At 37.7% G+C, this 55,978-nt stretch carries 65 protein-coding genes, 13 tRNA genes and 1 rRNA gene (1 of these 79 cut by a window edge); 11 read left to right on the top strand and 68 right to left on the bottom strand.

Annotation, left to right across the window (positions count from 1 at the left end):
• From EIH20_RS05340 to EIH20_RS05170, 39 genes are all read right to left on the bottom strand, one after another.
• Nucleotides 1-1,357, bottom strand: partial view of a glucosaminidase domain-containing protein gene (locus EIH20_RS05340; RefSeq protein WP_124058491.1) — the 5' portion only. 92 nt of this gene lie to the left of the window's left edge; the window shows 1,357 of its 1,449 coding nt (coding positions 1-1,357); the start codon lies at nt 1,355-1,357; its stop codon lies beyond the left edge, outside the window.
• Nucleotides 1,358-1,364: 7 nt separating this feature from the next.
• Nucleotides 1,365-1,592 carry a phage holin gene (locus EIH20_RS05335; protein WP_124058488.1) on the bottom strand — a complete coding sequence of 76 codons (228 nt, stop codon included), beginning with the start codon at nt 1,590-1,592 and terminating at the stop codon, nt 1,365-1,367.
• Nucleotides 1,593-1,604: 12 nt separating this feature from the next.
• Nucleotides 1,605-1,976, bottom strand: a complete 372-nt coding sequence (locus tag EIH20_RS05330; RefSeq protein ID WP_124058486.1) for a hypothetical protein — start codon at nt 1,974-1,976, stop codon at nt 1,605-1,607.
• Nucleotides 1,977-2,018: 42 nt separating this feature from the next.
• On the bottom strand, nt 2,019-2,153 hold the full coding sequence (locus EIH20_RS08645; protein ID WP_277423387.1) for a CD1375 family protein: 135 nt from the start codon (nt 2,151-2,153) through the stop codon (nt 2,019-2,021).
• A 49-nt stretch (nt 2,154-2,202) separates the two neighbouring features.
• Nucleotides 2,203-2,499, bottom strand: a complete 297-nt coding sequence (locus tag EIH20_RS05325) for a hypothetical protein (protein ID WP_124058484.1) — start codon at nt 2,497-2,499, stop codon at nt 2,203-2,205.
• Complete coding sequence (locus EIH20_RS05320) at nt 2,490-4,448, bottom strand: DUF859 family phage minor structural protein (RefSeq protein ID WP_164470875.1); 1,959 nt, start codon at nt 4,446-4,448, stop codon at nt 2,490-2,492. Before EIH20_RS05320 ends, EIH20_RS05325 begins: the two co-directional genes overlap by 10 nt.
• Nucleotides 4,448-8,602: a glucosaminidase domain-containing protein gene (locus EIH20_RS08555; protein ID WP_164470874.1), complete on the bottom strand. Its 4,155-nt coding sequence runs from the start codon at nt 8,600-8,602 to the stop codon at nt 4,448-4,450. The genes EIH20_RS05320 and EIH20_RS08555 overlap by 1 nt, the downstream gene beginning before the upstream one ends.
• A gap of 14 nt (nt 8,603-8,616) precedes the next feature.
• Nucleotides 8,617-10,254, bottom strand: a complete 1,638-nt coding sequence (locus tag EIH20_RS05310) for a phage tail spike protein (RefSeq protein WP_164470873.1) — start codon at nt 10,252-10,254, stop codon at nt 8,617-8,619.
• Nucleotides 10,255-10,257: 3 nt separating this feature from the next.
• Nucleotides 10,258-11,742, bottom strand: coding sequence for a phage distal tail protein (locus EIH20_RS05305; protein WP_124058478.1), 1,485 nt, complete (start codon nt 11,740-11,742; stop codon nt 10,258-10,260).
• Entirely contained in the window at nt 11,743-14,256 is a 2,514-nt protein-coding gene (locus tag EIH20_RS05300) for a phage tail tape measure protein (protein WP_124058476.1), read from the bottom strand.
• Between the two features lie 15 nt (nt 14,257-14,271).
• Nucleotides 14,272-14,412, bottom strand: a complete 141-nt coding sequence (locus tag EIH20_RS08550; protein WP_164470872.1) for a hypothetical protein — start codon at nt 14,410-14,412, stop codon at nt 14,272-14,274.
• 38 nt (nt 14,413-14,450) lie between these two features.
• Nucleotides 14,451-14,795 (bottom strand): hypothetical protein, encoded by a 345-nt coding sequence (locus EIH20_RS05295; RefSeq protein WP_124058474.1) that lies wholly within the window; start codon nt 14,793-14,795, stop codon nt 14,451-14,453.
• Nucleotides 14,796-14,805: 10 nt separating this feature from the next.
• On the bottom strand, nt 14,806-15,384 hold the full coding sequence (locus EIH20_RS05290; RefSeq protein WP_124058472.1) for a phage tail protein: 579 nt from the start codon (nt 15,382-15,384) through the stop codon (nt 14,806-14,808).
• An 18-nt stretch (nt 15,385-15,402) separates the two neighbouring features.
• Complete coding sequence (locus EIH20_RS05285) at nt 15,403-15,795, bottom strand: hypothetical protein (RefSeq protein ID WP_124058470.1); 393 nt, start codon at nt 15,793-15,795, stop codon at nt 15,403-15,405.
• Nucleotides 15,795-16,166 (bottom strand): hypothetical protein, encoded by a 372-nt coding sequence (locus EIH20_RS05280; RefSeq protein WP_124058468.1) that lies wholly within the window; start codon nt 16,164-16,166, stop codon nt 15,795-15,797. Before EIH20_RS05280 ends, EIH20_RS05285 begins: the two co-directional genes overlap by 1 nt.
• On the bottom strand, nt 16,141-16,497 hold the full coding sequence (locus EIH20_RS05275) for a phage head closure protein (protein WP_164470871.1): 357 nt from the start codon (nt 16,495-16,497) through the stop codon (nt 16,141-16,143). Before EIH20_RS05275 ends, EIH20_RS05280 begins: the two co-directional genes overlap by 26 nt.
• On the bottom strand, nt 16,497-16,784 hold the full coding sequence (locus EIH20_RS05270; protein ID WP_124058464.1) for a phage gp6-like head-tail connector protein: 288 nt from the start codon (nt 16,782-16,784) through the stop codon (nt 16,497-16,499). Before EIH20_RS05270 ends, EIH20_RS05275 begins: the two co-directional genes overlap by 1 nt.
• Nucleotides 16,785-16,796: 12 nt before the next feature.
• A complete protein-coding gene (locus EIH20_RS05265) occupies nt 16,797-17,084 on the bottom strand; it encodes a hypothetical protein (protein WP_124058462.1) in 288 nt (95 codons plus the stop codon).
• Between the two features lie 17 nt (nt 17,085-17,101).
• Nucleotides 17,102-18,298 (bottom strand): phage major capsid protein, encoded by a 1,197-nt coding sequence (locus EIH20_RS05260; RefSeq protein ID WP_124058460.1) that lies wholly within the window; start codon nt 18,296-18,298, stop codon nt 17,102-17,104.
• A gap of 3 nt (nt 18,299-18,301) precedes the next feature.
• The gene (locus EIH20_RS05255) at nt 18,302-19,069 is read right to left on the bottom strand and encodes a head maturation protease, ClpP-related (protein ID WP_124058458.1); all 768 of its coding nucleotides are present in this window, start codon (nt 19,067-19,069) and stop codon (nt 18,302-18,304) included.
• A gap of 141 nt (nt 19,070-19,210) precedes the next feature.
• The gene (locus EIH20_RS05250) at nt 19,211-20,416 is read right to left on the bottom strand and encodes a phage portal protein (protein WP_124058455.1); all 1,206 of its coding nucleotides are present in this window, start codon (nt 20,414-20,416) and stop codon (nt 19,211-19,213) included.
• A gap of 21 nt (nt 20,417-20,437) precedes the next feature.
• Complete coding sequence (locus tag EIH20_RS05245; RefSeq protein WP_124058453.1) at nt 20,438-22,069, bottom strand: terminase TerL endonuclease subunit; 1,632 nt, start codon at nt 22,067-22,069, stop codon at nt 20,438-20,440.
• A complete protein-coding gene (locus EIH20_RS05240) occupies nt 22,062-22,373 on the bottom strand; it encodes a P27 family phage terminase small subunit (RefSeq protein WP_124058451.1) in 312 nt (103 codons plus the stop codon). Before EIH20_RS05240 ends, EIH20_RS05245 begins: the two co-directional genes overlap by 8 nt.
• Before the next feature lie 110 nt (nt 22,374-22,483).
• Entirely contained in the window at nt 22,484-22,804 is a 321-nt protein-coding gene (locus tag EIH20_RS05235; RefSeq protein ID WP_124058449.1) for an HNH endonuclease, read from the bottom strand.
• 166 nt (nt 22,805-22,970) lie between these two features.
• The gene (locus tag EIH20_RS05230; RefSeq protein WP_124058447.1) at nt 22,971-23,384 is read right to left on the bottom strand and encodes a transcriptional regulator; all 414 of its coding nucleotides are present in this window, start codon (nt 23,382-23,384) and stop codon (nt 22,971-22,973) included.
• Nucleotides 23,385-23,399: 15 nt separating this feature from the next.
• On the bottom strand, nt 23,400-23,663 hold the full coding sequence (locus EIH20_RS05225) for a hypothetical protein (RefSeq protein ID WP_124058445.1): 264 nt from the start codon (nt 23,661-23,663) through the stop codon (nt 23,400-23,402).
• On the bottom strand, nt 23,660-23,938 hold the full coding sequence (locus EIH20_RS05220; RefSeq protein ID WP_124058443.1) for a PQ-loop domain-containing transporter: 279 nt from the start codon (nt 23,936-23,938) through the stop codon (nt 23,660-23,662). Before EIH20_RS05220 ends, EIH20_RS05225 begins: the two co-directional genes overlap by 4 nt.
• A gap of 2 nt (nt 23,939-23,940) precedes the next feature.
• Complete coding sequence (locus EIH20_RS05215) at nt 23,941-24,171, bottom strand: glutaredoxin family protein (RefSeq protein WP_124058441.1); 231 nt, start codon at nt 24,169-24,171, stop codon at nt 23,941-23,943.
• Nucleotides 24,172-24,609 (bottom strand): MazG-like family protein, encoded by a 438-nt coding sequence (locus EIH20_RS05210; RefSeq protein WP_241152390.1) that lies wholly within the window; start codon nt 24,607-24,609, stop codon nt 24,172-24,174.
• Nucleotides 24,599-24,904 carry a hypothetical protein gene (locus tag EIH20_RS05205; protein WP_124058439.1) on the bottom strand — a complete coding sequence of 102 codons (306 nt, stop codon included), beginning with the start codon at nt 24,902-24,904 and terminating at the stop codon, nt 24,599-24,601. Before EIH20_RS05205 ends, EIH20_RS05210 begins: the two co-directional genes overlap by 11 nt.
• Nucleotides 24,905-24,945: 41 nt before the next feature.
• On the bottom strand, nt 24,946-25,116 hold the full coding sequence (locus tag EIH20_RS05200) for a hypothetical protein (protein ID WP_124058437.1): 171 nt from the start codon (nt 25,114-25,116) through the stop codon (nt 24,946-24,948).
• 66 nt (nt 25,117-25,182) lie between these two features.
• On the bottom strand, nt 25,183-25,359 hold the full coding sequence (locus EIH20_RS08545) for a hypothetical protein (protein WP_164470870.1): 177 nt from the start codon (nt 25,357-25,359) through the stop codon (nt 25,183-25,185).
• On the bottom strand, nt 25,359-26,264 hold the full coding sequence (locus EIH20_RS05195; RefSeq protein WP_124058435.1) for a hypothetical protein: 906 nt from the start codon (nt 26,262-26,264) through the stop codon (nt 25,359-25,361). The genes EIH20_RS08545 and EIH20_RS05195 overlap by 1 nt, the downstream gene beginning before the upstream one ends.
• An 11-nt stretch (nt 26,265-26,275) precedes the next feature.
• Nucleotides 26,276-27,232 (bottom strand): recombinase RecT, encoded by a 957-nt coding sequence (locus EIH20_RS05190; RefSeq protein WP_124058433.1) that lies wholly within the window; start codon nt 27,230-27,232, stop codon nt 26,276-26,278.
• Nucleotides 27,232-28,185 carry a YqaJ viral recombinase family nuclease gene (locus EIH20_RS05185; protein ID WP_124058431.1) on the bottom strand — a complete coding sequence of 318 codons (954 nt, stop codon included), beginning with the start codon at nt 28,183-28,185 and terminating at the stop codon, nt 27,232-27,234. Before EIH20_RS05185 ends, EIH20_RS05190 begins: the two co-directional genes overlap by 1 nt.
• Nucleotides 28,185-28,379 carry a hypothetical protein gene (locus EIH20_RS05180; RefSeq protein ID WP_124058429.1) on the bottom strand — a complete coding sequence of 65 codons (195 nt, stop codon included), beginning with the start codon at nt 28,377-28,379 and terminating at the stop codon, nt 28,185-28,187. The genes EIH20_RS05185 and EIH20_RS05180 overlap by 1 nt, the downstream gene beginning before the upstream one ends.
• Nucleotides 28,376-28,567 carry a hypothetical protein gene (locus EIH20_RS05175; protein ID WP_124058427.1) on the bottom strand — a complete coding sequence of 64 codons (192 nt, stop codon included), beginning with the start codon at nt 28,565-28,567 and terminating at the stop codon, nt 28,376-28,378. The genes EIH20_RS05180 and EIH20_RS05175 overlap by 4 nt, the downstream gene beginning before the upstream one ends.
• A gap of 30 nt (nt 28,568-28,597) precedes the next feature.
• Nucleotides 28,598-28,771 carry a hypothetical protein gene (locus tag EIH20_RS08540; RefSeq protein WP_164470869.1) on the bottom strand — a complete coding sequence of 58 codons (174 nt, stop codon included), beginning with the start codon at nt 28,769-28,771 and terminating at the stop codon, nt 28,598-28,600.
• A complete protein-coding gene (locus tag EIH20_RS05170) occupies nt 28,764-28,967 on the bottom strand; it encodes a helix-turn-helix domain-containing protein (RefSeq protein WP_124058425.1) in 204 nt (67 codons plus the stop codon). Before EIH20_RS05170 ends, EIH20_RS08540 begins: the two co-directional genes overlap by 8 nt.
• A gap of 139 nt (nt 28,968-29,106) precedes the next feature.
• Here EIH20_RS05170 and EIH20_RS05165 point away from each other — a divergent pair, with 139 nt between their 5' ends.
• The gene (locus tag EIH20_RS05165; protein ID WP_124058423.1) at nt 29,107-29,442 is read left to right on the top strand and encodes a hypothetical protein; all 336 of its coding nucleotides are present in this window, start codon (nt 29,107-29,109) and stop codon (nt 29,440-29,442) included.
• On the opposite strand, the gene EIH20_RS05160 is transcribed toward EIH20_RS05165, so the two are convergent.
• From EIH20_RS05160 to EIH20_RS05140, 5 genes are read right to left on the bottom strand one after another with little or no spacing between them, the layout of a single operon-like run.
• On the bottom strand, nt 29,435-29,944 hold the full coding sequence (locus EIH20_RS05160; RefSeq protein WP_124058421.1) for a hypothetical protein: 510 nt from the start codon (nt 29,942-29,944) through the stop codon (nt 29,435-29,437). The two genes, EIH20_RS05165 and EIH20_RS05160, sit on opposite strands and share 8 nt — an antisense overlap.
• On the bottom strand, nt 29,941-30,126 hold the full coding sequence (locus tag EIH20_RS05155) for a hypothetical protein (RefSeq protein ID WP_124058419.1): 186 nt from the start codon (nt 30,124-30,126) through the stop codon (nt 29,941-29,943). Before EIH20_RS05155 ends, EIH20_RS05160 begins: the two co-directional genes overlap by 4 nt.
• A 44-nt stretch (nt 30,127-30,170) precedes the next feature.
• Nucleotides 30,171-30,353: a MerR family transcriptional regulator gene (locus tag EIH20_RS05150; protein WP_124058417.1), complete on the bottom strand. Its 183-nt coding sequence runs from the start codon at nt 30,351-30,353 to the stop codon at nt 30,171-30,173.
• Nucleotides 30,354-30,376: 23 nt separating this feature from the next.
• Entirely contained in the window at nt 30,377-31,105 is a 729-nt protein-coding gene (locus EIH20_RS05145; protein WP_124058415.1) for a phage antirepressor KilAC domain-containing protein, read from the bottom strand.
• Nucleotides 31,106-31,119: 14 nt separating this feature from the next.
• A complete protein-coding gene (locus tag EIH20_RS05140; protein ID WP_124058413.1) occupies nt 31,120-31,314 on the bottom strand; it encodes a helix-turn-helix domain-containing protein in 195 nt (64 codons plus the stop codon).
• Nucleotides 31,315-31,564: 250 nt separating this feature from the next.
• Between EIH20_RS05140 and EIH20_RS05135 the strand changes: the two genes are divergently transcribed.
• The 6 genes from EIH20_RS05135 (at nt 31,565) to EIH20_RS05110 (ending at nt 36,282) form a co-directional block, all read left to right on the top strand.
• Nucleotides 31,565-31,921, top strand: coding sequence for a helix-turn-helix domain-containing protein (locus EIH20_RS05135; RefSeq protein ID WP_124058411.1), 357 nt, complete (start codon nt 31,565-31,567; stop codon nt 31,919-31,921).
• Nucleotides 31,922-31,924: 3 nt separating this feature from the next.
• The gene (locus tag EIH20_RS05130; RefSeq protein WP_124058409.1) at nt 31,925-32,584 is read left to right on the top strand and encodes an ImmA/IrrE family metallo-endopeptidase; all 660 of its coding nucleotides are present in this window, start codon (nt 31,925-31,927) and stop codon (nt 32,582-32,584) included.
• A gap of 79 nt (nt 32,585-32,663) precedes the next feature.
• On the top strand, nt 32,664-33,275 hold the full coding sequence (locus EIH20_RS05125) for an SHOCT domain-containing protein (protein ID WP_124058407.1): 612 nt from the start codon (nt 32,664-32,666) through the stop codon (nt 33,273-33,275).
• 172 nt (nt 33,276-33,447) lie between these two features.
• Nucleotides 33,448-33,642 carry a hypothetical protein gene (locus EIH20_RS05120; RefSeq protein WP_206424107.1) on the top strand — a complete coding sequence of 65 codons (195 nt, stop codon included), beginning with the start codon at nt 33,448-33,450 and terminating at the stop codon, nt 33,640-33,642.
• 367 nt (nt 33,643-34,009) lie between these two features.
• Nucleotides 34,010-34,942 carry an Abi family protein gene (locus EIH20_RS05115; protein ID WP_124058405.1) on the top strand — a complete coding sequence of 311 codons (933 nt, stop codon included), beginning with the start codon at nt 34,010-34,012 and terminating at the stop codon, nt 34,940-34,942.
• Nucleotides 34,943-35,106: 164 nt separating this feature from the next.
• Nucleotides 35,107-36,282 carry a tyrosine-type recombinase/integrase gene (locus EIH20_RS05110; protein WP_124058403.1) on the top strand — a complete coding sequence of 392 codons (1,176 nt, stop codon included), beginning with the start codon at nt 35,107-35,109 and terminating at the stop codon, nt 36,280-36,282.
• A 184-nt stretch (nt 36,283-36,466) separates the two neighbouring features.
• Here EIH20_RS05110 and EIH20_RS05105 read toward each other — a convergent pair.
• Both EIH20_RS05105 and EIH20_RS05100 read right to left on the bottom strand, forming a co-directional pair.
• Nucleotides 36,467-36,549 (bottom strand) — tRNA-Leu (locus EIH20_RS05105).
• Between the two features lie 63 nt (nt 36,550-36,612).
• The gene (locus EIH20_RS05100; RefSeq protein WP_124058401.1) at nt 36,613-37,662 is read right to left on the bottom strand and encodes a CobW family GTP-binding protein; all 1,050 of its coding nucleotides are present in this window, start codon (nt 37,660-37,662) and stop codon (nt 36,613-36,615) included.
• 478 nt (nt 37,663-38,140) lie between these two features.
• On the opposite strand from EIH20_RS05100, the gene EIH20_RS05095 reads away from it, so the two are divergent.
• A complete protein-coding gene (locus tag EIH20_RS05095) occupies nt 38,141-38,614 on the top strand; it encodes a helix-turn-helix transcriptional regulator (RefSeq protein ID WP_124058399.1) in 474 nt (157 codons plus the stop codon).
• A 44-nt stretch (nt 38,615-38,658) separates the two neighbouring features.
• On the opposite strand, the gene EIH20_RS05090 is transcribed toward EIH20_RS05095, so the two are convergent.
• On the bottom strand, nt 38,659-40,827 hold the full coding sequence (locus EIH20_RS05090; RefSeq protein WP_124058396.1) for a Tex family protein: 2,169 nt from the start codon (nt 40,825-40,827) through the stop codon (nt 38,659-38,661).
• 218 nt (nt 40,828-41,045) lie between these two features.
• Between EIH20_RS05090 and EIH20_RS05085 the strand changes: the two genes are divergently transcribed.
• Together EIH20_RS05085 and EIH20_RS05080 are read left to right on the top strand one after the other, a co-directional pair.
• Nucleotides 41,046-42,503, top strand: a complete 1,458-nt coding sequence (locus EIH20_RS05085) for an NCS2 family permease (RefSeq protein WP_124058393.1) — start codon at nt 41,046-41,048, stop codon at nt 42,501-42,503.
• Between the two features lie 451 nt (nt 42,504-42,954).
• Nucleotides 42,955-43,995 carry an AEC family transporter gene (locus tag EIH20_RS05080; RefSeq protein WP_420894251.1) on the top strand — a complete coding sequence of 347 codons (1,041 nt, stop codon included), beginning with the start codon at nt 42,955-42,957 and terminating at the stop codon, nt 43,993-43,995.
• Between the two features lie 84 nt (nt 43,996-44,079).
• Here EIH20_RS05080 and EIH20_RS05075 read toward each other — a convergent pair whose 3' ends face one another.
• The 7 genes from EIH20_RS05075 to EIH20_RS05045 all read right to left on the bottom strand — a co-directional run bounded on the left by EIH20_RS05075 (nt 44,080) and on the right by EIH20_RS05045 (nt 52,600).
• Nucleotides 44,080-45,093, bottom strand: a complete 1,014-nt coding sequence (locus tag EIH20_RS05075) for a 3D domain-containing protein (protein ID WP_124058391.1) — start codon at nt 45,091-45,093, stop codon at nt 44,080-44,082.
• Nucleotides 45,094-45,324: 231 nt separating this feature from the next.
• Nucleotides 45,325-47,121 (bottom strand): oligoendopeptidase F, encoded by a 1,797-nt coding sequence (pepF, locus tag EIH20_RS05070; protein WP_124058389.1) that lies wholly within the window; start codon nt 47,119-47,121, stop codon nt 45,325-45,327.
• Between the two features lie 64 nt (nt 47,122-47,185).
• Nucleotides 47,186-48,358 carry a pyridoxal phosphate-dependent aminotransferase gene (locus tag EIH20_RS05065; RefSeq protein ID WP_124058387.1) on the bottom strand — a complete coding sequence of 391 codons (1,173 nt, stop codon included), beginning with the start codon at nt 48,356-48,358 and terminating at the stop codon, nt 47,186-47,188.
• Nucleotides 48,355-48,843, bottom strand: a complete 489-nt coding sequence (locus EIH20_RS05060) for an Lrp/AsnC family transcriptional regulator (RefSeq protein WP_241152389.1) — start codon at nt 48,841-48,843, stop codon at nt 48,355-48,357. Before EIH20_RS05060 ends, EIH20_RS05065 begins: the two co-directional genes overlap by 4 nt.
• A 209-nt stretch (nt 48,844-49,052) precedes the next feature.
• Nucleotides 49,053-50,828 (bottom strand): serine hydrolase, encoded by a 1,776-nt coding sequence (locus tag EIH20_RS05055; RefSeq protein WP_124058382.1) that lies wholly within the window; start codon nt 50,826-50,828, stop codon nt 49,053-49,055.
• A complete protein-coding gene (locus EIH20_RS05050; RefSeq protein ID WP_124058380.1) occupies nt 50,815-51,555 on the bottom strand; it encodes a hypothetical protein in 741 nt (246 codons plus the stop codon). Before EIH20_RS05050 ends, EIH20_RS05055 begins: the two co-directional genes overlap by 14 nt.
• Before the next feature lie 88 nt (nt 51,556-51,643).
• A complete protein-coding gene (locus EIH20_RS05045) occupies nt 51,644-52,600 on the bottom strand; it encodes a LysR family transcriptional regulator (protein ID WP_124058378.1) in 957 nt (318 codons plus the stop codon).
• 121 nt (nt 52,601-52,721) lie between these two features.
• Here EIH20_RS05045 and EIH20_RS05040 point away from each other — a divergent pair, with 121 nt between their 5' ends.
• Entirely contained in the window at nt 52,722-54,155 is a 1,434-nt protein-coding gene (locus tag EIH20_RS05040) for an aspartate ammonia-lyase (RefSeq protein WP_124058376.1), read from the top strand.
• 24 nt (nt 54,156-54,179) lie between these two features.
• Here the strand turns inward: EIH20_RS05040 and EIH20_RS05035 are convergent, their stop codons facing one another.
• The 14 genes from EIH20_RS05035 to rrf form a co-directional block, all read right to left on the bottom strand.
• A complete protein-coding gene (locus tag EIH20_RS05035) occupies nt 54,180-54,506 on the bottom strand; it encodes an ArsR/SmtB family transcription factor (protein WP_124058373.1) in 327 nt (108 codons plus the stop codon).
• A gap of 260 nt (nt 54,507-54,766) precedes the next feature.
• Nucleotides 54,767-54,850 (bottom strand) — tRNA-Leu (locus tag EIH20_RS05030).
• 15 nt (nt 54,851-54,865) lie between these two features.
• A tRNA-Cys gene (locus EIH20_RS05025) sits at nt 54,866-54,936 on the bottom strand.
• Between the two features lie 25 nt (nt 54,937-54,961).
• Nucleotides 54,962-55,033: transfer RNA gene (locus tag EIH20_RS05020), tRNA-Gln, on the bottom strand.
• Between the two features lie 16 nt (nt 55,034-55,049).
• Nucleotides 55,050-55,122 (bottom strand) — tRNA-His (locus EIH20_RS05015).
• Between the two features lie 12 nt (nt 55,123-55,134).
• Nucleotides 55,135-55,205, bottom strand: a tRNA-Trp gene (locus tag EIH20_RS05010).
• A gap of 40 nt (nt 55,206-55,245) precedes the next feature.
• Nucleotides 55,246-55,326: transfer RNA gene (locus EIH20_RS05005), tRNA-Tyr, on the bottom strand.
• A 2-nt stretch (nt 55,327-55,328) separates the two neighbouring features.
• Nucleotides 55,329-55,401: transfer RNA gene (locus EIH20_RS05000), tRNA-Phe, on the bottom strand.
• 8 nt (nt 55,402-55,409) lie between these two features.
• Nucleotides 55,410-55,482 (bottom strand) — tRNA-Asp (locus EIH20_RS04995).
• 9 nt (nt 55,483-55,491) lie between these two features.
• Nucleotides 55,492-55,564, bottom strand: a tRNA-Val gene (locus tag EIH20_RS04990).
• A 14-nt stretch (nt 55,565-55,578) separates the two neighbouring features.
• Nucleotides 55,579-55,650, bottom strand: a tRNA-Glu gene (locus tag EIH20_RS04985).
• A gap of 15 nt (nt 55,651-55,665) precedes the next feature.
• Nucleotides 55,666-55,756 (bottom strand) — tRNA-Ser (locus EIH20_RS04980).
• Between the two features lie 19 nt (nt 55,757-55,775).
• Nucleotides 55,776-55,848: transfer RNA gene (locus tag EIH20_RS04975), tRNA-Asn, on the bottom strand.
• A gap of 19 nt (nt 55,849-55,867) precedes the next feature.
• Nucleotides 55,868-55,978, bottom strand: a 5S ribosomal RNA gene (gene rrf / locus EIH20_RS04970); the annotation flags it as partial.

Raw genomic sequence — 55,978 nt, 5'->3', positions numbered from 1 at the left:
GTTTTGCTGGTGCACCTTCAACTTTAGTAAGTGAGGCGTATGCTTCTTCTAAGTCTTGCTCAAGGATCCATGAGTTAAACCCAGCTAATAAGTAAGCTCGTTTTGAGTTAGATTTATCGCACGAAATGACCTTCTTAATCTTGTCTTTCTTACCAGCGACTGAAATAGATGGTTTCTTGCCTCCATTTCCATCCGGAATGAACCAGTGAGTCATCTGCTTACGAATCGTCACTTCCTGGCCTTCTTTTAATTCAGCAAAGATATTTTCTGCCTTTTTAATCGTTGGTTTTGGTTCGCTTTTAGGCGCTTGTGGTTTTGATACTGGAGCTTTGACTCCTTTGTTTTCTGCATCAATCATTTCATCTACTGTCTTACCTAACGATTGATAATGCTTGATTTTAGCAATCCAGTAGTCTTTAACTGAGTTTACACTTTGGCCATGCAAGTCCCAAGAGCGATGCGGGCAAGTCGTTGAGCTGAATTCTTTGTGCAAACGGACTGTGTTGCGGTTAACCGGAATCTTGTAGAAAAGCATATCTTCCGCCACTTGACGCAAAGTCATATCTTCATTGCGAAGGAATTCCTCACGGCTTGCTCCGATAGACTGGCATACCTCATAGCCAATATAGTGGCCATTGCCTTCTGTGTTAGCCGTATGCCATCCAACTTCATTCGTATTGATATAGCGCCCAATTTCTTCCTCAGTAATGTAATAGTGCGCGATTCCTAGATCTTTATCACGGTTTCGAAGCCACCCTTTATAGAAAGTTGCAGTCCCACCGATAGACCCTGCATCATTATGGATCACTACCCCTTTAATCGGATTCATGTACCCAGCGTGCAAATAGTCAGCAAATAAGCGTTTTGGTTTTTTAATTCCCATAACTTGATCAGATCCTTTCTCTTGATCGTATTCGTACAGTTTTAACTTTTCGATTTTGTCGATAATCGCTTCGGCATAATAGCTTGCAGTCGCATACTTACCTTCTAAGACTTCTGCTTGTTCCTTGTATGTCTTAGCGTTAATTGCATCCGCGTAATAGTTCTTGTACCACTCAGTTTGAGTAAGCCAATTTAAGTGATCTGCGACGCATTCTTCTAAGGTGGAATATTTTCTCCAAGCGGTCTGTCCAACGTTAACCATCTTGCCATTTTGTTCTTCGGTAGCATCTTTGTAGTAAATTTGGCCATTCCAGTTTTCGCCAATTTTATGTCCAAAGTAGTTATGCGCCTGCTTGGCTAACTCACTTGTACCGTTGTTAGACTCAATCATGTACTGAGCGATAACGACAGATAAAAAGAAAGGTGTATCAGTTGCCCGATACACCTTGATAATTCTTTCAATATTTTTATCCATAAGTCACCTACTTGGGTTCTTCATACAGCATGGCCTGATTACTGTCATTTAACCCGTGTGTAGTCGGATCATTGATTACTCCTATTAAGACAGCAATCGAAAGAATTGTATTGATAATCGCATCAATATTTCCTGGCAATTCGAAGCCTAATTGCTGAGCTAATAAAATGATTAAACCTGTTAAAGCTACCCAAAATGATTTGTGCTGCAATCTAACTTTCCAATTAATTTTCATCAGTTTTGCCTCCTATAATTTAATTTTTAGTTTGATTATTTCTTCGTAAAGCATTTTAGTTCGACCATTCCCACCAAGATTTGCATAAGCTTTCATCATGTCATCTAAATCTTGTTTTTCGTCTAGCGTCATTTCTCCATTTTCTTTCACTATTTTGCAAATTCGATTAATTCTAAATCTTAACAATGACAGCACGCCCTGCTTAATTAAATCTTGCTCAGTGCTTTCCTCTGACATTCTTGCTTCTTTGAACTCCAAATGTTCGCGGTAAGCTTTTACTCCCTTGTTAAAAATCCATCCTATGCCAATAAAAAAAGAAGCTACGATAGCTTCCATCATATGATTTATAAATAGTGTGCTAAGTTCTGAAAAGAATTCAGTCATAAATTACCCCCAAAATAAAAGCCACCTCCGGGTGGCTAAGAATTAAGCCTCGGTTGCTAATTCACCGACGCCCATGTTTTCCAACTCAGCTTTAACCTTGTCTTTCAATAAACGCGGTACCTGAGCAAATGTTAAATCGCCTGCGACGATTTTAATTGCAAATAACATTGCCATCATTGAATACACCTCCTTTCTTTCAATAAGTCGAATCAATAGGATAAACAAATTACGCATACACAACACTCGCTAACTCGATTAGACAGTCTTCTAGGAATTTGTTTTGTTCGAGTGACGCATTGAGTTGTGCTTTTAGTAAATCCATTTCCGATAGTTTTTTAGGTTGATCAGCTACCAGACAGTTGTTCTGCCAAGACAAGTTGTAGTCATTAAATCCGATACTTTGTTTCACTTCATCGGCTGTGACTACCTCATCCACTTCACAATAAAAGGTCCCTGACTCGAAACTTAAGTCTAGGACCTTTCCTTGTTCATCAATATTAAGGTATACATTTTTTACGCCCATGCGGACCACACCCCCGAATTATTTCTTTCCCTGCGTTTAATTGGCAATGAAGTATTTGCCGGGAAAAATATTTGATAAAGTTGTGTACCGTTCACGTTTATGTTCCAAAGCAGACCCATGTTAGTTGGGAAGTTTACCAGCTTACCAGGTGCTGTTTCCCACACCCATACCATCAAAGAAGTTGTATAGTTATTCGCATTAACATCAGCATGCACCATGACCACCCCACCATTTAACATAGACAGGGTCGGACTTAAAGTGGAATTTGTAAGTAATACTTCGCCACCATATCTAGCTAGAGTTCCGAGCTCTAGAGTTTTACTAACAGCCTCATTAGCAATATAAAAGAAGTCGCTACCAGCAGAAGGAAATCCTAAATACCCTTTTCTAACGCCTGCTTTGAAAAACTCTTGGAATATTCGAGTATCACCTTTAAGTTGTAAAGCGTTGTCGTTCTTGTTGATTTGGACTTGGCCTTTCGATTTAACCCCACCAGTTGATACATTCAATGTAAATGCACTAGCTTTATCAACTATCTCACCAATTGAAATCTTATCTTTGTAAAACGAAATCGGAAGCTGCTCAGTTGGAAGCACCATAATAGCACTTTCAACTGTATTGAATTTATCACTCAATACCGCTTTAATTTCGTAATTTTTATTACCTAAGAAAGTTCCTGAGAGAACCGCTTGAGAGTTAACTCCACTTAATGCTGTTGAAGTTGCTCCGGTATTTCCATACCAAGCCGTTGTGCCTTGTTCTCTTACTAAGAAACGTAAATTTGCAATATTCTTTTCTGTTGAGGCATCTCCAGGCGTTATGCTCTTAACACTCCAGTTACGATTAACAATGGCATCAGTAGCACTACCACCACGAAATACAGCCATTGAGCCAAGTACAGGCGAGGTGTATGGATGCAGTGTTGCGGTTGGGCTAGATACCCAATCAGAAGCAAATCCACGTGAATCAATTGCTCTAACTTCTAAAGTTAATGCTGTTTTCGCACTAATCGCAAAAGGAAATGGTCCAAGCGTGATTGAGTTTCCTGAATTTCTAGTAGCCCAATCTGGATACTCTTTTACTCGATACTCGTACGTGTATAAAGAAGCCGCACCTACTAAGCTCAATCCATTAGCCGTAATTTTAATTGTCGACAAATTAGCTAAATAGTTCAAATTATCTGTAAAGGCGGCCGATACACTAGCAGTCTGTTCTTGGATAGTAACACTAGTTAACTTAGGCTTATATGTTGCTGCGATTAAAGTTAACGTTAAGTTATTTGTTTTTCTTCCTAACAATGCTGACCCGTTATATGTCTCTACAATAATTGGAATATTAAAGCTCTGAACATTAGTAAATGATGAAGCGACAGAGGCAGGAATTGTAATACTCGCTTGAGTTGCTACACCTGTAGCAAGTTGAGTTTCAACACCATTAAAACTGTATAAAATCTTATGAGTTAAAGCTGTGCTTCCTCTAGCGATGTTAACAGTGACTGCCGTTCCTAAAGGAACACTACTTGAACTGAATGTAAAATCAGATACTCGAGCAATATTTGGAAGTTGATATGCCCCTTTAACACTTGCTGGGTAAATTCCTGATTTTGTTTCAGTCGCATCAACATAAAACTCAAAGTTAAATGTCTTAGTCCCATCTTCCGAGTGATTAACATAAATACTTCCTGATTTAACTGGCGATGAATCTGAATTTCTTAAATCATAATTTCCTGTAGCTGTTGAATAAACTACTTGGCCATCAATGGTGATTTTGAAGTCAGTATGATTCATCAAGTCATACCAAGCCCAACCAGCACCGCGGTATACATCAGCTTCATAATAGACAAGCGTTCTATTATTGACTGTATCCGGATTATCATTTTTTATTTTAATTCGAGCATACAAACCGCTTGTAACTTGAGCGGTGTATGTCGTATATGTTCCTGTAGCCACTATTTAACACCCCCAACGTGTCTAAGAACAAGAATCTCTGGGTCATTCTCATATGCAACAAACATATATTGACCAATTTGGGCTCGCTCAACAAAGATTGCTTGATTAATCTGCAACATACCACCACTAATGAATGCCACTTCTGCCCCATTGTTAAAGAATGAAATACGATCATCACGTTGAAGAAGATAAGTTCCTTTTGATTTTGACCCAATCACAAACCCTTCTTCACTCATCTGCATAGTAGTATCAATGAAGCTCCAACGTTCGGCCATATCGCCTAAATTGTTTTCAACTTTGGCAAGACGATTTAATGAATCAGCTAGACTCTTTTCAGTCGCGATTTTATCTTTACCTACCGCATCAATAAAAGCATTGTACGCACTCAAGAAAGCACTCAATTCTTCCTTGCTAGCTTTGGCTTGTGCTTCTTGCATAGCATTTTGAACTTGCCCTTGAATATTATTAAGCGCTTCTTGTGTTAGCTTATTGGCGCTTTCTACATCAGTCGCTTTGGCTTTTTCGTCAATATCCTTTTGAATATCCATCGGATTCTTAGAATAAGGGGTTGCATAACTTCCTTTTTCTATTTTGATATTGGTTACTTTAAAATGCACGCCATTATTAAAGTTGTAAAAATCTAGTCGGTGCTTTCCACTAGCTCGACCACCTGAAACGATTTTGAAAGTAACTGAAACTCTTTGAGCTCCTGCTACTAAATCAACTGATTTTGTTGATTCAAATTTAAGTAGGTGATTAAAGTTTTTATCGTAAATCTGAAGTTTGGTTGGTGCATCCGCATCAATATCACAAGAAACAGTAACTATATCTCCAGCCGATATAGATTTATCTATACTTGTAATGTCCGCATATCCTAAATATGTATAAGAAGTCGTTGGATAGATATTAAGATTATTCTTCGTATCAACAATTAATTCTGAACTACCTTCAACCAAGTTAACTCCATCTTGACCTTGGTCACCTTTAACCTTAATCCACTTGTACATTTCAGGATTAGTCGAATCCGCTTGAACATAATCAGTATATTGTCCGATATGTGTTCTATTCGGGTCTGTTGTTGAAAAATCTTTTGGTGTATCAACAAAAATTTTAGGATTCGACCCAGTAGGATAAGACGGTGAAATAAATTTTACATTTGGTGGACAAACCCAAGTTCCATAATTATCACCAATAATAAATCTATCTGCATAGACTGAATTGGCATCAAACATTGCAACACGCCAATAGATTTCCGCTGTTCCATTGCTATCTTTTACAAATGTATAGGTTTTTCCACTTGTAACAGCAATCTTTTCAGCTATACCTGAAGTGCCATTCCAATCTGTCAATACAGGGTCACCTAAATAGCCTTTATTAGCTTGTTGTTTAGAAGTGTCTAATATGTTGGTTGGTTGCATATTTGCATAGGCTGTGTGAATGTATGGGGTTTTACCATCGGCGCCAGGTTTTCCTGGAACACCATTCGCACCATCTAACCCCATTTTTGCAACAGAATACCCTGTTTCTGTCGTATTATCTGTATATGTCCAAACAGTCTTAGTCCATAAGAATTCACCTGCTGGAACAACAGGAACTTCTGAAGTCCAAGTAATACCACTTGCTGAAGTTCCGCTTGTAGATTTCCCATAAGTGATAGTGGTTGCTTTAATACCTACGCCATCTTTGCCAGCAATGCCGTCAGTACCGTTATTGCCATCCTTGGCAATATAAGTTTTAACATAACCTGTTTCTGTTGTGTCATCGGTGTAAGTCCAAACTGTTTTTGTCCATAAGTATTGACCTTTGACTAAAGTAGGAACCTGACTTGTCCAAGAAGTTGGTTGGGTGGATTCATTGGCAGAAATGCCATATGTAACAGTCGTCAGTTTAATACCTTTACCATCCTTACCAGCAATACCATCGGCACCCCTGTCGCCCTTATCCCCTTTAGGTCCTTGAACAAGCATCCATTTATATTTAGCTGGATCTAAACTGTCTGCTTCAGTAAAGTCTACATATGTTCCCATATACGCTCGGCCAGTCGGGTCTGATACACTAAAGTTTTCTCCCAAGCCACCACTAGCATACGCAACGTGCGTGTAGGTTGTTTTCCCATCCTCACCTTTAGGACCTGGAATACCTACACCGTCTTGCCCGTCTTTACCTTTTAATGATTCTAGCCATTCAAGTTCAGTACCTCTAAAGCCATTATTTAAAGCGATTTGATAAGCAGAATCTGCTGTTTTAACTTTCTTAAGCTTGATGGATGCGTCTGCAATAATTCGCCCGTCTTTTTTAGCTACAACCATATAGATTCCGAAGTTGGTAAAATCGTCTTCTTCTACAGTTAAATGAGGTAAGCTTTCGGCTGTCCATAATTCGTCTTCTGATTCAGTTAATAAGTCAGTCCGTCTCCACCATACCCATTCATCTGCATACGAAGTTATCTCAGCTCCATTTTGAAGCAGTTTAACTGATAGCAAAGTACTTGTTATTCCATCCTGGAAAACTAAGCCTTCAGATGATTCAATCGTTAATTCCATCCTTGATTCATCAAAGAATCTATCTTCGATATATTTAAGCTTACTTTGCATAACCTGAATATAATCAGGAATTCCTGAATCAACAGCCTTAATGTTAGTTAACTTAACAGAGTTTTTTGTTTCATCGGTTTCTGACTCAATAATTTCTGCTACTTGTGCTTCTAAGTAAAGTGGCGGGTTAAAGTTATGATCAACAACATCTACCCAATCACCCTCATTAATACCATCTGGTAAATATGTAATCGGAACATCATAAGTAACTCTAGGAGTAGACCATTCTTTTAATTTAGCTAGCGCTTCATTAAACAGTGTTTGGTCGTCTTCTGCTTGTGATTCAAATTTGCGCGTTATCCATCCAAAAGTTGAAGATTGCTGACGAGAAAACCGTTCGTTAGCTTCTCTATCTTGAATAGAAGACTCACCTAATAATGAGTAGTAACGACCATCATCGTATTCGATATTTTCAATACCAATTCCTTTTGCATTTTTATTATCGCCTTTTTCAGGTTTAGCATTAGGATTTACTTCTGTTTGTTTTTGGTTCAATCCCTGGTAAATACCATGAACAATAAATTCTGCATGTTTCTGATAACCTGTTGCGTTCATGTGGACCATATCTCCACCATAATACGATGACCAATTAGATTGACAGAATTTATCCCAGTCTAACAGGAACACATTAGAACGATTTTGAGCTTGATAGCGAATTTCATTCGTAACGTTATCTCGTCTATCTTGGTTAATAACACCTTTAGAAGCCGTATTAACCCAGAAAATTTTTCTGTTTCCTAACATCTCGATATATTTAGTCACATCTTGTCTATTAAGACCTGCGTTAGTTCCTAATATAACCACAACATTTTGAGCAACAGAAGAAAGCATTGATTTAGTCACGCGAGTGGCATCTAAATCATATGAATAAGCATGCGTTAATTGGCGGCTACCTTTAACATTTCCATTAGCTTTAGGAATAAGTTTCTTAATATAAGGGAAAGTTCCAACCGCAAGACTGTCACCAATAATAGTTGCCGCAATGTTCTTTACATAATCGGTTGATGTTTGATTAATATTTCCACCAACTTCAACCGACTTACCACCACCAGTAGCTACCTGAGACGGCAAATTTGAATAGGCTTCTTTATCCCATTCATATAGTTTATAAGTATTAATCAGATTAATAAGCTTTTTAGCATATTGCGGATCAGTTGCATATCCAGCCTTTTGAACCTCGGCACAAGCTATCTTATAGTCTGATTGACCCACAACCTTACGATAATTATTTCTTCTCCATTCGGTGTTCGTGAAGAAATATGTGTAATCTTCAAGAGAATGATTCCAAGAATCGTATTTTCTGAACCTACCATTAATTGAAGTCCAAGAACCTATAAATTCTTGTGTTCCCATCGTTACAGTTTCGCCTTTCCAGTCAGGACTTGCTTTTATCCCAAACAAATTATAGTTTGGCGCATCGGCTAATTTAGACAATGGTTGGCCTGGTCGCCATCCGGATTCCAGCATTAATTGAGCCCCCGCTAAAGAAGGGCAAATTTTATTTTTATGCCATGCATTTATGCAGGCATTTTTAATTTCAACTTCAAAATTTGTTGGCATTTATTCCCCTCCTATTACGGTTTTAGCACTCGAACATAACCCATTACCCTGAATGAACTTAGCGAAACTGGACCACGCATTGGTACACCATTAGGACCACCAGTATGAAGCATTTTATTGTCACCAATATAAATGCCTACGTGTCCTGGAGGTGCTCCCACAGTATCCATCAATACTAGATCACCACGTTGTCTGTCTTTGTTAGCAACTCGCTTATATGGCCCTTGTTGTCCCCAGAATGTGTAAGTAGTTGGGCGACCAGGAATATTGAATCCTGCTCTTCTAAACGCTAAGATACACAATCCAGAACAATCGAAACCTCTATTTGAAACACCTCCCCAAGCGTAAGGAACACCTATAAGCTTCTCAGCTTCACGAATAGCTTTTTCATACATGTCATCTGACTGGACGGGTTGAGGAGTTTCAACCGCTACAAAATTAGCTGGTTTTGATAATCTTTCGCGCATTTCGTTTAACTGTGCCTTTGTGTAACCAGGGCATGAATTACCTTCGTTACCAGGAAACTCTTTATGACCCCATACATTCTTAGCCGGGATATTTAAATCAGCCATCATCTTTCTGACAATCCATTCGCGCGTTCTTAGTTGTTCCTCTGAATAGTCAGCAGCAGAATTTGCTTCAACAGAAACGTGAACTGTATAATCGTTGTTGTTCAACACACCCCACGTAATACGTTCATAGTTATAGTTGTGATAAAGTACACCTTGAGAATCTATGTAATAGTGATAACCTCCACGGTCCCAACCATGAGCCGAACGCCAATAATCTTCATGCTGCCATATTTTTTTGTTTACACTTCTAGCAACAGCTGTATAGTGAATGGCAATGTGAGTGATTTGTGATAATGGTCTATCAACCGATTGACCACCCATCGCTTCGTTACGACGATCGATAATTTTTGGAGACCAATTAGACTTAGCAACTGGAGTAGCTTGTTTTTCTTCTGTTTCTTTTTGTGCTAATTGAGTTTGAGTATTGCTACCAGATGCAATAACTCGTGTCGCAAAGTCAAACATATCAACAGTACGTTTAATTCCTTCAATATGAAAATCGGAGTCTATTCTGATTTCTTTCTTTTCTTTGTTTTTCACATACAAATTGATTAGCCGCTTAGTAACTTTGAACCCATCAAATTCGCAAGTGTATCTAGGCCTAGCTCCAAAAGCTTTTACAATTGCTTGTATACGTTCAAGAATTGTTTGATCAGTAGTAAACTCAAGTCTTAATGCTTCGGTAGTCTCATTTATACCGATTTCCCATCCTGTTCCTTCAAGAGCATTTTCTAAATACCATTTACAATCTTGTGGATATTCAGGCATTGTTTGGTCTTCTGCGTAACCATTAATCAAATCAAGACCAATATCCTCAATCTCACACGTCTTATAATTTCCTATCGTTTCAACTTTCATGATCGTTGTTAACAGACGTTCACCGCGTGAATTTAAGAATGTGACAAAGTTACCTTCTTGAATAAAGTCAGCTTTGTCATCCTTATCAACAGAAAACGAGCCTGTGAAGAATCCGTCCTCTGATCTAATCCCTAATTGATCTTCAAAGTACGAAACCCCAGACTCGCTATCGTTATCTAAAATCCCAATTAATTCATGCTTTCTATTTAATACACACCTCATCATTTACCTCCAATTCTTTCGACGGTACATCGTTACTGTCGGCTGAGTAGCCCACGAACTGTAAAGAAACTTCATTTCACTTGTTCCGGGATTAAACCACCAGAAACGACTAGCGATAGCTAATGTCTTGTTATATGGCATATCATTCAACATGATTTTCCCTTCAGAGTGATCAATGGTTAAAACATCGTCTTTCATAAACACATTCTTAATGTCAACTACATTAGATGAGTGATGTTTTAAAAATTTAAACGCATCAACTTCCATTGTTTTTACTAACGGCAATTTTTGAGGTTGAGCCATAAACAAGAACACATAATGTGGCTTTCTTGCTGTTAATTCGCTATTTGTCATAACGTGAGTAACCTTGTTATTTGCTCCTTTATTAAATTCATTAATCAAAGTGTAAGTATAGTTATTCTCACGTTTTTCAAGTTTGAAACTACCTTTAATTTTTGGGTGATATTGTGTTACGTGCTTAACATTAGTCTGTTTATCTTTCTCAACGTCATAATATCCAAAATAAATATTAACGCTTGTTGCCCCTTGAGAATAATCAGACAATGTCATATAAGTGATAGGATTTTGGTTTTCATCCATAACTCCTAAAGTTAAAATTCCGCCACCTTTAAATGAATCGTCAACAAAAACAAGACGATTTACTTGTTCCCATGTATCGTGTTCAGTTTGACCAGCAGTGTCTGGGGTTATCTCCTTAATTAAGACAGCACCTCGGTAATCGCTAGGCTTAGCTGTTGGAACTGCATCAGCACCTTCAAGTCTGACGCCCCATTGATTAGTAACAAATTTAGCGCCTAAGGCACCGTATCCATGAAAGAATTTAGAAACATCAGAGCTTGCATAGTTCCATGCAGATAAATCGCTCAATTCTTCATTAACTAACCATTCACTGTCTGGAACATAAACTTTATCGGCCTCTTCTGGATGCCCAACCAACATTGTCCCAACTGGTGAAATAAACGATACAAAACCACATTCCGAATTAAACTTAATATCGAATCGTGGCCACGTTTTATAAGTCCCTTTATTTTCAATCATCATAGATTCAGTTGTTACGGGAACGGCAATCTCTTCTTTTTCGTGTTCGTAACCTCTGCAGGTAAAGTTAACTTCAAAGTCCGCACAATATTCTTCTTCGTTATCAATCGATTCAATTTGAGTAAGTTTTACTGTGTAAACTAATTCTTCGTCAGAAAAATAAATCTCCTTTGCATCCATGAGCAAAGGAGTTATCATTCTTATTTTCGGTTTGATATTTGAGTCAATCAATTCATTCAATCGGCAAGTGACTACTTTATCCTTCAGGCCTTTCTTGCTGATATAGTCTCCGTCTTGAACAAGAACAGACCGGCTAGTTGTTTTAACTTCGGCCACCGTAATTTTAGGCCTTTCGTACAGACACCAACCAAGGGAATACAGATCAATGAACCCATCTGTTTCGTTTGCTTTTACAAATAGTTTAATCATTTACCGTTTCCCCTTTCGTCTGTTTTCTGTTTTAACTTTCATTTCTGTTTCATACTCAATATCATTGATTAACATTTTAGCCATTGTCTTAGTGCCAACAGTCAATTCCATGTTTGAGATTGCAACAATCACACCTTGATTACCAGCTATTTCATGTTGCGGAAGATGTTTAATAATACCTTCACCAATTCTACCTAACACTGATTTTGTTAACGGAATGATCGCTTCTGGTCCAGCTTCTCCTACACCGTGATTGCCAAAGATTGTTGGTTTGTCGAAGATACCACCTAGCGCGTGCCAAGAAATGTGGAACTTAGGTACTCTCGGAGGATTCAAACTAAAACCACCACTAATAGAGAAATGCGGCATTTTAAGGTGAGGTAAGCTCCATTTGAAATTCATAGCATTTTTTATTTTGCTTACAGTATCCGTTACTGCTTTCCAAGCACCTTTTATTTTGTCTGATATACCTTGCTTAATACCTTCCCAGATTTGCAAAGCACTTGTTTTAAGCCCGCTAAACCAGTTCTTAACATTGTTTACCATTTGCCTTGCGTAATTTGAAACCTGGTTAAACCCAGACACAGCACTGTTTTTTATGCCATTCATAGTGTCTTTGAACCATTGGCCCAACTGTTGCCATTTTTTAGAAAACCAATCAGTAATGGCTCCCCAATTTTGAAAGACAACTATAATAGCAGCTATTACAGCAGCAATAGCAACTCCAATAAGAATAAATGGTAAGAGACCAGCATTTACTGCCATGAGCACAGGTAGCAATGCGCTAAACGCAACAGTTAATCCGCCAAGTATTACAATAAATTGTTTAACAGGTCCAGGTAGATTGGCAAAACCGTTTCCGATATCTCTAATAATAGGAATTAAAACATCAGCCAAAGGAGCTAAAGCAATTGCTAATTCATCACCAATTTGTGCCATAGCTAACTTTACATTTTGAACTGCAATTGCTTGCTTATCGATAGCATCAACCGATTTATTAAATGTGTCAGACACTACTCCAGAATTGTTTTGAGCTGCTTTTGTCATTTCGTCTAAGTTAAAGGCACCACGTTTAATTGCATCTACCATTCTTGGCGCTGCTTTAGATCCGAATACTTTTGTAGCCTCATTAAGGGCTTCCGTTTCACTAGAAGCGTTTTTGATTTTATCAACAGTACCTTGAAGACCTTGTTGAAGTGTTTTACCTTCTTTTGCATAGTTAACAGTTGCTTTTGTTAAACCAGATAACATTTGATTACCGTCTAAACCAGCTTTTTCGAATTGGCCCATTAATTCAGTACCTTCAGCGAAATTAAGCCCTAACGCCTTGATTTGCGGAGCTCCAGTAGTTACAGACTCAAAAAGTTTATCAACTGCAACACCTGTCCGTTGGCTTGTAGCTGTAACGGTATCAAGTACAGAACCATACTTTTCGTTCTCGATGTTATAGGCTTCCATGGCGCCCTTAGCTGATTTAATAGCAGAAGATACATCTGTCTGATTGATTTCTGCAAACTGCATTGATACTCTTGCTGCATTTGTTAACTTGTCACCGCTTAAGTCTAACTGGGCATTCAAATCGCCTATGGCATTACCTAAATCACCAGTATTGTCAATTTTCATCGTGGAATAAATCGATTCGAAATTCGCTTTAAATTCATCTGCTGACTTTCCTGTTTTACCAGTGATATTATCATAGGCTTCATCAATTTCAGCGAAGGCATCTTGAGTTGTTTTAGCAAACTCTTTAATCTTCTCACCTGCCGCTTGAAATTGTTCAGCCGCAGCCATTAGATTACCTGATTTAACGCCATCACCAATTTTAGAAAGGCTTTCTTCAGTACTATCAGCTGTAGTATCTAACTGTTTGAGCTCCTGGCAGACATTTTCAATACTATTTCCATCATCAAGCGTTCCTAATACTCGTTTCATTTCAGTTAGATCAGCCTCTGAACCAAGCGCTGATTTACCAACTTTTACAATCGCAGTTTCAAGACCGTCCGATGATACCTTACCTTCTTTTATAGCATTGACTAATTTAACTCCTAAAACATCTGCATAATCATCGACACTTCTTCCGGTAGCTTCAAACAAGTTATCAAGCGTCTTTTGCTTCGAAGCGATACGCTCTTGTTCAGCCTGATACTCACTAAATGACCGCTTTGTATCATCTAAAGCATTTTTTAGTTTAGCCTGACTTGCCTGAGCATCTAAAAGTTTGTTTTGCCAAGTTTGCACCTCTTTGGAATTCTCTCCAAAAACTTCCTTCATATTCTGCAAAGCAACTTCAGTTTCGCGTGTTTTTTGAGTTTGTAAATCATACTCTTTTGATAACTTGGCAATACTCGCTTCAAACTTTTCAGAAGCAGTGGCGGTATTCTTCATTTCCTCTTTTTGAACCTTGAACTCTTTGTTCAAAGTATTCATGCTTTGATTAATTTCTGAAATGCCGCTAGTAAATGCGTCGTTCAGGAGCTTATATGTAACTTTAATTTCAGTATCTTTTCCAGCCATCTTATTCACTCCTTTCTAGTCAGCATTAATAAAATTCTCAATAGCGACTTTATTATCAGCAATTCTGGCCAAGTCCTCCAAATCAGTTTCCCATACCGTTTGTGGATCAATACCAATAAAATAAGCGTAGTAACTGAACCAGTCATCTACGCTCATATCTTTAAAGGCCCGTTCTGGAATAGACTTGCCATTTTTTACTTTTTTCTAAGGGCATCTCTGAATGCATTCTTGTTGTTTTCGTTTTTTTGCTTAGATGTAACTAATTGAACATAAATAGCAATATTTAAATCAATCGCATTAGGCATTAACTCTTCAAATTCTTCCTGATTCATTTCGCCACCAGCCAACTGATAGGCGATAAACGGGGCATTATCGACTGATTTATCTTCCATTAATCCTTCTAGATTTCCAGATAATACAGCCTTAATTGCTTTATCAGAAAACAACCCTTGAGCCTTCAAACGTTTCATAGCCCCCAAAGACAAATCTGTCTTAATAGGGACCACTACTCCATTTGTTAACGTAATTTCTTCAATCATCTAACCACTCCTAGACTGTCTTTTTCTTAACTAATTCTGGTGTGAATTTCGTCAACCAGTCAGTCTTAATCGTTTCAGTTGTTACATCAGATTCAATTGCTTCATAGTACGCATTACCTTCTGTATCCATTAACGCACTAAATTCTAACTCTGTTTGGGCTAATTCATCTTGACCATTCTCGATTTTAAACTTCAAACCAGATGCCCAAGAAACATTAGGGAATGCAATTAATTTTTTAATACCATCAAAATCCAAAATGGTAAACGTAAGAATCCCTGTTTTAGGAATTGAAGTAGATCCATATGCCCATACGCCTACCTCTGTATTTTTGTTGGTTAGTCCATAAATTTCGCGCAATGGACCAATATTGATGTGCCCAGAAATTTTGCATGCTACTTGTTCAACTACTGAACGTTCCTTTACAACTTTTCCTCCGCATCGTTTTACTTTCTTTTTCGTTTCTGCTTCAGCTTCCAGGATACCAGTACATCCTAGAGGAACTGCTGTGCCTGGCACACCTGCCGTAACCGGAATCCAGTAACCATCAACGATTTCAAAGTTATCAAACTGTTGATTATTTTCAAACATTTCATTCACTCCTATTTATTATATTTTTGGTGCAGCCGCTTCAATAAGTCGCTGTGTAATTTCTTCAGTTAAAGCACCTGATACACTTTCTAATCCTAACTCAAAGAATAATTGTTCTCTTGGATTTCGCGGTCCAATACCATAGTTTGGATACGCTAAGTAATCAAACGCACGCTTACGCGTCACACTGAAACCCAAATTAAAATAAATTGCCTTTAAAGGTTTTCCGTCATGAGCGTGAGGGCCTTTGCCTTCGCCAACTGGTATTAGTTCAATAATCTCCAACATCGCCTTTTTGCTACCGATATTTTTGAAATAATCATTTGCTACTCTTTCTGTATTTTCAGGAACGAGTTTCATAGCTTTAATTAGCGATTCGAGTTCTTGATTATCTAATTGAAATTTTGGCATTAACCACACACCCTTATAATCGTATGGCAATTAAACGTAACCGTTAAGGCCATTTGCTGTGTTTCTGCCAATTTAAATGTTTCCCGTTCTAAACGATCGAAAAGAATATTGAGTCCTTCAACTTGTTGAATAATTGATATCTCATCAATTTCTTTAGCAGATTTGCTAATAAACATAAACGTAAATTCTTGGTGCCAATTCGTGTTCGCTTCACCTTTTGTAATGTTTCCCTTGTCCATGTATACCCAAAATGAATCGTTATCATTCATCTCATCAACATTGGTATCGTAGGCAAATACTGGGTAACCAGTTCCGTCTAAGATAGCAAGGAAATCATTTAGGCGATTAAACTTTGACGTGATCGATTTCATCTAACGTCCCCACTTTCTGCAAGAATAAAAACATATACTTTCTGTCATATGATGGGTCCATCGTCAGAATTTCATAAACAATATTCTCAATTCTTACCCTATGAGATTTTTGGATGTCTTCCGTGTAATAAACCTTAACTTTTTGTTCCACCTCAGACAGACTACCGACTTTAAATTCATCATAGCGTTGATTAATGCTGACAAAATTAAAAAACAGGAATCCAAGTTTATTGAATTCCTGTCCGATATTTCGCCGTTGAGCGTCACGCAGAGTCTTAAGTTGACCATATTCAAGTAGTCCGTCTTGTAATAATTCATCTACTTTTTTCATTAGGTCAGCCTCGCTTTCTGCGCATTCTTTAATTTTAATTTCCATAAATCAGATAGAAAGTTATCTTCAAACATTTCAGTCGCATTATTCCGCGCATATCGAACATAATTCTTCAATAACTTCCGTTCAATGCCTGGTTTACTAAAATCAGAAGGCCCGCATGCCAAATTTATTACATCTATACCTTCGGCTATATCATCTTTCAATGAATCGTCTAGGTGATTAAATGTAATAGCTAGATGTTCCTTTACAACTTTTAATAATTCAGCCAATAATAATTCATCCAAATTAATGACCCCCTATTTTAGGAGGTCGATTAATTCAGCTTTTGTTGGATTTCCTTCAATTTCAACTTTTCGAGTCTTAGCTAAATCTAATAATTGAGCTTTAGACAACTTCTCTAACTCGCTCACGATATTAGCTTCAACAGTTTCTGAATCAGCAATGTATCCACCATTAATTAGTAATTTGATTCGTTCTTCGCTTGGTTGATACTCATTTGTTCCGTGGGGATAAGCATCTCCATTTGAATAGTTATGCTTATTATCCTCCGCATCATAGAAGCCATTAATAACTTTATAGTTCATAAGTTTTCACTCCTTTACTAAACAGTGGGTTTAGGATTGATTGTATCTTGTTTAACAATATTGGCAGGTTCTGCATCAGCAACAATTGTCGCGCCTTGGACACCAGTAATATCTAATACAACAAAGGCATTAGGATTTTTAGGCATACCGTGAACAAATTCCTTCGCAACAAACAAATCCATATCCTCAATCGCTAATGTTTCTTCATATTTTTTAAGTTCTAATTGACCTGCAACAGCAAGTAAGTAGTTCTTAGGATTCCCTAGAATAGCCTTACCAACAGGCACTGCATAAGATTCAATAACATTAATACCTAGCGGCAAGGCATTTTCGTGCCATGCACCTGTCACTGTGTCTTTGAAGAAACGCGCAGTAAATAGCTTAGTTGCATTATCAACCTTATTAACAATCAACGACATTTGGCCGTTATTTAATTTGTGCTTACTGAATAAAGCTAACGCTCCAGCGAATGCTTGTGGAGTTAATTCAGTAATCTTTTCAGCTGTTTTTTCAGGATAAACACCATCAAGTGCTCCGGATAGCTTACGCATCATACCAATAGGTTTTAAGTTACCATCACCATTGATTACCGCTTCTTCAAGAGTAGCTGTCATTACTTCGCGCAACGTTGAAGTAACAAAGTTAGCTAACCAAGATGGACCTAATTGTAAGTAACCTTTTGGAACTGCAATGTATCCAGATAGTTTGCTTACAGATAAATCTAAGTACTTGATACCAGTTAATAAGATTTGTTTGATATCAGCTGGGATTTCAGACCAGTATGCCTTAGCCGTAATTTCTGGGTCATTGTAGAAATATTTAACAACCGCTTCGGTATAGCGTGTATCGATTGCTGATAATAAAGGATGTTCCTTAACTAAGTCAGAAACGATTTCCTCAATGATAGTTGATGGGAAAGCTTGATCTAATCCATCTAATTTTTGTTTTTGAACGGCTTCATTAAAGAACTTCATTTCTTGAGAAGTCATTGCACGACGCGAACCACGTGAAATCATAATTTCATTGTCTTTAACAGCTGCGTACATTTCAGAAGTTTTAGTTTCTGCTTGTTGAGCAACCATTTCTGCCATTCCATCCATTAAAGCGTTAAACGCTTCTGCTTGTTTTTCTGATTGTTCTTCCGATTGAACTGCTTCAAACGCTAATTTTTTTAACGCTTCAAAATCCACTTTATGTTTTTCTAAATTCTTCATAGTTTAAATTCCTCCTAATAGGTTTTTTAATACATTCTGTTTTGGTTTGGATTCGCTATTTTTAATTACATCAACTAATTCTTTTGAATCAATAGGCACGACTTGTTGAGCTAATTTATCTTCAATGGTTTCAACCTTTTGATTTATAACTTGCAACATTTCAACGATATTCGCTTGTGGTTCAGACTCTTCTGTAGTTTCGTTAGTTTTAACATTCCCAACTTCATCAGCAAATCCAGCTTCTACAGTTTCGTTAGCCGTCATCCATGTTTCATTGGCAATTAACTCACGAATTTCATCGTCTGATTTACCCGTTTTCTCGGCATAGATAGCAACTAAAGAACTATCAATGCTTTGTAAAGCTTTGACTGTTTTCATGATTTCTTCTTCATTTCCCCAAGCGACTGTGCTTGCTTTATGAATCATCATGTTAGAACCAACATCCATTACTAATTTGTCGGCTGACATAGAAATTATGGAGGCTGCCGACGCTGCCAAAGCGGTAACTTCCACCGTGACATGATTTGATAGCGATTTAAGATAGTTATAGATTTCAATGCCTTCAAACACGTCGCCTCCTGGTGAATTTAATTTGATTAATACATCGCCTTCATATCCATCTAGTGCAGATTTAACTAGCTTCGCATTAATCGTTGAATCTTCATCTTCCCAAGGATATGGTTGTCCAACCGGGCCAGATAACGTTAAGACAGTAGCGCCATTAACAACTTCGTTTTTGAACTTAAAAGGGACTTTCTTTAACTTATTCATTTACTTCCTCCTTCCTTAGTTGCTAGAGCAGTTTAGTGTCTTACTCAGGACATAAAAAATAAGACCATCTTATAGACCGTCTTTTTTAATCACTAATTAACGCTTAGTCACGAGATACAGCATCTTTCAGCATTTGGATCACTACTCCTCTGTGCTATTAGTTCCTGCTTTCTGATAATTTTTAGTTTCCTTAAATTCATTCATTAACGGGTCATCAACCGTTTCTAGACCAAGAATTGTGCGTCCTTCGTTTGGCGTGATTGTTGTTGAAGCTATCAATTTATCTACAGCATTAGCAGCACTCACAATGTTATAAGTCTTAATCGTGTTTGTGTTCACTTTTAATTTTGTTCCTTGCTTAATCTCATCATAACCAAACAGTTTTCGGTTAAATTCAGTTTCCAAAGCTTCTGCTAAAGGTCTAACGGCATAATTAATAAAGTTATCCGTCATCGCTTCTACATCAGCAACATCTCCTTTTAACAAGCCTCTAGGAATACCAAACAAATCAGCCGCCTTATTGATGTAGCCGTCAATTAATTCATCATATTCCTTACTTGACGTCTTTAAAGAACTACCGCCATTGAGGGTTTCAAGTGACAACCCTTTTTCTAAAGGGATGACAGCATCGTTTCCAGTCAATAAACCTTTCAAACGATTTGTCATCACATCATCTAGAATACCGTCAGCTTCGGTATCTCCTGTCTCTTCGTTAATTACACGACCAAATACTTCATCAAATACTGTATCAATGGAAAGAATGTATTTCAGTGATCTTTCTTTAACATACAGTTGGGCCGATAAATTAATTAGCTTTCCGTATTCAACGAACAATTGCTCTAGTAGTTTGCGAACATTTTTATTTGGTAACTGAAACTGAAGCACTTCATGTTCTAAAAATGAACGATTATATTCATATTCTCCATAAAGAACTACATTTGTATAGACCGTCTCTAACAAGCTAGCTTCGACTACTTCGTAACTTTTAGCAACAACTAGGTTTCCATCATCTGTTTGAATAACCAAAGCTCCTCTAGGGTCTTTCACCATTTGAGTCACTAATTGATGAATAAAGTCAGATGCGTTTGTGTTCTTGTTTGGCTCATAGTTTAATTTGTACCAATAAATGCCCTTATTCGGTTCTCCTTTTTCGAACGTTTCGAATTCGCACAACAAAATAGCACTCACTAATTTATTGATGCATAACTCAAGCGCATACTTTTGGTAAATAATATTGTTCTCAATCTTGCCGAACAACACTTTGAAATCTTCATACGTCATACTTGAATGAACTTGTTCCATTCCAAAGAATCCACGAAGCCAAGGTATATCTTTTAAACCAAGCATATATTTTTACCTCCTTTCTAGTTAATAACTAACAGTTTTAAGGCCACGTCTAATTTTTGGAATTGGCTTATCTAACTGTTCATCCAAACTTAAAGCATGAATAAATGCCATAAATCCATCTGTTTTTCGTTTTTCAGGATCAATCTTTTTATAAGATTTATTTCCTTTTGGATCAACATCAACATAAACATTATTTGTATACCATCGCATCATACGATCATTGCCAAAAACTAAGTTATGGTTAGCAAACATCATATCTACAAGTGGTGCCAATTTATTATGAGTGACATAACCAGATCCAACTTCTTCTATTGGAAGTCCGTCTTTATCGAATACTTCCTTTACAGCATTCTTTCTAAACCGGTCCATTGCAATTGCTTTAATTTTATACTTCGCACTCATATCAACAAACCAGTTACTTACTAATTGAGGATCCATTATATTTCCTGGAACTATTGTTACTAACCCTTCACTTCTCGGTATCTCAAAATCCATTTTGAATTGCTGCAGCCTTAAAGATTCTGAAACAATGAATGTATGATGAATCCAATACCTTTTGTTATTTTTCTTAAACAATAATCCTACAGCAATGAAGTCACGAACATCTGCGTAGTCAAGTCCTCCTACACAAACTTCACCAGTTAAGTCAGGTATTTCTTGATTCGTTTGAATGATATCATCCCAAGAAGCAACAGAATAAGTCGTATCTTCCAATGGGTGATTCAATCGTTTAGTTAAAAATTCAATCTTCATATCCTTGCTTTTTAACGACGTTTTATAATCCTTTCGATAACGCTTCATTAACTCAGGAAGAAACGGTAACATTGGATTGGCTTTAATCCATCCAACCTCTGTATCCCACTCCTCAAATTTGTCAATTTTGCAATAGATAGGCAAAAATCCGGATCGCCAATCTAGATTCGATAAAACCTCTTTAGCTAATTCTTTGAAATCATCAATGACAGCACCTCGAAGATTCCCGTCTGTTGTAAGATAAAAAATTCGACCATGCTTCACCTTTCCCAAAGCAGACCTAAATACTTTTAATTGCGAGTAATCTTCGTATTCGTGAATTTCATCGAAAATAACAATGCCAGGTCTAAGCCCATCTTTAGTCCTGGCATTTGAAGTATGATATTTAATTTTAGATCGTGTATTAATAAACTCTATTTCTGATAGCGTTCGACGATAGGCTTTTATTAATTGGTTGCTATCACCAATAGTTTCATGACAATCTGTAAACGATGTTTTAGCTTGCGTTTCATTATTTGCAACAATATCAACATTGTAGTTACTAATTCCGTGTCTATTGCTCGTAAGATATAACGCTGCATCTGAAGCTATTGAGTTCTTACCAAATCCACGTGCACATAATAATAATGTCTCATCAAAAACTATATCCCCATTATTATAAAAAATTCCAGAATAACAAGCGTGAATAAAACGTTGAATTGGAGCAAGAGTATATGGCCGATATCGTTCAATAAATTCAATACAATCATTTATTTTTCGAGTATCAACAAATGTATCTTTACTTTCTAAAGCGAGTTTTACCATTTGCACTAGTAATTTCATTTCTTTGTTAGTTGGTTGTTTGCCAGAATCAACAATTTCTATCCAATCATCTAAATGCCGACAATTATAACTATACATCTGCTCCGGCCTCCTCTTTAACTGGAGTAGCTTGAAGTCCTAATTTATCTAAAATCAAAGTCATTTGCTTAACCACATTTACCAGCTGGGCAACAGAATCATTTTTCTTTAAGTTTCCCCTGTTATCTTCAACTTGAACTCCACGTGATTTTATATCTTCATCAAGCATTTGGGAAGCATCCCACAAATTCATGTACTGATTAACCATATCAATGTATGGCTCATAGTAAATTTTTTTAGATTTCATTTGCGCGACTAAAGCGCGCTCAATTTTATTTCGATTACGTGTATATGCAACACTCATCAAATCACCTCCATCGCGCGTGATAAATTTTTCGTGAATCTAGAGAGCAAGTACCCCTCCCCCGTTTCGTGTCCTCCCTTAAATCAACCCATTTGAAATCACCCGGGGGACTACCATCTCTCCTCATTTGTAAACTTAGGTTTCTGCTTTAATAACTTCTCTGGATGCTCTAGGTTGTGGCAGTGATTACACAAGCTAAGTAAGTTACTCATACTTAAAGCAAGCAAAGGATTATCTTTTACATGGACAATGTGATGCACCATCTCTGCTTTGTGATACCGCCCTTCATGCTTACATAGCTGACACTCATTATTATCTATCTTCATTCGTTCTTGCCTAACTTGTCGCCATTGTTTTGATTGATAGAACTTAACTAGCTTATCTTCTTTAATCCACTTCAACAGTTTGTTGTAATACGGCTTATCTATCATGACCACCTCGGTGCAATAATAAAAGGCCTACCGATTAAGGTAGACCTCTTTTAATTGATAAGATATTAAACACTTATCTAGCCCTACAGGCACTATTTGAACCACTTATTGACAATACAAATATATCACGTTAGTAGGTGTCAAAAGTCCAGAAATAGTCCAGACTTTAACACAGTCCTAACTCGATAGCAATGTCTTCGAATAGTTTATTACGTAATTCAAACGCTTTGCTGCGACTAACAAAGATAAGACCATTCTTTATTAGACCGTCGATAGTATATTGTGGATAACGCTTCATGTATAACTCGTGAGCAATAGTCAGTGTATTCTCATCACACGTAGCCAACACTTTGTTAATTGCCTCAAGATTACGCTCAAGTGTTTTGATGCGTTTATCATCATCAATGGTCACAATTAAATTACCTACTACATCAGAAGTTGCATTTGATTTAACATCTGCATTCAAATCCGTTTCTTTCCACGGATTTTGCAGTTCTTGCTTACGTTCAGCAATATACTTCTCTAAGTGAGGATAGTCCCTTAGAACTTTACGAATATAATTAAACGTTGCACGTTCCATCAGTTTACCCCCTTCTTAATAATCCCTTGCAGCTAAATTAAATAGATTACCACGATCCTGCATTGAAGTTTTGGCAAACTCAAAGATAGTGTTGACTAACTTATCTTTATCTTTGGCTGGCGTTTGATTGATACTAAAACACATATCAATCTTCAGATTTACACGAGCAATCAGATACTTTGTTATTTCGCCTGGTTGATAAATGCGCACTTCGTTTTGCGACAAATCAAACTCATAACCTAAATCATTAACTGTTTCTAAGAATTTGACTAATCTCATTTAAACATCACCACCATTATTAACATAGCCAATGCAAAGACTAAATTTACCATTTCAGTGAATAAGCCAATGTAATTACGATTCCCTACATAAACCACTAAGCCAATTTGTTGGATTACCAATCCAAGTAAAGCAATACATAATAAAACCCAAAAGCCAACAGATTGGCCTTCAACATTATGGGTAGTAAAGGTAAGCCATAATTGAGGCAAGTAACAAATTGTGATGGCAATTCCAGCAATCAAAGGTGCAATGGTTAAACTAAACTTTTTCAAGACTACACCCCTAACTTTTTCATCAACTTAGGCATATCCAAACCAATAATTGGTTCCTGGTCGTCAATGATAATCACTGGCATGGATTGTGCCTGAACACGCTCTTTCACAAATTTAAAGGCTTCTTCGTTTTCTTCGATATTAATTTCATCATAAGTAAATCCTGATTGTTTGATGAGATTCTTCATCAGTGTGCAATTGTTGCAATTATGTTTTGAATAAACAGTAATCATTTACTTAGCCTCCTTCACGAACACACCATTAATGACTTTCCCTTTACGGTCTTTTATTTCTTCATAAGCTGCATCTAAGCAATCCATGAAGTTTAGACCACGCTGCATACAGTAACCAATTAACACCACCGTAATATCACCAACTGCGTCAATTTCTTCTGGCTTATCATCACTCAAACGTGCATCAACTAACTCATCAACTTCTTCTTTTAATTTAGTTAGTTGACCCATTCCATCTAAACTATCCAAGTTACGATTAATAAACCACTGTTCAGTCTTTTCAATTAGTTGGTTTAACTTAACCAGCTCTTCAAATCGTTTGCGTATGACTAATAAGCAGGTGGATAAGTCTTGGTGTTCTTTACCGTCTTGCAATGCATAGTCGCTGGCTAATTGATTTAATAATTTAATCATTTGTTTTAATCGTTTATTTTTCATCGGACACCTCTTTCAAATACCGTTCTATAATTTCCAAGCACTCATCAGCGTTTAAATACCCTGTTGGCTCATTTTGCCAATCATAAAATTCGAGTAACCCTCTATCTCCACCATAGCTTCCTTCGCAACAAATAATGGATAAAAATCCTTGCTCGTTAGGGTATTCAACTCTGATTTGATTGTCTAAGAAGTTCCTGTTATTGCGTAACTTATATATGTAGTCGTGAGCGATATTACGTTTCAAAAGTTCGTTAGCGAGTTTTTGGATTTCATAAAAATATATTTCTTTCATCATCTACTCCACCACTTTGTTTATTTTAATTACCTTGTCTTTTTTCATTTTGCACCCCTCGTCACTCTACAAATCTGATTCACAACTTCTTGCATTTCTTCATAGTTATAGCCCGCTCGTCTTAAGCGGTTGTATCGATCAATACCATTACCCCAATATCCACGTATACACTCGATGGCTAGTTTGTGGATGGGGTTGTCTAAATCTAGTATCATTTCCAATCATCCTTTGCCAACCAGAACACTAGAGCAATGGCTGCAATTGAAATAATAATCGCCATGCTACACCTCCACTAATATTTTTCGTTTTGAATTTTTTCTTTTCTGCTCCAAACACTTTGCTGTCGGAGTGGCTAACCAGTGGATAGTCGACAGCTTTAATTTAGTCTGTTCGCTAATCTCCTGCTTAGTTCCAACAGCAAGCAACTCTTCGCCTTTGTACAGCGCATATATTTTCATTATTTATCGCCCGTAATTCGCTTAAGTTTCTCTCTTAGTTCAGCGGCTGTTTTAGGATCTGCATCACATTGTTGAGTATCTTCCTGCTTCTCTAACCACTCTGGGAGAGGCTCTTCTTTTGTCTTGTAGTCTTTAGGTGGTTCTTGATGATTCTCCCAATAGCGATCCTTAAAGAAGTTAACATCTGTTTTGAAATAGCGACTCTCAGTTTTATCCATGGCCAACTGTTTGTTGTAGTTAACAATACCTGTCTGAATTTCTTTATTAGTCGTCCCATTCTCGATAGCAATTTTGTAGAATGCAAACGCCTCATGCTTGTTTGTTTTTTTGGGCAAAAATTTCCATAATTTTTCGAAATCCTCTGCCAGTTGCTGGTCGGATAATTTAGTATGGTTTACTTTAGTTTTATTTACTTTAGTTTCCTTTACTTTACTTTGTGGGTTTTCGTCTGTAGGCTGTACTGGAAACTCTTGTTCAGATGCATTTCTACTAGTAGAAACTATTGTGTAGTGGTGTTTCTGTTCGTAGAAACTACTAACATTAGGTTTTTTAGGTGCTACGGCTTTACGGTTTTTATAAACATCAGCTATGTTATCAACGAAGTTTTGAGACCAAATTAAGCCGTTATTCCATAATTCTTGGTCGATTGACCCCAAATCTGATAGTTTATCTAGTATGCTACGAGCCATAACATCGTCTAGCTTAGTTTTTGCTAGTAGAAACTCCCAATCGCTCGAGTTTCTACAGTTAATAACGTGTCCTTCTGTTGTTGCTAGTAGTTCTAATGTCTTAAACCAGAAGGCGTAACCGTCATTTCCGAACAGCGACTCAATGATAAACATTGTTTTGCCACTAGTTGCTATGTGTGGAAAATAATCTACAGTTTGTTTCTTAGGCCTTGCCATTTCATCACCACCTATTTATCAGGCAGTTTTGATTTAACGCCAGTCGGGAATAATTGCTCTTGTTCGATAATCTCGCCAGTAACTTCATCTACTTTAATGTTCTCCATCGCTTCTGCCATTTCTTCCGGACTCATGATGGTTTCAGTTGGGTCTTCTGTCGCTGGTTCTTCTTCGCCTGATTCCGTTACGTCAATGATTGGAGTGCCGTCATCATCAAAGTCATCGATGATCTGCTCGTCAGCAATGCTTGCTCGTTGCATTTCGATTGATAGGATTCCCCATTTGCTCAATAGACTTCGAAGGACTGTCTTTTGAGCCATAGCATCATAGTCACTAGCCCAAACGCCTGCCAACTTCTGCTTGTCCTTATTCTTGTTATGTTTAATACGATGAGCTTCTACTTGTTCCTTGGTCCAAAGTGTTTGTTTGACGAAGCCATTTAGTAATTCAAATCGGCCAATGTATGCGACTGCTTTATCGCTAATCTTTCCGTCTGGATCATAGTCAACTTCTTCTGTTAATGGGTTCCATCCTTTGAGCTGGCCTTCATAGACTGTAATTACGTTGATGTTTCGATATTGTCCAGATCGCTGGGCGAGTTGAATATAACCACGATACCCCAAAATGAATTGGGCCTTTTTAATCCATGCACCTGTTCGTTTATCTCTTTCCCCGAATGGAACCAGGTAAGCAAATCCAAATTGTTTTTCGAGTGGTAAGTCTAATTGTGCTGCTTGCATAGCCCCTGAAATAACACTCATAGGTGCTGCCTCAGCTAATAATTTGTCGCTGTTAACTAATGTGATGACGCTGGAAGTAAAGCCGGCTGATTTTTCTCGTAGCAATGCCTTAAATTTATTCTGAATGACTGGGCTAGCCATCAAATTTTTAACTGAATTTTGTTCTGCAGGTAATTGTGACTTAGGTTGCTGAGCTAACGCTGCTTTAAGTGAGTCGTTTGTTGCCATTATTCATCATTCTCCTTTTTTAAATTCTTTATTCTGAGTACCTTTGATTCCGACACTTTGATGACTTGCTTATGGATTTCCGGAAAATCTTTTTTAAGCTTATCTATATCAACAATACGCGATGATTGGTTGCGCCATGTAGCCTCAAAATCGGCTGAAATTAGCTTGCTGACATTATCCTTACCCATTTGGCTTTTGAGTCTGTTTTCGAGCTGTTTTCGGTCATTTTCTAGCTGTTTTTGCATGCCTTTAATTCTAACGATCTGCTCGACCATATTAATTTGGTCTGCATCCATTTGCGTCTCGTTTGAGTCGATATCTAAGTACACACTCCCAAGTGCCTGCTTGGTCAATTCAGACCCATCTATTTCTGGTTCTTCACCGCCAACTACACACCGTTCCCAGAAGTCTTTCGCCTTGGCCGTGTATAGCTCGATTAGCTCGTTGTCACGTTCGATTTTCTTGAACTCAAATTGATTGTTGCCGATAATGACCGCTATATAGGCATAGTCGTAATCTAAGACATTGAGGTAGTGTTGAACTTGCAATAAGTAATTTGCCGGAACCTCATCATCTTCCCACTGTTTAGCATTAAATTGACCAGTTGTTTTACATTCAAGAAGTGCTTTTTTTCCGATAATCTTGCGATCAATATTTGCTAAAAGGAACGGATGGTCTTTATGGAAATAAGTCTTATTGTCACGCTGGACTTGCAAGCCAGTTTCCTGGGTGAAGATTCGCGCGACCAGATCCTCTAGCTCATTACCAATCTGAATTTGAAGCCTGTCGCTAATATCCTCAGGCTCAATCATGCCTCGCTTTTCAACCCATACATGGTACGGTGACTTAAAAGGACTCACGCCCATCACAGCTCCGATATCTGAACCGCCAAGTCCCTGCTTTCTTAGTGCATGCCATTCGAAGTCGTCTTTTGCAATCTTGTATGATGGCATTAGGCTTCACCTACTATCATCTTTGATGGTTGCATATAATCATGAATATCCGTTAGCTTTACTAGACCGTCTTCCGTTTGATAGCATTCTTCACCATCAAATAATGGCTCTCCCTGCCAATCCTCTGCGACTGGCATTTCTTCATCTGGTTCAATTGGAACTCCTAACGAATCTCGTTGTCCTCTGAAAATCATGCAGATCCCTCTTTTCTTTCCAAAACATGGCCACTAGGTGAGTAGAAGAAGTCATTTGCTGCATTGATAACCATCTCCTCAGTCGGTGGCATTCCCTGGTCGTACATAGCATCTGTGATAGTGTCTTTAACTGTCTTTTGTATTTCCGGATGGAGCTCTGAGAACTCTACTTTCTGAACTGTTGTCATTGTGGTATACTCCTTTTAGTTAAGTTTTGTTTAGTCCGCATTGCAGTGCGGGCTTTTTTGTTTTTCCCATAAATCCAAATACCGATTGTAGCAAGCAGTAATCTTTTGCTTGCGGTCTTCATCCAACTTTAAGTAAGTTTTCTTCGATAGACCATCGTAGTTCTTTATTAGGTATTCTTCGAAGATCATTGGTCTTTTAGTCATCAAAACACCTCCCTAATTCCTTAACATCAACATTCAATGCGTCTGCTAATCTGATTCCGGCATCTAAGTATATTTTTTTACGTTTTCCGCTTAGTAACCGATATAGTGTTCCTGAGCTAATTCCAGCTTCAATTTGAATTTGATGAACCGTTTTACCAGATCGATTAACAAGTTCAAATAATTGATTATTCTCCATGCCAACCCCCTATATATTGTGTTGTTGCCGAAAATCAATGAAAATTAACACTATATATTGTAAAATTACTTACTTGCGTATTGTGACCAATGTCATAACATTGTATAATTTAGGTGTTAATAATTGATCTCACGAAATTATGAAAGATATTGGTGTGTACTATCTTTCCAGTCAGTTGTTAATAGATAAAATAGAAAGCGAGGTGAAAAATATGGGAATGTTTGATTCAATCGAATCAGCAATTAATGGCACGAAAGTGCTTAACTATGCTCTAGAGGTTAATAATATGGATGGTCTTAATATGAATAAAGACATCATTGCAAATATTAAGCTACATCCTAATATGAATGATTCGCTTATTGTGTTTGATGACGGAACTCTATTACGAGTTATTTATAATTCTGAAATTAAACAGGTTAATTTTTATTCAGATAAGCAATTAGCAATCGAAAATGGAAACCTGATATTTAACTAAAAATAATCCTTGTGCCATTTTCGTTTTTAGAAATTTCAATATTTTTATCTTTATAGATAATTTTTTCTGGTTCGCTGGCAATTCCTGGCGAACCTTTTTTAACTTGATAGTCAACAATAGTTGGCCAATTTAATCTATTTGAGATTTCATTAATTTTTTCTGTTTGCACATTCAAGATTTTTAATACCTGGTTATAGTCAATGTGGCTATCTTTACCGTCTTGACCTTTTATGCCGTCGCGTCCGTCATTGCCTTTAAGACTTTGCAACCATTCTTCTTCAGTACCTTTGAATCCATGTTTTACTGCTAAGTCGTAAGCTGATAATGGATAATTAAATGGCATCCCGGATGGACCACATTCATCTCCAACATTTTTCTCTGGCCGATCAAGCCAATAAACAACATTTTCTAATTCACTTATTCTTTTTTCTATTTTTCGCACTACCTTCGCTGCTACCCCAATAGCAGTGATGGCTAGTGCTATTTTTGTTGATTTTTTCATTTTGCTACTCCTTTCATGCTGACAATTTTGTCTTCCTTGCCGTCTTCAAGTCCGTTCTCATATGCGTCATTTAACAGTTGCCCGAATTGCTCACGCATGCCTCGGTTATAACCTAACTGATCTGCTGCGATTGCTGTTGCAATTAATGCGATTACTGCAAAAAACATCGTTTCTACTGCCATTTTTAGTCCTCCTTTTAATTATTCCTAACTAAGCCGCCCAGCTATTAGTTATATTGAATTTGTTTATCAAGCCATTGAATGACTTTATTTTTTGGAAATTTTTTTCGCTTTCCTACTCTTACGAATGGAAAGCCTTTTTTATTGATGAAGTGTGCTTCAGCTGTTTTGTAATCACAATTCAAAACCTTCCTGCACAACTCTGTTTTTGTGAGAAGTTCTTCCTCCATTCTGTTCTCCTTTCATATTTGTTTTAAATGGCCTGTTCGCTTAAGAATTTGTTGATAAAGTACACTTGACCTTTACCAGTAATCTTGGTTGTTTTGCTAATAACGATGCTTCCGTCCGGATTGTTATGCGTCCGTTCTTTAACTTCGAACAGTTTCATTTCCATTGATCGCTGAGTTGGCATGTTCCAGCTCTCGCCCCTGCGGTTAATTAAGAAGCCATTCTCTCGAAGCCATTGGAACAAGCGATTCTGGCCAATTTTTACGCCATTTTGGGCCAATAGTTTGGCCATATCCCCGACAAGGATAGATGACTTGCTTGCATCAACAGCATTAGCAAAGACAACCTTTGGCTTATCTCGCTCGATTTGTTCATTCAGATCAATTATTTTTCTATCCGCAATCTGCAACGCCCGCTTCATAATCATTTCCGGGCTGTTCCATGCTTTTTCGATTTTAATAAAGTACTGTCTTGCTTGTTTTCCTTTATCATTTCGCTGAATCATAGAAATCTCTTTTGCCATATCCATGGTTAAGACATGATCGATATACTCAGTCATGTTTCCTTGAGCTGTTAGTCTTTTTTGACTAATAGCTTCATAGTCTTGTTTTTCAACAAACCCATATTCCTTCATTCGTTCAAACCACTTCGAATATTGTGTTCCAATCTCTAAAAAATCATGCAAGTCACGACCCATAACTGCAACTTGTCCATTATCCTGTTCATGAATCTTTATTACTGACAGTTCTTTCATTGATTTTCTCCTTTCTATAATGAATCTTTTAACAAATCATCAATTGAAATCTGAAAGTAATTAGCAACTTTTAATAATGGTGCCAAATTCGGCTTATGATCATTCCATTTACTAATAGCTCCATTACTCAAATCCAATTCTTTTTCAATTTGACTAATAGTTACCTGTTTTTCCTTCGCCATTTTTTTTATTACGTCGTATAACGGCATATTTCCACCTCCTTTTCGCAGAAATAAACTCTACTAAATATTTCCGAGCTATTGACAATATTTAGAAATAGTTCTAATATACAGACATAGCAAATATCCTATCCACATTGCAGTATGGTAGGTATATTACTATTAGATTTTAGTAAAGCGGAGTTTATTTGTTTTATGTACTGGCTGAGTACAACCATATAATACTCTGAACTATTTCTAATGTCAATATAAATTATAGAATTATTTCGGAGGTCTTATTATGAATCCATATTACAGGATTAAAGAATTATTGGATATCAAGCAAATGTCAGTTGCCGAATTAGAAAGAAAGTTAGATTTATCTAACGGTTCTTTGTCAAAATGGGCAAAATCAATGCCGAATTCTGAGCCGTTATCAAAAGTAGCTAATTACTTGAACGTTTCTACTGATTATCTCTTAGGGCGTACAGAAGCAATGAATATAAACAATGGTAACAACAAAGATGAAAAATTTGTTTCACTATTTAGGTCTATAACATCTGATTTGCCTGACGATGAAGTAGAAAATTTGGAGGACGAAATAGAAGCTTATTTAGAAGCAAGAAGAAATTTATTGAATAAACGTAGAGGTAAATAATATATGCAACAAAAAAATCATAAAAGTATTGCTGCTAATTTAACTTACTCGTTACTTGATACATACAATATTGACTATATTAAATGTAATACTTCACTATTTTTTAACCCTATCATAAAATCTCAAAATGCTGAATATATGGAATTTTCTTTCAGAAAAAATATTCTTGGTCATACTTTGAAAGATAATAATGGAATCACTATAACCATTAACAGTAACCTTGATCAAAATAGGAAAAATTTTACTATAGCACATGAAATCGGACACCTTTTACTACATATTAACAATGATTTAATGTTTGATACTGAATCAACAATCTTTGATGACAATCATGCAACAAAATCAATATTAGAAATTGAAGCAAACCAGTTTGCTGCAAATCTATTACTTCCAGACAAAGTATTAAAAAATCAAATACTTAGTAGCTATAGCATGACGGCAATTAAGAATACTTCCAAAGTATCAGGACAAATGATTTACTGGAGAATTGTTAACTTTCTAAAAGACAATTATGATTTGTCAGAAGATATTTCAAGAAAAATTTCGAATGATTATGTTAGTAGAATTCGTAATTGTGAAATAAAAAGTTCACTATTATATCAACTGATTCATGATTTGTCATTTTCGAATAAAAAGGTTTTACTTAATGAATACGCAGTATAAAATAGCTGAAGAATTTGGTGTTACTGATAATTTTGTAAAAGAAGCAATAAATATGTATCGAATTAAAGGAGTAATATAAATGGCTGATATTATTAAATATAATAAAGATTTATATAAATCAATGAAAATATCTAAAAAAATCGGATTCTTAACGATAGACGAAGAAAATGGATTATTTTATTTTGACAATTTGTTTATTTCATTGGGGCATATCACACCAAAGGTTTTCAAACTAAAAGATTTGGTTTCATATAAAATAGTTGAAGATTCTAAAGAAGTTACTAGTGGGGGTATTTCAATAAAGAGAGCAATTGTTGGTAATATCATCGCTGGTCCTGCAGGAATGGTCTTGGGTGGATTAACTGGCGAAAAAACTCATGGCAAAAAGATAAAATCAATTAAACTCGTTTTTAATATGGTTGGAGACTTTGATAATAAAGTTGAACTTATTAATAAACCGATAATTGTTGGTAGCGAGGAATATAAAAATTTAGTTGAAAAAATTAATAACATTGATTTGTTTTTTTATAACTATCTACAAAATAAGAATAATAAATCAATCAAAGAACCTACTAAAACCTCATCAACTTCAGTAACCGATGAATTAATTAAATTAAAATCACTTTTAGATAGTGAAATTATAACTAACGAAGAATTTGCTAAACTAAAAACAGATCTATTAAACAAATAAAAAAAACACTATCCTCCCCGCCAAGATTAAAAACATAAAAATCAAACAACATAATTGACAAACATAATATATCTGATATACTTTGGTTAATCTTAATGAAGGGCTGAAGTTCAGCCAACCAAAAGACTGCGGATATATTATCTGCAGTCTTTTGTGCTTTTAGGAGATACCTATGACCAAACCGTTTAAAACAATCGATGAACAAATAGAGATATTGACTAGTAGAAAATTAATAATAAAGAACGAAGATGCAGCAAAAGAGTCACTCATGAGATTCGGATATTACGAAATTATAAATGGATATAAAAATCCTTTTTTGCTTGCCTCAGATTATTTGATTATGACAAACCCTCAGAAGATTTGCTAAGTGCAACATCATCGTTATTAGTTAATTATAAAAAAATATATCCTGAAAATATTGAATATTTAAAACACGAAATGAAAATACTAGATTCGCAAATTTCTAACTAAAAAACACGACCCACCCCGCCAAGAGTTGAAGTGTTAAACCAATAAAATATGAAAGGAGTTGTATTACAATCAATTTTGTTGAGGTCAACAAAAATGTAGAAATTAGTTTAGTTTCATCAGTTGACAAATAATATTTTGTTTATTATTATTTAGACACGGATAAGCACTAGTTATCTGACCGTTTTAAAACGGAGGACCTAGTTGCGCAAAACACTCCTTGTCTAACAGATGAGGAGTGTTTTTGTTTATGAAAGGATTTAACTATGAAACCATTTAAAAATTTAGATGAACAAATTTGCTTGTTAAGAACTCGTGGATTAACGATTCAAGATGATGAATCAGCAAAGAAATATTTACTCGAAAATAGCTACTATAATGTTATAAACGTTCATAGTAAATTCTTCATGAAAGATGATAGATATATTAAGGATGCAACATTCAAAGAAATAATCAAAACCCATATTTACGATACAGAAATCAAATCATTGATTTTAAAAAATATTATTAGTGCAGAAAAACATATTAAAGGTATTATTGCTTATCGTTTTTCAGAAGTATATAAAGATGAGCCATACGCATATTTAAAGACCAATAATTATAATGGCGAAGACTTGCTTGGCATCTCAACCACAATTTCGAAACTTAGTAAGATTATTCAAAATAAATCCTTTGATAAAAAGAACAACCCAATCAAACATTATCAATCTCACCATGGAAATATTCCTGCTTGGGTAATATTACCTTATTGCACATTGGGTGAAATAGCTCATTTTTATAAACATTTAAATCAAAAACTAAGAAATACTATTGCAAAAGATTTTTCGTATTACGTTCTTCAAAACACAGGAAATCAAATTGTTTTGGAACCAAAATTCATAGATGGCCTGCTTTCTAATTTAACTGATTTGAGAAATATAGCGGCTCATAATAATCGATTATTTCATTTCATATGTAGGAATACATTGACTGATTTACCAATTATTTATCAAGATCTTACACTGCAAAAACCGAAATTTAATTCAATTTTTTATACACTAATGTTACTTAGATGCTTTTTGACGAAAAATGAATTTGATAATTTTAAAAAAGCTCTAAAAAAGAGAACAAGAAGTTTAGACAATTCAATTTCATCAATATCAGCATATGAAATAATTTCATGTATTGGTTTTCCAGAAGAATGGTTAAATAAGAAATAAAAAAATCCCACTCCCCTGTCGCCAAACAATCGGAGTGAGATATGCAAAATTCAACCCAAAATAGGGCCTCTTTTCTGTACCCTATTCTATCACCAAATTTTTAAGGTGACAATAAATTATTCATTTTAATGTTCTAAGCCGCCCAGCTAAGAAAGGAATAAAAAATGAATAATAGTATTAAATATAAAAAAACAAAGTACGATGGGATCTACTCCTATCAAGTAGACGGATGCACCAGGTATAGAGTACGCATTAAATATACTCATGAAGGGAAAAGAAAGGAGCATAGCAAGCAAGGATTTGAAACAACGCTAAGTGCCAAGGCCTATAAATTAGAAGTTGAATCTAAATATGTTAGTAACGATCTAGCTTATATTGAGCGTAATCGCACGTTTGGCCAACAATGGGATTCTCTTAAAAAAAGGCACATTAAAGATGAAATTTGGAATAAAGAGACAGCTACAACTAATTGCGACAGAATAAAGCCAATTCTAACTTATTTCGAAAACAAACCAATGGCTAATATTTCGCAATCAGACGTAGAGAACATGATTGAAGAACTTTATGAAGAAAAAGATTACTCACAAGAAACGATGAAGGGTATTTTTAAGCTATTTCTTCGAGTCATTGAAGATGCCGTTGATGATGGGTATATAAAAAGAAATAGGTTCAAGAAAATTTCGTATCGCAAACAGAATTGGAAGCCAAAAAATAAGTTGATTGATATTAATACCTATCATACATTTATGGATCTGGCAAAGAAAAATCTTAGACCTGATTTATATCGCTGCATTTACATTGCTGCATTTGGTCTAAGACGAGCAGAGGTATATGGTATTACTCAAAAAAGCATTACTTTCTTAGATAACGGCCTCGCATCAATTGTCATCAATCAATCCCGCACAAAGAAGTATCTTGATGGCAAAGACGTTAAAACGCGAAAATCGAACCGTATAGTGGTTGTAGATCAACAAGCGACCATTATGCTTAAAGAACAGATTGAGTACGCCAAATCGGTTAAAATGGTGCATAATTCAATACTACACGAGGATGACTTCATCTTCTTAACCCCATCCTCTGGAAAACCTTATTACATCGAAACTCTAAACGGCGCAATAAATCGAATCGCTAAGATGATAGATCCAAATTTAAAGCTATCGCCCCATATGTTCCGACACACTTTCGCATCATACGCATCAGCAATGGGAGCCGATTCTCTCTTGCTTCAAAATTATCTCGGCCACGTTGACGAGCGCATGACCTTACATTACACTCACGGAACCCAAGAAGGCGCAACAAAAGTTATGAAACTTTCTGAGCCACTTAGAAAAAGCCTATAGCGGTGCGTTTTTTATCCGTGTCTCGTTGCCCCAAAGTTGCCCCAAAGTTGCCCCAAAGTTGCCCCACTTTTATCCAAAAACATCCAAATTTATCCATAAATTTCCAAAATTTAAAAACAAAAAAATATCAACGCCATAAGGTGTAGAGCCTTACAAACGTTGATATTATAGGTATTACTTAGGATGCGGCCAAGAAGACTCGAACTTCCACGGGAGTACTCCCACTAGCCCCTCAAGCTAGCGCGTCTGCCATTCCGCCATGACCGCAATTTAATTGACAAAAGCTATTGTAAGCGAAAAGCTAGCGGTTTGTCAATTACCTAAGTCAATTTATCTAGGCTCCTGGGACAGTTGAATGACGTCATTAAAACTATGACGGATGGTCTGTTCATCTAGACCTTTACCAATTAATACGAGTTGAGTCCCAAGCTCATCTGCTAGATATTGACTCATATCAAAGCGATAGGCCACATTAACCCCTTGCAAGGCCACTAAAAGATCGCGATCAGCCACCCGCACTAAACCTTTATAGCGATATAATTTACCGTTAAAGTTAAATAACAACCAATCCAACCACTTTACTAACAGGTCTTCTCTCAAATAATGGTTAGTCGTTAAGACAATGGAAACAAATTCATGATGATGGTGATGGTGATGCCCCTCCTCTTGGCATTGTGGATCCTGACAGCTATTCTGTTTAGCTGTGTCTTTATCTAACTTTTGATATTCAGACTCTAAGGGTTGGGCTAACCCATGAAACTTAGCTAAATGAAAGAATTCTTCAACAGCATAAGGTTTATCAAGATAGAAATAGCGCATATCGGCTAACGGATTTAATTGCTTCAATTCTTTCAAGATAGTGGCTTTGGTAAAAGGGGAGACTTGATCAGACTTGGTTAAAATAAAACGATCTGCATAGGAAATTTGCTGATAAACTTCTTGGTTATGGGCTAAAATCTGGCTAAAGTTAAGGCAGTCAATTAATACTAAGATGGCATCAATGAAAAAGCGTTGACTGAGATTCGGCGTCAAAGTTAAAGTTTGAATAATGGGTGCTGGATCAGAGATACCGGTTGTTTCAATGATGACATGAGCTAAAGGCCGCTCTTCTTTTTCAAAATAGTCTACTAAGGCTTGTAAGGTCGTCGCTAAGTCCGTTCGTAAACTGCAACAAATGCAACCATTATTTAATTGGTAAACTTTTTCCTCCGTTTGGAGAAGCAATTGATGGTCAATCCCTACTTGACCAAATTCGTTCACGATAATGGCAATTTGATCAGATGGCACCGTGGTATCTTGGAGAATTTGATTAATCAAAGTTGTCTTACCCGCGCCAAGAAAACCGGTCACTAGAGTTATCGGCACTCCCAATAAAGCCATGCGTTTCACTTCTTTCTTTAAGTAATTACTACTATTTATTATTTTTAAATTGTAGCATGAAACAGTTTTTTGTCAAAGTCGCTCGCATTCCACCCGTTGCGTCCGATGATTCTTGCGTTGCGTGCGCAACCTATTTCTACCCGCTATGATATGGACATAATCATTAGAAAGGATGTTTTATAATGACCATATCAAAATTCGATGTAATGGGTGTCATTTTCTTTGGTTTAGCCTACTTTCCGCTTAAATTCATCTATCATTTTTTAAGAGAATTGACACGAAACACTCCGACGACACTCAACAATCTATTTTTCATTTTCTTTATTATAAGTAGCCTATTACAAATTAAAGCTTCCCTAATAATTTCCGTGCTCCTTGTTTATTTGGTTATTTCTATCTACTATTACTGTCGTTTCCATAATTGAATCCCCTTTTACAAATGATATAATTTTTTTACTTAATATTAGGAGGGATTGTATTGTTAGATGGCACTAGCATAAAAGAGCGCCGATTAGAACTAGGTCTTACCCAACAAGATCTAGCCGATAAAGTTTATGTCACTCGTCAGACTATTTCAAAATGGGAGCTTAATAAGAGTCAACCCGATGCTATAGCAATGAATTTGCTCTATCAAGCGCTACATCTTCCAAAAGCGGCAAATGAAGAAATCTCAGTCGCAAAGTCAAATGCCTTTCCTTACAACATATTTACCCTCCCAATTTTCATCTTAATCGGCCCATTATCGTTTGCCTTTCGATATGTATATATTGAATTAAATAAGCCAGAACATAAACTGACCAAAATAATCCTTATTGGGACCTTCATTCCACTTGGTCTAATTTATTTGAATAGCCTACTTAAACCCCTATTCTATCTAGCTATAGCTATCATTACTTTGCTATATTTCTCTATCCAACTCTATTTCTACTTTGGTAACAAAGAGGATAACTAAGACCCAAAGCAAAAAGCCAGTACCCAAGTACTGGCTTTTATTATTTACTCAAAAATGGGAGCTAATCCGATACGGTTTTTATTTAAATCTAATTTGATGACTTCAACTTCTAAAATATCACCGACAGCAACCACCTCTGACGGATGTTTAATTTTGTCTTTTGAGAGTTTAGAAATATGAATTAAGCCGTCCTGCTTAACACCAATATCAACAAAGGCGCCAAAATCCACGACGTTGCGAACAACGCCTTGCAATGTCATACCTACCTGTAAATCTTCCATGGAAAGGACATCCTCGCGCAGGATGGGAGCTGTATACCCATCACGAATATCATGTAAAGGATGTTTCAAGCCTTCAACAATATCTTTCAGTGTTTCCGCCCCAACCTGTAATTCATCCACTAACGACTTAAGTTCCAAGGCGTTGAGTGCTTCAACTGAATGGTCACTACCGATTTCATTTAATTTAAGCCCAGCAGCCTTCAAGACGCCTTCAGCAATCTTATAAGATTCAGGGTGAATACCCGTTTGATCTAAAGGATTATCGCCATCAACAATTCTCATAAAGCCGATGGCTTGTTCATAGGTTTTAGGACCAAGACGTTTCACATCTTTAATTTGCTTGCGATTCGTAAAGCGACCTAATTCGTCACGAAGAGCAATAACATTTTTAGCCGTTGCGGCTGAAAGACCCGAAATATGTTGTAATAAAGTCACTGAAGCTGTATTTATATCAACTCCCACTTTATTAACGGTGGTATCAACGACGAAATCTAATTCCTCATTTAAAGTTTTTTGTGAGACGTCATGTTGGTATTGCCCTACCCCAATTGACTTAGGATCAATTTTAATCAATTCAGCTAAGGGATCTTGCAGGCGACGAGCAATGGAGACGGCTGAACGCTCTTCAACCGCAAAATCCGGAAATTCCTGGCGCGCCAATTCACTAGCTGAATAAACGGAAGCTCCCGCTTCGTTAACTACGATAAACTTAACCGGACGATCAATTTCTTTTACAACTTGACTCACAAATTGTTCTGACTCGCGACTAGCTGTCCCATTGCCAATAGCGACAACATCCACATTATAATCCATAAGCAATTTCTTGAACTCAGCCGGCGCGGATGCCCGTTTTGCTGCCGGAGCTGGGGGATGCGGATAAATTACCGCTTTGGTCAAAACACGTCCAGTTTCGTTGATAATAGCCAGTTTGCATCCTGTCCGATAGGCTGGGTCAAAACCTAATACTACATGCCCCTTCAATGGCGGTTGTAAGAGTAAATTCTGTAGGTTATCTCCGAATACATTAATCGCTGATTGATCCGCTTTTTCGGTCAGTTCATTGCGAATTTCTCGTTCGATAGCTGGGGAAATGAACCGTTTATAGGCATCTGCAATGGCAGCTTTAACAAAATTCAACTGACTATCAGATAAGCTATGCTCGATAAACCGTTGTTCAATAAACCGCACAGCGGGTTCTTCAGCAACCGTGATTTTCACCGTCAAGACGCCCTCTTTTTCAGCTCGATTAATGGCCAAAACATTATGATTTTGCACCTGAGAGAGTTTACGATCAAATTCATAATACATGGCATAAACTTGCTTTTCATCCAAATCAGCCTCTTTCAAGCTTGTAACTAACTTGGCATTATAACGCGTATATTTGCGAATAAACTCCCGATATTGTGCGTTCTCGGAAACCCACTGAGCTAGAATTTCGTGAGCCCCATCTAACACTGCTTCCGCACTGTCGATTTGATCACTGACAAATTCAAGGGCTTTATCAGTGAGAGTGGGTAAGCTTCCTTCATAGGTTAGTATCCATTGAGCTAATGGTTCTAATCCATTCTCAATCGCAATCATAGCTTTGGTTCTTTTTTTCTTTTTATAAGGTAGATACAGGTCTTCAATTTGTTGCAAAGTCGTCGCATGTTCAATCTGCCCAACTAGCTCATCCGTTAACTTATCCTGTTCACTAATTAAACGTATGACTTCTGCTTTACGTTGATTTAATTGGGTCATATATTGGAAACGCTGTTCAATCGCATGAATTTGGACTTCATCTAGTGACCCTGTTGCCTCCTTACGATAACGGGCAATAAAAGGAATTGTATTGCCTTGGCTCAACAAATCCAAAACGGCTTGAACTTGTCTTGCTTTAACACTCACCTCTTGGCTAATCAACTTAATTAAGTCAGCTTCATTTGTTGTCATCCTATCTCTCCGTTCTTACATCAATCTGGTGCGATTGCACACGTACAGTTCATTATAACATATTTCCCCATTATTTAAGGATATGATTCGCACACGTACAAAAACACGAACTTTAAGACTTTTTAACCATTGAAATGTTTATCTTTATGATGACAGACGCACACTTTGTGTTATACTCTCAAAGTAATCATTTATTTTATTTTTAGGAGGAATTATTTTTGGAAAAATTTTTCAAATTAAGTGAGAACAACACGACTGTCTCAACTGAAGTCATGGCTGGTTTAACCACTTATTTAGCGATGTCTTATATCGTTTTTGTCAACCCGTCCATTTTATCGCTATCAGGTATGCCCACTCAAGCGGTCTTCTTAGCTACAATCTTTGCTGCCGCTATTTCAACTTTATTTATGGGACTATTTGCCAACGTTCCTTACGCACTTGCACCTGGTATGGGGCTTAATGCTTTCTTCACTTTTACCGTTTGCTTTGGTCTAGGTTTTACTTGGCAACAAGCCTTATCCATGGTATTTATCTGTGGTATTTTAAATGTTTTAGTTACTGTTACTAAAGTACGTAAACTCTTAATCAAATCGATTCCTGAATCACTTCAGTCTGGTATTTCAGCCGGAATTGGTGTTTTCATCGCCTATATCGGGATTAAAAATGCTAACTTACTCCAATTCACGACCGATGGCTTTAACATCATTGCTATTAACGGTGGCGATCCAAAAGCGACTAACTTCCAAGATGGTATCCATTCCGTTGTATCCAATTCAGGAATTGTCCCAGCCTTGGTTGACTTTACTCAGCCATCTACCCAATTAGCCTTATTAGGTTTAATTATCACCGTTATCTTAATTATCCGTAAAGTTAAAGGAGCCCTATTAATAGGCATCATCGCCTCTACTTTTCTAGCAATTCCAATGGGCTTAATTGACTTCTCTAGTTTAGGTGCTCAACAAAACTCCCTTGCCAGTGCGTTTAACGATTTAGGTAAAACCTTCTTGGTCATTTTCACTCCAGCTGGTTTACCTTCCCTCTTTAGTGATTTGAGTAAATTACCGTTAGTGTTAATGACTATCTTCGCTTTCTCTTTATCTGATATTTTTGATACAGTTGGAACTTTCTTAGGTACCGGACGCAAATCAGGTATCTTCTCATACGAGGACGAAAAAGCCCTTGAAGAAGGTTCTGGTTTCAACTCCAAAATGGATAAAGCTCTTTTCGGTGATTCAATCGGAACCTTTATCGGCGCTCTTTTCGGTACATCAAACACAACCGTCTTCATCGAATCGGCTGCTGGAATCGGTATTGGTGGTCGTACTGGTTTAACGTCAGTCGTTACATCAATTTTATTCTTCTTAACTATTTTCATTGCACCTTTAGCTGGCATTATTCCAGCTGCTGCGACTGCTCCAGCTTTAATCATTGTCGGTGTCATGATGCTTTCTTCATTAAGTGACATTCAATGGGACGATCTTGGCGAAGCTATTCCTGCATTCTTTGCCTCAATCTTTATGGGCTTAGCTTACTCGATTTCTTATGGTATCGCCGCTGGCTTTATCATGTATGCCCTTATCAAAATTATCCAAGGCAAAGCAAAAGAAATTCATCCAATCCTTTGGGTCTCCGTCGCCCTCTTCATCCTAAACTTCGTATTACTCGCTATAATGTAAGATAAAAAGTGAGAATTTGCGTTAAGAAATGAATCACTTTGCCTTAAGCGACGACGCTTGTCCTGCAAGCTAGAAGCTTAAACAAAGTGGAGGTCATTTCTGCAAAGGAGAGCTGGATTCGATAAAAAGTGAGGAAGCTCGGTCAGCTCTGAAGCATTTGGCAAAGCGTGTAGATTAGCGTTAGCTAAACACGCGACTTTAGACAAATGGAGGTCAGAGTTGAGCTGACGAACTAGATTTCATAAAAAGTGATAACGTGCGGTCAGCTTCGAATCACTTCTTCAAAAGACGAAAACAAGCTCCTTCTTAAATTTTTTAAGAAGGGGCTTGTTCATTCTAAATCCATCTATTTAATTTGTGGGCAAAATCTAGGCAAGTAGATTAAAAATTCATTGCAATCTAATGAAGTTACGCATATACTTTGGCTATCAAAGATGAATGGATGGTTAAGTTGACCTTTTACGATACCCTTATACGCACCTTTACCAATGATACCGTGGTAGGAACCATAAGTTCTACGCTGATTGTAATTGGTTTAGGTTATATAGCCCGTTACCGCCAAATACTCGATGCTAATACTAGTAAGATTATCTCCCAAGTTGTCATGAAACTTGCTTTGCCTGCTCTGGCTCTCACCGCCTTTATCAAGCCTATTCAAACTGAGGCTATTAAACAAAGTTTGGGTATGCTGATTTGGGGGATAGCGATTTACATGATCCTTATCTTTTTGACGCCTGTTTTCTACTTACGTTATCCCAAGGATCGTCGCACGAGTCTCAGCGTCTTGAGCATTTTTGGCTCAACGACTTTCTTTGCTATTCCGATTATTTCCGCCATTTACGGCGATGAAGGAACGATTTACGCTAATATCTTTAATATTGGCTATCGCATGTTCCTTTACACTTGGGCTTATGTCGCCATGTCTGGCCTTCAATTTACTAAGAAGAACCTCAAAGAAGTCTTTGGCAACCTCATTGTGGTTGCTACTTTCCTCGGCCTCTTTACTTGGCTAGGTCAGGATTTTCTTCCCCAAGTAAAGGTTGGAGCAGAACAGGTATCTTTCCTGCGAATTGATGTAACGGCTCCTTGGTTGTATCAACCGTTAAAATATCTAAGCAGCCTATCAACTCCTCTTTCATGGCTAGCTATTGGCTGCCAATTAGCTGAAGTTGATTTTAAAGAAGCACTCAAACACAAATTAATCTGGTATTACAGTTTTATTAAAATTATCCTTGTTCCCATCATCAACATGGTCGGGGTTTTCCTTTTAAAACTATTCGGTTTATTTGATTTTAACTTAGTCGCCTTAGCCGTGACCGTCATTATGATGGCAACGCCTACTTCGACCGTTACCGCCACTTATTCCATCAATTTTGATCGCGAAACTCAGCTGACTGCTGAAGCTTCCCTTCTTTCGACCATTATCGCAATCTGTACCTTACCACTATGGATTCTGGTCCTTCAAGAGTTAGCCCTCTTGCATCTCTTCTAAAGTCAGTCATAATCAAAAAAGTAAAGAAACCCCGTCGCTTTCCATTTGTCCGGAAAGAAACGGGGTTTATTTATTTACAATATTTTATTGAACGTAGACGGTTAAACTTTGACGACCAAAGGCCATCGCCGCACTTAAATCCGTCATATGGATGTCAATGCGATTACCCACAATGGCACCACCTGTATCACCGGCAATAAACGTTCCATAACCTGGAATATATACAGTTGATCCCAAAGGAATAACGGATGGATCCACGGCAATCACATTTGGATTTTGTGATAAATCAATTCCAGAGGCTGTCATCGTCGATAATTCAGGTTGGTTATATGAATAAGCCGTTGCTTCGACTTGAACAGCCCGCCCTTGAGTGGCTTCAGCAGAAGTCGTTTCAGCTGGAGCTTGAGTAGTAGCTTCAGTTGTTACTTCGGTTGTTGGTTCAGTAGTCACCTCGGTTGTAGGTGCTTGGCTGGTTTCAACTTGCGTTATTGACTCTTGGCTTTCGCTACTTGTCTCACTAGCCACTTCTGTTTGAGAAGCTTGACTTTCGCTAGAGCTTTCAGCCGTCTGACTACTTGTTTCATTAACTGTCGTCGTTTCTGGCGCAACCCATTCAGGTGTCGCTTCTACTACAGCTGTGGCTGCAGCTGTTGTTTCTTCGGCTAATTTTTGATCCACTTTAGCATAAACTTCTTGAGCATTCATCGAATTATCCACGATTTGGCCATTGTCGGTAGAAACCGTCACTACATTTCCTTGTGGTTGTGCATAGGTTAAAGTTTTGTTTTGCGCATCAAAATAGAGCACAGAACCTGCCATAATCATATCCACATTATCAATATTATTGATAGCGGCTAGATCAGCTAAGGGAATATTTATCGCCTCAGCAATCGAAGATAAGGTGTCACCCCATTGAACTTCATATGCCTTATCTTGTCCATAGGCTCCCGCTTTCATAGCTGACAAAATTTCTTCAACTGAACGCGCTACCCACACACTTGTGTGGCTTTCTTGGGCTTGAACCGCTGGTAAGCTAGCTAAAGGCATAGAACTTAATAATAAAGCAGCACTGGTCATTAATTTTAACGATTTATTCATCTATCTATTAACTCCTTTTGTTGGCAGAAAACTCGCTCTGCTCAGCCGTCAATTGACGGCAAGTTTTGGTTACCGCCCCATTTTAACCAATTACAAACAAAAAAAGGGGAAAAAGCTCAGATTGTTAATGAGCTTTAATCCCCTTGTTGCCAATTGCAACTAAATTGTTAAGTTTGCCCGCTTGTGCGTTTCCCTTGTTATCTTTGTAACGCTGCTGAAATCTTGACTAGCCTAGTCATTTAACTCCTCGATTTGATCAATTAAATGATCGACATAGGCGATGGCTGCTTTTAGAGCTTGATCATCATGCATAGAAACGCCTGCTTTATCAGCTAATTCGAGCGGTGATAGAGAACCTCCCGCTTTTAAAGCATCTATCCAACGCTGAATCGTGTCTTGGTTGCCTTTAGCTACTTCTTGCCCTACTTGAGTTCCAATCGTTAACCCAGCTGAATAGGTATACGAATATAAGCCCAAGAAATAATGAGGTTGCCGCATCCAGGTTAATTCGGCTCCTTCATTAACAATCACTGCATCGCCCCAGAATTCCTCTAAGACCTCTTTAAAGAATTGATTTAATTTCTTGGCATTAAGAGCTTGTTGACGGTCAACTGCTTCATATACTTTACGCTGAAAGGCCGCTTCCAATAAATGGGTCACCATATTATGGAAATAAGTATTAGCAATAAAACCTGCTAAAAGATTTTGTTTTTGTGAGGCTGTTAGTGGTTGTTGGAGCAAGTATTGACACATAATAACCTCATTAGCTGTCGATGGCGCCTCAACAAAGTAGAGACTGGTTTCTGGTGTGATACAAAGTTGATTATCATATGTCAATTCAAAATGAGCAGCATGACCTAATTCATGTGCCAAGGTCAAGACTTCATTTAAAAGACCCGTCCAGTTTAATAAGGTATAACTTGGGCCATCATAGATAGTCGCATTGAAGCCACCAGTCGATTTTGTTTGATTCATTGGATAATCAATCCAGCGTTCAGCGAATGAACGATGAACAATCTGGCTATATTCTTGACCAAAGACAGCAAAACACGATTCAATCAAGTCTTGCGTTTCAGCAATAGAGACTTTCTTCGTATCAGCTGCTGAATAAGCGATTTTGATATCAGCCAAGCTCATATCCGAAATTTGATGGGCTTTGGCTAATAACTTAGCATAGCGTTGCATAACTGGACTCAATTCTTTCATAATCACGTCAATTTGACGATTATAGGCTTCGCGCGTCACTTTTTGGTCAAATAATAAGTAATCAATAACCGAATCAAAACCGCGTAAAGTTGCCATTTTCTTTTCAGTTTGAACGTGTTGAATATAGTTCAAAGCGAAGGTATGTTGATACTTCGCTAACCCTTGATGGAAGGATTGCCACGCTGCGCGACGAACTTCCTTGTCCGGATGAGCTTCATAATCCCCTTCAAATCCCACAAAGGAATTGCCATAGGTTTGTCCATTCGCTTGGAAATCATCAAACGATAAATCTTGAAATTTAGTGTTAAGGTAAGCTTTGTAATTAGAATAAATCGAACCTGACAAAGCGGACAAGGCTTCTTCAACTGGACCCGCTAAACGCGTCTGCTTGGTGCGTACCACTTCTTCAAGGAAGAAACGGAATGGTTGACCTTGACTATCTGCCATCAAGTCAGTTAAATACTCCGCTTCTAATTGACCAAGTTCAGGTAAAAAGAAGGAGGTCTTCTGCCCAACATATTCTTCTAAATGATCAACAGCCGCTTGATTTTGTTCATTCACTTCACTTAGCTTGTCTACTTCATAAGCCAGTGAAGCATAGTGAAAGACTCTAGTTGCTAAGATGGATAGCTTTTCATAGGCTTCAAGAGCTGACAGTAGGATATCTTTTTGATCTAAGCGACCTTTATATGTCACAAAATGGTCAGCTTGCTCTTTCAATTCCGCCATGGCAGTTTCGAAAGCAGTTTGATCGGCGAATAATAAACTTAAATCCCAGGTTTCTTCTTGGACAAGTTCTTGACGTAAAGGTAAGACCGTCATATCATCGACTCCTTATTTTAGAGATAGTTTAGTTTAAATTTAACATTTTTTTCGAAAGATTTCGCTAATCCTCTTGGCGTAAACGCGTGATAAAGCGTTCGATTCGTTGGAAAGCTGTCTTTAATTGGTCAATGGAGTAAGCGTATGAAATCCGCACATAGCCCTCACCCGATGGACCAAAAGCTGACCCAGGTACTACCGCTACATGTTCTTCCTGAATTAAGCGCATAGCAAAGGCTTCCGAACTCATACCAAATTCTGAGATATTAGGGAAAACGTAAAAGGCCCCTAGCGGTTCAAAACAAGGTAATCCTAACCGCTCCATCTCAGCGATCAAGAAACGCCGGCGTTGGTCATATGATTCCTTCATACGCTGAACATCGGCATCGCCATTGCGCAATGCCATCACAGCAGCATACTGACTTGTCGTAGGCGCTGCCATAATCGCAAACTGATGAATTTTAATCATTTGCTCCATGATGGCCCGCGGTCCACAGCAATACCCCAAGCGCCAACCAGTCATAGCATAAGCCTTGGAAAAACCATTAATATAAACCGTTCTTTCCGCCATGCCAGGTAAAGACACAATGGATGTATGCTGGGTATCCCCATAGCTTAGAGCTTCATAGATTTCATCGGTAATGACTAATAAATCATGTTCAATTATCAAATCTGTCAAAGCCATCAAATCCTCTTTAGCCATAATGGCTCCGGTTGGATTATTAGGGAAAGATAGGATAATGGCTTTAGTATTTGGCGTGATGGCTTGAGCCAATTCGGCAGGTGTCAAGCGGAATTGATTCTCTTCTTTAAGTGGTATCGCCACCGGAACTCCATCAGCCAAAGTAATACACGGTAAGTAGGAAACATAACAAGGTTCCGTATAAATGACCTCATCACCCGGTTCCAAGGTCGCCCGCAACGCTAAATCAATGGCTTCCGATCCACCGACTGTAACCAGAATTTCATGATATTCATCATAAGAAATCTGGCATTTTTCCTGCAGTTTTAATTTAATTTCCTTACGTAACTCTAACAATCCCGCATTAGAAGTATAGAAAGTTTTCCCTTGTTGAAGAGCAAAAATCCCTTCATCACGAACATGCCAAGGAGTATCAAAATCCGGTTCCCCAACCCCTAAAGAAATGATTTCCTCCATTTCACTCGCAATATCAAAAAACTTGCGAATGCCTGACGGTTGAATTTCCTTCACTTTTTGATTGAGAAAGTCTCTCATGGAGTGATCACCATCCGATGATCTTTCTGATCTTTCTCGAAAATCGTGCCATGATCCTTATATTTTTTCAAGATAATGTGAGTGGCCGTTGCTTGAACCTCTTCAATAATTGAAAGACGTGAAGAAACAAAGTTGGCAATTTCTTTCATTGGCGCCTTTTTCAATTCCACCATAAAGTCAAAACCACCTGACATTAAATACATGGCTTCTACTTCCGGAAATTGATAAATCTTATCCGCAATCCGATCAAACCCTTGCCCACGTTGAGGGTTCACTTTCAATTCAATAATAGCAGAAACATCTTGATCATCCGTTTTATCCCAGTTAACTAAAGTATGGTAACCGCAGATAATGCGTTGCTGTTCAAAATTTTCGATACTAGCTTGAACTTCGGCTTCTTTGAGTCCTAACATGATGGCAATTTCACGTGCTTCTAATTTACTATTGGTTTCTAGCAAACGTAAAATCTTCTCTTTATGTTCCACATTGACCCTTCTTTCTTTAATCATAGTAAAATTAGTATAGCAAAATCATTCTGAGAAAAAAACAAAAATTAAAAAAACTCTCATAATTTTCATATTAAACTCTGCAAACAACAACTAGCTTCCATTCATTGACAATCCTTGACTTTAAAAGCACAAAAATACCCGCCAAAGCAAAATCTTTGGCGGGCTTTTCTCTAACTAAAGCCATTCTATTCATTTAAATAGTCCGCTTCAACTTGGTTTTCTGTCAATGTTTGATCCGTTGGTTCCCAAAGCAAAAGACGATATTGATTGAAATAATCATGGACCCGTAAAGATAACATGGCCATCTGCTCAGCCACCACATCCCGCATAGCCGGATTAGCCGTATAAACAGCTAAAGTATAGGACCCATATGGAGTGACAAAGCTTGCGACATCATTCTGTTCGGTCCCCCCGGTTCCTGATTTATTCCAAGAAGTGGTAGATCCTGGAATATACGTCCGAATATAGGAGTGCGAATTGAGAAAGAGTTTATCAATCATTTCGCCATCCCACGGTGCCCCGTTTAAACGTTCATTAGCGAGTAAAGCAAAAATATGAGCAGCATCATGCGGCGTGGTATAGAACTCCCGATTCGTATCACCATGGTAATATTTGCCATTAACATAAGTATCAAACATACCCAATTGATGCATATGGGGAGAAATCTTCTCTCCACCACCCACAGCTGTAATTAACATATTGGCGGCAGTATTGTCGGAATAAAGGGCCACTAAATTAACCAGTTCATCCAAGGTAAATTCACTACCTGCTGGGTATCCTTGAATCACCCCTGCCCCTGGTACTCGATCGTCTTCCGTTAAAGGCACCGTCGTATCAGGCGACAAGAGGCCTTGTTTATACTGACTATAGAGCTCAGCCAAAACATATATTTTTTGCGTCGAAGCAGGGAAGAAAATTTGATTATCAATATCGACTTGAGTCATTGATTCATTGTTAACAAAGGAAGCCCCAGCTCGGGCATTAATGGCACCTAGTTCCTGATCAATAATAGCTTGAATATTATCAAGTAATTCCCGTTCACTGTACTTGGTTAAATGGTAATCTTGAAGCTGATCATCTTTCTTAATCCAACCTAACTCATCATAACCCAAGTTTACATGTAACCAAGCTCCATCTGGGGTCTCAATTTCTTCAATAACTTCCATCGGTTTTTCTGCATACTCTTTGGTGGATGCCACAAGGACTGAATTTTTGGTGCCTGGAGGGGCACTTAAAATCACCTGCTTAGGATTCTTGTAGTAAATCGAATAATGCTTGGATTCCACTTCGATCATATTGGCGTATAAAGAGGTGGATTCAAGATAGACTTTTTTATGCAAGGCACGCGGGGTTAACCGTAATATCTCTTTACGCTCCCGTGATAATTCAAAGGCCGTTTGTGTATCAATCGTCCCGTTTGGATCCATCCGCCCGTTCTCGTAATAATACCAACCGTCGAAGGGCGTATCATGCCAACCATAAAAAGGGTGACCCGATTGATAGAGTCGCAACTCCCCATCAACCATATACCATGCGAAATCATTAATTTTCTCTTTACGAACTAAACGTATACGGTTAGAAAAAGAATAAGGCGTTTCTTCATCAACCATTGGACTGTAATAATAAGCTGGCATATTTGGATCGAGAACTTGTCCATCTGCTACCTGCTCTGTCAATGCTTGCTTGTTCCGGTTAGCCACTTGCAGACTATCCATCTGATTCAATGCGGCTTGAGTGATAAGCCCGGTCGTATGATCAAAACTAAAGCGCAAGGAATTCGACCCGTCTCGTAAAGACCGAACCCGTTGGACATAGGCAAAATGGTTAGCCATCTTATTAAGCGATCGGTTCAAAGGGGCTTGGATAAACCAACCTAATACTGCATATAGAATAAGTCCAGAAACCAGACCAGCGCCTAAGATCGTTCCATATTTTTTATAATCCCATTTAAACATCGGCATCGTCAGCTTTCTTTATTTTAAACTGGATCTTATCTTTGAAATAATCATATAAACGTTGACTGAGCATCATTTCAGGCATTTGTTCCTTAAAAGTTTCATATGGGAAACGATCACGAATTTCGATTTCATCGGCACCACGATGAAGGATATTTCTTTGAATAAAGACTTGATAATCTTCTTCAGTCAAGGTCAATCCCAACTTTTCATATTCAGCTTGAGCAATTAATTTAAAGATAAAATCTTCTTCAGCCCGTTCTTTCAAGACGCTTTCAGCTTGTCCTTTTAATCCTAGCTGTTCATGCGTATAATCACTTAAACTCATGTCCATCTCGTCGGCGTAAGCCTGCACTTTAGCCAAATAATCGGTCCAGTAGTCCTCAAACTCTCCTTCATTGAATAATAAAGAAGCCGTCTCAGCATGGAAAGTTAATATAAAAGGCATAACTTCTTGATAAAATTTACGTTGAATCTGATTTACTTTGAAGGTATCCATTGCAAAACTTTTCAATTGGTTGACTGTTTGAATATTGGGTAATTGTAAATTAGCCACCATCTCATCGGTTAAGACAACATTGGCTAATTCTTCTTGATCACTCTTAATATATTGAATGGCCTGATCGATTGTTGGCTGGGCCACTGCCTCCCAAGAAGGAATTTCGACTGTCAAATAAGCTTCCGGTACCGGAATTTCTTCATAAGGGAAATATGATTGGACTAGACTTTTCATCTCTTGCCTCCAGCAATAAATATCTTAAACATACGGTCATAATCATAACAAACCAGTCCATAAAAGACTAGTCAAATCAACCAAAAAATCAAACCATGGTATGATTATTTAATTGGATGGCATTCTGAATAAAATACTCCATAGCCTTAGTTTTATAGCGATCCCGTTTCCAATAGAAATAAATGGAGCGCTCCACATCGGGACCCGCTAGTTTATAATAAATCACTTCGTTGGTCTTCGCGATTCTTGAAACCAAAGCGTTACCTAAAAAACTAATCCCCATTCCTAATGAGACAATATGGTAGGCTGTCAGCTGTTGTTCGACTTCAATCATGACTTTCGGTTTAAAGTAAGCTTGTTGACATAGATTATAAGCACGTTGGCCTGTATCGTTGTCTTTATTTAACAAAACAAAATGTTCATCTTTAAAATAAACCAAGGGAACAGGCTCTACTTGTTCTGAAAGCCAAGTTTGTTCACGAATATCCCAATGTGTTAATTGATACGATGCTAACTTCTGATTAATGGCAAAGGATTTCGGCACAGCTAACAACAGATAATCTTCAGCAAATTTTGCTCGTTCAAAAACATTTTCATCTAACTCACTATTATCTAACATTAAGTCAATTTGCCCTTCTTGCAAGGCCACTTCCAAATTATGTGTTGTTTCTTCAAGCAACATGAGGCTCACTTTAGGATATAGTTTATGAAATTTCGCCATAATTTTAGGCAGTATTAAAGCTGAAAAAAAGCTTGAACCACCTAAGCGTAATTTGCCTGCATTTAGACCACTATAATCTGAAACAAACTCCTCAAAAGAATTCTCTAAATCTAGTAATCGCTCAGCTGTTTTCATGTATTCTTGACCAAATTCCGTCAACGAGATAGGTTTAGTTGTTCGATCAAAAATATCATAACCTAATCGTTTTTCTACCCGCTTCACATTAGCACTCAAGGAAGGTTGGGAAATATGAAGTTCTTCAGCCGCCTTGGAAAAACTGGCCGCTTTATATACAGCATAGATATATTCTAATCCAGTAAACATACTAGCCTCCTAATTATAACTTTTACCCTATACTTAGTATAAACGAATTAGTATTGGTTTAATAGTCATATACTGATTATAATGATGACGTTTACAAAAACTAAGGAGGCTATTAATTCTCATGACTGAATCACAGCTATTTCGTTTAGAAATGGATTCAATTAGTGAACGTCAAGTTCCCAAAGATGCTTATTTTGGTGTCCAATCATTAAGGGGGATGGAAAACTTCCGCATTACCGGATTAAAAATTCATCCGGCCTTTATTCAAAGTTTAGCGTATATTAAGAAAGCCGCTGCTCTAACCAACAATCAAAGTGGTTTACTTGCCGATGACAAAACACAAGCTATCATACAAGCCTGTGATGAATTACTCAAAGGTCGACTTCATGATCAATTTATCGTTGATCCAATCCAAGGTGGAGCGGGTACTTCAATGAATATGAATGCCAACGAAGTCATCGCCAACCGAGCGATTGAAATTTTAGGCGGTGAACGTGGCCAATACTCAATCGTCCACCCTAATGACCATGTCAACTACGGCCAATCAACCAACGATGTTATCCCGACAGCTGGTAAAATATCGACCTTCCTCTTACTAAATGATTTACAACGCCAACTATCTCGCCTATTTGTTGCCTTAAACACTAAGGCGGATGAATTCGACCATATTATAAAAATGGGTCGAACCCAAATGCAAGATGCGGTACCCATCCGTTTAGGTCAAGAATTTAAAGCCTATGCTAATGCCGTAATGAGAGATATTAAACGAATCGAAAAAGCATTAGACGAAATGCGCGATTTAAATATGGGAGGAACGGCAATCGGAACTGGTATCAATGCCGATGAATATTACTTTGATAAAATCGTTCCGAACCTTTCCAACATTACCCAAATTCACTTTAGGCAAGCAAATAACCTAATCGATGCCACCCAAAATATCGACCCATTTGTTGCTGTATCAGGAGCTATTAAGGCCTGTGCTGTCACCCTATCAAAAATTGCAAACGACTTACGTCTACTCTCTTCTGGACCTCGGACAGGTTTTGGTGAAATTAACTTGCCAGCTAAGCAAAACGGTTCATCTATTATGCCAGGTAAGATTAACCCTGTTATTCCTGAAGTCGTCAATCAAGTTGCCTTCAAAGTCATCGGTAATGATATGACTATCACGATGGCAGCTGAAGGGGGACAATTAGAACTCAATGCTTTTGAACCCGTCATTTTTTACTGTCTATTTGAATCGATTGATACCTTAGCGGGCGCAGTAAATACCTTCGTTGACAATTGTATTGTTGGTATTACAGCTAACGAAGACCGCTGCCGAGAACTCGTTGAACAAAGTGTGGGTATGGTAACCGCTCTATGTCCTCACATTGGTTACCACAAATCAGCTCAAATTGCGAAAGAAGCTTTGAAAACAAATGTTTCTGTCCGCGAAATCATCCTGCGAGATGGCATCTTAAATGAAAGCCAATTAGCTGAAATATTAGATCCATTTAGCATGACACAACCCGGAATTCTTCGTAGTGACTCTCTTAAAACAAATAATCTATAAAATTAAAATCCGTCAACTAACAGCTTACTTAGTTAGTTGACGGATTATTTGTTTAGAAAGTTCCACATAATCAATATTTAAATGATAAATTCGTTCTCGACCTTTTCGTTCACAATTTAATAACTTAGACCGTTTTAAAACAATTAAATGATGAGAAGCATTCGCCGTTGATAACCCAAAATAATCAGCAACTTCCATTACACTCATTTCACGATTGGATAATAAAAGAAATATTTTTACACGAATTTCTTCACTTAATGCTGCGCAAACTGTTGCAATTTCCTCTACTCCAAGAGAATATTCATCAAAATTTAGACTAGGTGCCTGATGGGGCTGATCATTAGTTGACATATTATCAACCTTTCTTATATAAAAACATTATTATAATGCAAATAATTATAACTAAATGGTATTCTTTATCATTATAGCATAATAAAACTAAATAACTATTAATGTTAATACAACTTTATAATGTTATAAACAATCATTATACAAAATTTGAAATATCAAGTCGAGAATAACTCGTTTTAAGAACTAGATACAAAATTGGATAAATAAAAAAGCTCTTTCAAAAAAGAAAGAACCTTAGAATGCTTAATACAAAGCCATTATACCGGTGATCGGGGTCGAACCGATACGCCCGTGAGGGCACAGGATTTTGAGTCCAGCGCGTCTGCCAATTCCGCCACACCGGCAATATATTAAGTTAAAGGCGGTAACCGGATTTGAACCGGTGATAAGGGTTTTGCAGACCCGTGCCTTACCACTTGGCTATACCGCCATAATAAAAATTGATACAAAAAAAACTGGGGTAGCTGGATTCGAACCAACGAGTGACGGAGTCAAAGTCCGTTGCCTTACCGCTTGGCTATACCCCAATAATAATAAACAATAGGCGACTGATGGGAATCGAACCCACGAATGTCGGATCCACAAACCGATGCGTTAACCACTTCGCCACAATCGCCGTGACAACAAACAGGGACAGTAGGAATCGAACCCACACTAACGGTTTTGGAGACCGTTGTTCTACCGTTAAACTATGTCCCTATCAGTATAGGAGAACATCATGAATTCCCTACGATATTAATGGAGGGGGGCAGATTCGAACTGCCGAACCCGAAGGAGCGGATTTACAGTCCGCCGCGTTTAGCCACTTCGCTACCCCTCCAATGGCTTGGGACGGAATCGAACCGCCGACACTTTGAGCTTCAATCAAATGCTCTACCAACTGAGCTACCAAGCCAATATAAACGGTCCCGACGGGATTTGAACCCGCGATCTCCTGCGTGACAGGCAGGCATGTTAACCCCTACACCACGGAACCACTATATAATGGAGGTTAACGGGATCGAACCGCTGACCCTCTGCTTGTAAGGCAGATGCTCTCCCAGCTGAGCTAAACCTCCAGGTGAAACTTCTATAGTCCGTACGGGACTCGAACCCGTGTTACCGCCGTGAAAGGGCGGTGTCTTAACCACTTGACCAACGGACCATTAAATATTGTAAACGGAGAGTAAGGGATTCGAACCCTTGAAACGAGTATTAATCGTTTACACGATTTCCAATCGTGCTCCTTCGGCCAGCTCGGACAACTCTCCAATCTAACCATTACAATCACTCCGCAAGTAGGGCTCGAACCTACGACATCATGATTAACAGTCATGCGCTCTGCCAGCTGAGCTATTGCGGAATAAACAAACAAACACCCTGCATGGCAACGTCCTACTCTCACAGGACCAAAGGTCCAACTACCATCGGCGCTAAGAAGCTTAACTGCTGTGTTCGGAATGGGAACAGGTGTGTCCTTCTTGCCATCATCA

This window comes from Vaginisenegalia massiliensis, from assembly GCF_900604935.1.
Lineage (GTDB): Bacteria > Bacillota > Bacilli > Lactobacillales > Aerococcaceae > Vaginisenegalia > Vaginisenegalia massiliensis.
Note: the sequence above shows the minus strand (reverse complement) of the source record. Positions and strands in the feature narration are given on the sequence as shown.

Excerpts from the sequence above, each read along its gene's own strand:
- EIH20_RS05335 (WP_124058488.1), bottom strand. The coding sequence starts at position 1,592 with ATGAAAATTAATTGGAAAGTTAGATTGCAGCACAAATCATTTTGGGTA.
- EIH20_RS05330 (WP_124058486.1), bottom strand. The coding sequence starts at position 1,976 with ATGACTGAATTCTTTTCAGAACTTAGCACACTATTTATAAATCATATG.
- EIH20_RS08645 (WP_277423387.1), bottom strand. The coding sequence starts at position 2,153 with ATGATGGCAATGTTATTTGCAATTAAAATCGTCGCAGGCGATTTAACA.
- EIH20_RS05325 (WP_124058484.1), bottom strand. The coding sequence starts at position 2,499 with ATGGGCGTAAAAAATGTATACCTTAATATTGATGAACAAGGAAAGGTC.
- EIH20_RS08555 (WP_164470874.1), bottom strand. The coding sequence starts at position 8,602 with ATGCCAACAAATTTTGAAGTTGAAATTAAAAATGCCTGCATAAATGCA.
- EIH20_RS05310 (WP_164470873.1), bottom strand. The coding sequence starts at position 10,254 with ATGAGGTGTGTATTAAATAGAAAGCATGAATTAATTGGGATTTTAGAT.
- EIH20_RS05305 (WP_124058478.1), bottom strand. The coding sequence starts at position 11,742 with ATGATTAAACTATTTGTAAAAGCAAACGAAACAGATGGGTTCATTGAT.
- EIH20_RS05300 (WP_124058476.1), bottom strand. The coding sequence starts at position 14,256 with ATGGCTGGAAAAGATACTGAAATTAAAGTTACATATAAGCTCCTGAAC.
- EIH20_RS08550 (WP_164470872.1), bottom strand. The coding sequence starts at position 14,412 with ATGAGCGTAGATGACTGGTTCAGTTACTACGCTTATTTTATTGGTATT.
- EIH20_RS05295 (WP_124058474.1), bottom strand. The coding sequence starts at position 14,795 with ATGATTGAAGAAATTACGTTAACAAATGGAGTAGTGGTCCCTATTAAG.
- EIH20_RS05290 (WP_124058472.1), bottom strand. The coding sequence starts at position 15,384 with ATGTTTGAAAATAATCAACAGTTTGATAACTTTGAAATCGTTGATGGT.
- EIH20_RS05285 (WP_124058470.1), bottom strand. The coding sequence starts at position 15,795 with ATGCCAAAATTTCAATTAGATAATCAAGAACTCGAATCGCTAATTAAA.
- EIH20_RS05280 (WP_124058468.1), bottom strand. The coding sequence starts at position 16,166 with ATGAAATCGATCACGTCAAAGTTTAATCGCCTAAATGATTTCCTTGCT.
- EIH20_RS05275 (WP_164470871.1), bottom strand. The coding sequence starts at position 16,497 with ATGAAAAAAGTAGATGAATTATTACAAGACGGACTACTTGAATATGGT.
- EIH20_RS05265 (WP_124058462.1), bottom strand. The coding sequence starts at position 17,084 with ATGAACTATAAAGTTATTAATGGCTTCTATGATGCGGAGGATAATAAG.
- EIH20_RS05260 (WP_124058460.1), bottom strand. The coding sequence starts at position 18,298 with ATGAAGAATTTAGAAAAACATAAAGTGGATTTTGAAGCGTTAAAAAAA.
- EIH20_RS05255 (WP_124058458.1), bottom strand. The coding sequence starts at position 19,069 with ATGAATAAGTTAAAGAAAGTCCCTTTTAAGTTCAAAAACGAAGTTGTT.
- EIH20_RS05250 (WP_124058455.1), bottom strand. The coding sequence starts at position 20,416 with ATGCTTGGTTTAAAAGATATACCTTGGCTTCGTGGATTCTTTGGAATG.
- EIH20_RS05245 (WP_124058453.1), bottom strand. The coding sequence starts at position 22,069 with ATGTATAGTTATAATTGTCGGCATTTAGATGATTGGATAGAAATTGTT.
- EIH20_RS05240 (WP_124058451.1), bottom strand. The coding sequence starts at position 22,373 with ATGAGTGTTGCATATACACGTAATCGAAATAAAATTGAGCGCGCTTTA.
- EIH20_RS05235 (WP_124058449.1), bottom strand. The coding sequence starts at position 22,804 with ATGATAGATAAGCCGTATTACAACAAACTGTTGAAGTGGATTAAAGAA.
- EIH20_RS05230 (WP_124058447.1), bottom strand. The coding sequence starts at position 23,384 with ATGGAACGTGCAACGTTTAATTATATTCGTAAAGTTCTAAGGGACTAT.
- EIH20_RS05225 (WP_124058445.1), bottom strand. The coding sequence starts at position 23,663 with ATGAGATTAGTCAAATTCTTAGAAACAGTTAATGATTTAGGTTATGAG.
- EIH20_RS05215 (WP_124058441.1), bottom strand. The coding sequence starts at position 24,171 with ATGATTACTGTTTATTCAAAACATAATTGCAACAATTGCACACTGATG.
- EIH20_RS05210 (WP_241152390.1), bottom strand. The coding sequence starts at position 24,609 with ATGAAAAATAAACGATTAAAACAAATGATTAAATTATTAAATCAATTA.
- EIH20_RS05205 (WP_124058439.1), bottom strand. The coding sequence starts at position 24,904 with ATGATGAAAGAAATATATTTTTATGAAATCCAAAAACTCGCTAACGAA.
- EIH20_RS05200 (WP_124058437.1), bottom strand. The coding sequence starts at position 25,116 with ATGATACTAGATTTAGACAACCCCATCCACAAACTAGCCATCGAGTGT.
- EIH20_RS08545 (WP_164470870.1), bottom strand. The coding sequence starts at position 25,359 with ATGAAAATATATGCGCTGTACAAAGGCGAAGAGTTGCTTGCTGTTGGA.
- EIH20_RS05195 (WP_124058435.1), bottom strand. The coding sequence starts at position 26,264 with ATGGCAAGGCCTAAGAAACAAACTGTAGATTATTTTCCACACATAGCA.
- EIH20_RS05190 (WP_124058433.1), bottom strand. The coding sequence starts at position 27,232 with ATGGCAACAAACGACTCACTTAAAGCAGCGTTAGCTCAGCAACCTAAG.
- EIH20_RS05185 (WP_124058431.1), bottom strand. The coding sequence starts at position 28,185 with ATGCCATCATACAAGATTGCAAAAGACGACTTCGAATGGCATGCACTA.
- EIH20_RS05180 (WP_124058429.1), bottom strand. The coding sequence starts at position 28,379 with ATGATTTTCAGAGGACAACGAGATTCGTTAGGAGTTCCAATTGAACCA.
- EIH20_RS05175 (WP_124058427.1), bottom strand. The coding sequence starts at position 28,567 with ATGACAACAGTTCAGAAAGTAGAGTTCTCAGAGCTCCATCCGGAAATA.
- EIH20_RS08540 (WP_164470869.1), bottom strand. The coding sequence starts at position 28,771 with ATGACTAAAAGACCAATGATCTTCGAAGAATACCTAATAAAGAACTAC.
- EIH20_RS05170 (WP_124058425.1), bottom strand. The coding sequence starts at position 28,967 with ATGGAGAATAATCAATTATTTGAACTTGTTAATCGATCTGGTAAAACG.
- EIH20_RS05165 (WP_124058423.1), top strand. The coding sequence starts at position 29,107 with ATGAAAGATATTGGTGTGTACTATCTTTCCAGTCAGTTGTTAATAGAT.
- EIH20_RS05160 (WP_124058421.1), bottom strand. The coding sequence starts at position 29,944 with ATGAAAAAATCAACAAAAATAGCACTAGCCATCACTGCTATTGGGGTA.
- EIH20_RS05155 (WP_124058419.1), bottom strand. The coding sequence starts at position 30,126 with ATGGCAGTAGAAACGATGTTTTTTGCAGTAATCGCATTAATTGCAACA.
- EIH20_RS05150 (WP_124058417.1), bottom strand. The coding sequence starts at position 30,353 with ATGGAGGAAGAACTTCTCACAAAAACAGAGTTGTGCAGGAAGGTTTTG.
- EIH20_RS05145 (WP_124058415.1), bottom strand. The coding sequence starts at position 31,105 with ATGAAAGAACTGTCAGTAATAAAGATTCATGAACAGGATAATGGACAA.
- EIH20_RS05140 (WP_124058413.1), bottom strand. The coding sequence starts at position 31,314 with ATGCCGTTATACGACGTAATAAAAAAAATGGCGAAGGAAAAACAGGTA.
- EIH20_RS05135 (WP_124058411.1), top strand. The coding sequence starts at position 31,565 with ATGAATCCATATTACAGGATTAAAGAATTATTGGATATCAAGCAAATG.
- EIH20_RS05130 (WP_124058409.1), top strand. The coding sequence starts at position 31,925 with ATGCAACAAAAAAATCATAAAAGTATTGCTGCTAATTTAACTTACTCG.
- EIH20_RS05125 (WP_124058407.1), top strand. The coding sequence starts at position 32,664 with ATGGCTGATATTATTAAATATAATAAAGATTTATATAAATCAATGAAA.
- EIH20_RS05120 (WP_206424107.1), top strand. The coding sequence starts at position 33,448 with ATGACCAAACCGTTTAAAACAATCGATGAACAAATAGAGATATTGACT.
- EIH20_RS05115 (WP_124058405.1), top strand. The coding sequence starts at position 34,010 with ATGAAACCATTTAAAAATTTAGATGAACAAATTTGCTTGTTAAGAACT.
- EIH20_RS05110 (WP_124058403.1), top strand. The coding sequence starts at position 35,107 with ATGAATAATAGTATTAAATATAAAAAAACAAAGTACGATGGGATCTAC.
- EIH20_RS05100 (WP_124058401.1), bottom strand. The coding sequence starts at position 37,662 with ATGGCTTTATTGGGAGTGCCGATAACTCTAGTGACCGGTTTTCTTGGC.
- EIH20_RS05090 (WP_124058396.1), bottom strand. The coding sequence starts at position 40,827 with ATGACAACAAATGAAGCTGACTTAATTAAGTTGATTAGCCAAGAGGTG.
- EIH20_RS05075 (WP_124058391.1), bottom strand. The coding sequence starts at position 45,093 with ATGAATAAATCGTTAAAATTAATGACCAGTGCTGCTTTATTATTAAGT.
- pepF (WP_124058389.1), bottom strand. The coding sequence starts at position 47,121 with ATGACGGTCTTACCTTTACGTCAAGAACTTGTCCAAGAAGAAACCTGG.
- EIH20_RS05065 (WP_124058387.1), bottom strand. The coding sequence starts at position 48,358 with ATGAGAGACTTTCTCAATCAAAAAGTGAAGGAAATTCAACCGTCAGGC.
- EIH20_RS05055 (WP_124058382.1), bottom strand. The coding sequence starts at position 50,828 with ATGCCGATGTTTAAATGGGATTATAAAAAATATGGAACGATCTTAGGC.
- EIH20_RS05050 (WP_124058380.1), bottom strand. The coding sequence starts at position 51,555 with ATGAAAAGTCTAGTCCAATCATATTTCCCTTATGAAGAAATTCCGGTA.
- EIH20_RS05045 (WP_124058378.1), bottom strand. The coding sequence starts at position 52,600 with ATGTTTACTGGATTAGAATATATCTATGCTGTATATAAAGCGGCCAGT.
- EIH20_RS05040 (WP_124058376.1), top strand. The coding sequence starts at position 52,722 with ATGACTGAATCACAGCTATTTCGTTTAGAAATGGATTCAATTAGTGAA.
- EIH20_RS05035 (WP_124058373.1), bottom strand. The coding sequence starts at position 54,506 with ATGTCAACTAATGATCAGCCCCATCAGGCACCTAGTCTAAATTTTGAT.